The following is a 56,977-nucleotide window of genomic DNA, read 5'->3' as shown; positions in this document are numbered from 1 at the left end:
GAAGACCGCATTGCTCTTGGCGGTGTGCTGACGCTTTACGGTGGATTGAAGAATGAAGCGTCCGAAGACCCCTATGCCTGGGGTCCGTACGGAACGGCTTATGCATTAAATGCCGAGGGTGAACTCGTCATCCGCAATGCATTCTGGCATGTGACCAATGCCGACGGGACGCCGTCGGACGACGTCGCGACGATGTATGTCCTCAATTGGAAGGATCAGGCGACGGCGGGCCCAGGCGGCGAGGGCGAAGTTGGGCCAGGCGGGATCTTCCTGGCCGAATACCACATGTACTTTGTCCGCTTCCGTGACATTACGCTCGATATGAAGGGGCAGTATTCCGTGCTCGGCGAGGGCGCGTTCGACATCCTCGGCCTGATGATCAAGACGATGACTGGCCATTATCCTTGGGGCGGGCAGGATCCTCTCGTCCTCGACCTTGATGGCGATGGCATCGAACTCACCGCGCTTGATCGCTCCAAGTCGAAACTCGATCTCGACAACGATCTTTACGCCGAGTCATCCGGTTTCGTCGGCAAGGACGACGGCGTTCTTGTCCGTGATCTTAATGGCGATGGCAAGATCACTGGTTCCGACGAGATGTTCGGCAACGCCACGACTTCGGGACTTGCCGCACTCGCCCTTCTCGACGGCAATCACGATGGCAAAGTCGACGCCGCCGATAGCGGGCTCGCAGACTTCAATGGTGATGGTGCGGTCACGTCGGCCGACACCTTTTCCTCACTTCTCGTCTGGCAGGATGCCAACGAGAACCACCGCACCGACACCGGTGAGCTCAACAGTGTCGTGGAGCGTGGCATTACCTCGATCAACGTGACGCCGAACACCGGAACCACGACCCAGACGGTCAATGGAAATACAATCACCAGCACCGCAGGCTATACGCTCGCTGACGGTACGGTTCGCACGATCGCAGATGTGCTGCTTAAGCTCGACAACCAGAACACCACACACGTTGGTGCCCCCATTCAGGTCTCACAGTCCGTCCTCGACCTTGCGGACCTTAGGGGGCGCGGCACGCTTGTCTCCCTGCATGAGGCCATGAGTGTTCTTCCCGCCGCCGAGACGGCTGTGCGCGCTGCAGTCCAATCGCTGACGTCGCCGATCTTATCGGACTTGCGCGAGGCAATCCGGCCGATCCTGACGGCCTGGGCTGAAGGCTCTCCGGTCAAAATTGGCGCTAATATCATCACGGGCGCCGCGAGCCTGACCGCGTACGACGACCTTGCGATCGTTCGCAAAGACGGCAATGTCGTCGATTACGCTTGGGGCATTTCCGCCTCCGGTGACAGCACGTCCGACATTCCAGGCATCCGGATGGCCTCCGGGGTCATCGTCTCGAGCAGTGAGGGTACGTCCGGACGGGGCGAGCTCTCAGGCCTCTTGTCGCAATGGACCGGTGGCGGCTCATCGATTGTCGCCACGACCGGAACGGAGTTGCACAACGGTGTTTCGGTATCCTATCTCGATTACCGCGATGGTGACGGCTACCTGCGCATCTACAACTACCAGAAGGCCGACTGGAGCAGCAATCTTGCGTCGTCGGCCAATCACGCGCTCGGCAGCGGCGTCGTCATCGACACGATCGCAGGCTCGGACTTCTCCTTCTATGAACGGTTGATCGGGGAATCGCTGCAGGCGTTCTTCGATGTTCCGGACTCCGCCGCCGCCGGCTACCAGGCGGTCGCGGCCTTCCTCGACAAGATGGATGATGCTCTCAACCTCTTTGCGGTTCGCCTGGCGGTGCAAAGCGGTCCCCTTGCGCATTATTTCGATAGCATCGACTACAATGCCCAAAGCGACGGCTTCACGTCGAAGAGCGGCTCGCAGATCGCCGCCGTCTTTACCGCGCTCCTTGCGGACGCCGAGCAGAGCAGCGACGCCGTGTCGTGGCTTACCGACTGGAAGCCCTTCTTCGACGTCTTCCTGTCGGACTATTCCCGTGGATCGGCATCGCAGAAGAATACCTATGCATTCCTGGTGCAGAACATGCTCAACGCGGTTGAGCAGCATGCTGGCGGCATCTCTGTCGTCGACTTCGCACATGCTTTCGGCATGGCACAGGACCTGCTCTTCACCGGGACCGGCGAGGTCAATGGCAGTGGACAGGACGATATCCTGATCGTCGACGGCGGCGAAACGGTCGTTCGCGGTGGGACAGGCTCGGACAACTATATCATCGGCAAGAGCTTCGGATCGACGGAGATCTTCGACGACGACGGTCTCGGCGGCAGCGTCGACACTGTCCGCTTCTCCGCCCACAATGCCGATGACATCATCGCCTCGCGTGACGGCATCGACCTGCTTCTGACCGATAAGGTCACCGGCGCTGTATTGCGCATCACCAACGAGTTCGAAGGGCGCTGGCCCGGCTTGATGATAAGCGACGCCTCCCATGACTTCGGAATCAACCAGATCGTCTTCAAGGACGGCAGCGTTTGGACCAAGGTCGACATTGCCGAAGCCGTTTCGAAGATCGATGATGCATCGACCCACGTCACAGGTACGGAGGACATCGACGTCCTGCAGGGTGGCAAGGGAGATGACCTGCTCGAGGGCGGCGGTGATACTGATATTTACCGCTACGGTCGTGGCGACGGGCAGGATACGATCCACGACCTCGAGGGCAACGCCTTCCGTAATGACCAGGACATGCTGCAATTCCTGGATGGCATTCGTAGTGGCGATTTGATTTTCCTCCGGGATGGCGCATCGAACGATCTCATTATCCGCTTCAAAGACAACTCGCTCGACCAGATTACCATCCAAGGACAATTCGCTGCGACCTACACCGGTCCCTATGGCACCTGGTACATGAACCGCATCGACCTGTTCACATTCGATGACGGAAGCAGCCTGACAAGCGATCAGGTCGCCAGCATCGTATTGCAAGCCCATTCGACTGACGGAAACGACGAGCTCTATGGCATGGAGCGCGAAGACATCCTGCGGGCTGGCAAGGGTGACGATTTCATTTCCGGTGGAAACCAGAGCGACCTCTATCTCTATGCACTTGGCGACGGTCACGACGTCATTCAGGATCGAATGACCAACATTCTGTCCGGAACCGATGACTTTCTGCGATTTGGAGCAGGTATCGACCGAGAGGATATTAGCTTCGGCCGGGTGGACGGCGACCGCCATTCAATTGTTATCTACATCAATGGTGGTGAGGGAAGCGTCACCCTTCAGAACGAGTTCGCCTACGCCGCATCTGGTGTCTTTGGAGATATCTTCTTCGACCGTATCGAGCGCATCGACTTCACGTCCGGTGATCAGAGCATCGCCTGGTACCAGATCGCGACTACGGTCATTGCTGGGCAGAAGACCGATGGGGCCGACGTCATCGAAGGCTTCGATATCGATGACGTGCTAGACGGTGGAGCCGGCAACGACACGCTTTACGGCTACAACGGCAACGACACCTACGTGTGGGGTCGCGGCTACGGCAATGACCAGATCCAGGAACGAGGCGCCGGCGCGCTGAATGGCGGCGATTACGACAAGATCATCTTCCATGATTATGTCACCGCCGATGACATCGTCCTTTCACGGACGCCTGGAGCCAGCGATATCATCATAACGCTGAAGGATACGGGCGAGACCCTGACTCTCATCGAACAAGTATCTTATAACGCCATCAACTACCGCCCCGACCAGGTCGACGAAATCCACTTCTCGGACGGCGAAATCTGGCACGCCTCCGACATTCGCGCCCACTACCTGCTCGACGCCAAGACTGATGGTGACGATCACATCTATGGGTTCTGGACAAGCAACACGCTCGACGGGGGCGCCGGCAACGACATCCTGGAGGGCGGCGACGGCTCCGACACTTACGTCTTCGGGTACGGCTATGGTCATGACGAAATCCGGGAAAACTATGGGATCGTCACCTATGCAGACGATGATGCGGTTCAGTTTGCCGCCGGCGTAGATTTCGAGGATGTCACTTTCCAGCGGTCGGGCGAGTACGATTTGCTGATCTCGCTTGCCGGCTCGAGCGACACGCTTCTGATCACCAACGAATTCTATGTTGGTGTCTGGGATATGAACGACGTCGAACGTTTCCTGTTTGTCGACGGCACACAGATCACCAGAGAACAGATCAGCCAGCGCATGATCGAAGCACAGAGCACGTCCGGCGACGACACGATCAACGCTTTCGAGCTTAACGATTTGATCAATGGCGGCGGCGGCAACGACATCATCAACGCGGGCAAAGGCGCAGATTCGATCACCGGCGGCCGAGGAAGCGATGTGATCGATGGCGGCGGATGGAGTGACTCCTATTATTACAGCCGTGGCGACGGCAACGATACCATCGTCGACGGTGACTGGAGCGGTGGTAACGACCGTCTCTTCTTTAAAGATGTAAATTCGAGTGAAGTCTCGCTCGTGCGCAACGGCAACAGCCTTCTGATCGTCATTGCGGAGTCCGCTCCAGGCGTGGGGGACGGCGGATCGGTGCTGCTGAAGGACACGATCGACGGTTTCTACGAGCGCGGTATCGAGACGATTTCGTTCGCGGACGGCATCTCCTGGTCGCGGGATGTCTTCGTGCCGATGGTTATCAACCAGCAGGGCACGCCCGGTAACGACACGATCACCGGTTCAAATATTGCCGACACGCTTGCAGGCGGCAAGGGTGACGACACCATTAACGGCGGCGGCGGCTATGATACCTATGTCTATGCCCGCGGTGACGGTAATGACACGATGTTCGACGGCGACTGGAGTGGCAACGGCGACCGCCTGCTGTTTGTCGATATCAATCCGGGGAACATATCGCTCCTTCGCCAGGGTAACAGCCTCAAGATCTTGATTGCTGAAACTGCACCTGGAGCAGGCGATGGCGGTTCGATCCTGTTCCAGGACACGGTCGACGGCTTTTACGAAAAGGGCTTCGAGACCATTCAGTTTGCTAATGGCACGATCTGGACCAACGACCAGGTTCGCCAGATGCTAGTGGATCAAGCGACCACCGCAGGCAATGACACAATCACTGGCACGGGCCGGGGTGATATCCTGCGCGGCGGTGCCGGCGACGATACGTTGAACGGCGGGGGCGGCGCCGACGCCTATGTCTATGCCCGCGGTGACGGTAATGACACGATGTTCGACGGAGACTGGAGTGGCAACGGCGACCAGATCCGCTTCGTCGACATCAATCCGAATGAGGTAACGCTCATTCGACAGGGCAACGATCTGAAGATCCTGATCCAAGAAAGCGTTGCGGGGGCGGGCGATGGCGGTTCGATCCTGTTCCAGGACACCGTCAACGGCTTTTACGAAAAAGGCTTCGAGACCATTCGCTTTGCCGATGGCACGATCTGGACCAATGACCAGGTTCGCCAGATGCTGATGGATCAGGCGGCGACCACCGGCAACGATACGATCAGCGGTTCGGACAGGGCCGATATCCTCCACGGCGACGCTGGAGACGATACGCTCACCGGCCGCGGCGGCAGCGACCTCTACGTCTGGGCGCGCGGCGATGGCAGCGACACAATCGTCGAAGGAGATTGGTCTGGCACCGGCGACCGCCTCCAGCTCTCTGACGTCAACCCACAAGACGTCACCTATCTTCGCAATGGCAACGATATCGTCATCGTCATCCGCGAAAGCGCGCCTGGCGCGGGTGATGGCGGCTCAATTTCGCTCCCCTATTTCCTGGACGGCTATTACGAGCGCGGCGTCGAGAGTGTTCTCTTCGCAGACGGCACGATCTACACACGCACGGAAATCTTGCCGCTGCTGCCGATCATTCCGGCAACCGCCGGCAACGACAGCATTGATGGCTCGAACGGCGCCGACACCTTCGAGGGAGGCCGTGGCAACGATGTACTGAACGGTCTTGGTGGTAACGACACCTACCGCTACTCGCGTGGCGACGGTGCCGATACGGTGGTCGAGGGCAGCGCTGGCGGCGCCGATGACCGGCTGGTGTTCACCAACATCAATTCTACCGAGGTCTCCCTGTCGCGCAACGGCACCGATCTAACCATCACGATCCCGAAAAGCACCCCGACCGCGAATGACGCGGGAAGCGTGCTTCTGCGTGCTGCATTGGATGGCGACCAGGGGGGCGTCGAAAGGGTCGTCTTCGCCGATGGCGTCGAATGGAGTAAAAACGATATCAGGGTGAAGCTGCTTAGCGCCGTCAGCACCACCGGCAATGATACCATCACCGGCTTCAGCAGCGGTGACGATATTGCCGGCGGTCTCGGTAACGATACGATCAACGGTGCCGGCGGCAATGACGTCTACCATTATGCGCGCGGCGACGGCAACGACGTCATCACCGAAGCGGCTGCGAATGGCATGGCCGATACGCTTGCCTTCAACGGGATCTTCGCGAGCGACGTTAGCTGGGGCCGCAGTGGGACTGATCTCGTCCTGACGATCGCTCCGAGTGTCGCCGGCGGAACGGACGGTTCGACGATCACTCTGAAGGGCGCGCTGGATGCGAATGCCGAGCAGGGGATCGAGCGGTTTGCATTTGCTGACGGAACGGTCTGGACGTTCATCGATTTCGCTTCGAAGATCGTCAACGTGGCAGGCTCGACTGCTGCGGAAACGTTAAGCGGCACCAGCGGCTCCGATATCATTCGCGCCAACGCCGGCAGTGACGTCATCAACGGTGGCGGGGGCAGCGATGTCTACCTCTACCAACGCGGAGACGGTAACGACACAATCAACGATGACGCCAATGGCGGTTCAAATGACCGCTTGGTCCTTGCCGATATCAACCCCACGGCGGTTTCACTTGTTCGCAACGGTATCGATGTGTCGCTTGTCATCGCACCGACCGTGGCAGGTGGCGCCGATGGTGGAACCATCCTCATCAAGAACGAACTCGACGAATATTACGCGCGCGGCCTTGAGCAGATTGTCTTTGCCGATGGCACAGTGTGGTCAAGAGCAGACTTGCGGACAATTATTCTACAGCAAGCCGGCACCGCCGGCAACGACGTCATCGACGGCTTCAATATCGCGGATACGATTAGGGGCGGCAAAGGCGACGACAGCCTGAACGGCCAGGGCAGCAACGACACCTACCTTTACGCCCGTGGCGATGGGAACGACACGATCACTGAATGGGATAATGCGGGCGACGATGATCGTCTGGTCTTCACCAACATCAATGCGAACGACGTGACGCTGGTGCGCACTGGTATCGACCTGAAGCTGATGGTCGCTGAGAGTGCCGTCGCCGCTGGCGACGCCGGGTCGATCGTCCTCAAGAACATGCTGGACGACTACTATGCGCGCGGCGTCGACAAAGTGGTGTTTGCGGATGGAACGGCCTGGACACGGGCGGACTTCCGAACCAAGGTCCTGCAGCAAGCTGCAACCGATGGGAATGATACGATCGACGGCTTCAATGTTGCCGACACAATTCATGGCGACAAGGGCAACGACAGCCTGAACGGCCAGGGCAACAATGACACCTATCTCTATGCCCGCGGCGACGGCAACGACGCGGTCACCGAATGGGATAATGCGGGCGACGACGATCGGCTGGTCTTCACCAACGTCAACGCGAGCGACGTCACGCTGGTGCGCGCCGGCATCGACCTGAAGCTGGTGATCGCCGAGAGTGCAGCCGGCGTCGGCGACGCCGGGTCGATCGTCCTCAAGAGCATGTTGGACGACTACTATGCGCGTGGCGTCGACAAGGTGGTATTTGCCGATGGCACGACCTGGATGCGGGCGGACTTCCGGACGAAGGTGCTGGAACAGGCCGTGACCGCCGGCAACGATACGATTGATGGCTTCAATGTCGCAGACACGATCCGCGGCGGCAAGGGCGACGACAGCTTGAACGGCCAGGCCAACAACGACACCTACGTCTATACGCGCGGTGACGGCAATGACGTGATCACCGAATGGGATAATGCGGGCGACGACGACCGCTTGGTGTTGAGTGACATCAACGCGAGCGACGTGACGTTAGTGCGTGCCGGCATCGACCTGAAGCTGGTGATCGCCGAGAGTGCAACCGGCGTCGGCGACGGTGGGTCGATCGTCCTCAAGAACATGCTGGACGACTACTATGCGCGCGGCGTCGACAAAGTGGTGTTCGCCGACGGCACGATCTGGACGCGGGCGACGATCCGCACCAAGCTACTGACGCAGGCCGCCACCGACAGCAACGATACGATCGACGGCTTCAACGTCGCCGACACGATCCACGGCGGCAAGGGCGACGACAGCTTGAACGGCCAGGCCAACAACGACATCTACGTCTATACGCGCGGTGACGGCAATGACGTGATCACCGAATATGAGAATGCCGGCGGTAGTGACCGCCTGGTGTTTGCCGACGTTAATGCCGCTGACGTGACATTGGTGCGCAACGGCAACGACGTGACGGTTCTAGTGGCCGAAAGCGCTGCCGGCGCTGGCAACGCCGGGTCTGTCACGCTCAAAGCGTCTTTGCAGGACTATTATGGACGCGGCGTCGACACGATTGTCTTTGCTGACGGCACCAACTGGTCGCGGACCGATATGATCGCACACGTCGCTTATGTCGGAGGAACAGCCGGCAACGATACGATCAGCGGAACGGCCGGCGCCGACGAGATTAGAGCAGGCACCGGCAACGATACGCTTGTCGGTGGCGCAGGAAATGACACCTACGTTTATTCGGTCGCAGACGGCAACGATATCATCGACGAGCAGACGTCGGGGACGGATGTTGACATCCTTCGCCTTCGTGATCTGCTGAAGAGCGATGTGCGGTTCGAGAGGTCCGCATCGGCGCCGAACGACGTGATGATCCGCGTCCTTGCCACTGGCGAGGCGATCACACTGAAAAACCAGTTCAACCTGGCAGGTGGTATCGAATCGATCGTCTTCGTCGATGGCGAGACGCTCGGCGGTGCTGCCGGGACTCTCGATGCTGTGCTCAAGAATCTGGTCGCCATTTACGGGACTACCGGTAACGACAATTTGCCGGGCACGGCCGACAGCGATACCTATGTCTATCTCGGCGGCAACGACATCATTGACGAGCAGACATCTGGCACCAGCAGCGACATCCTACGTCTCGATGGTCTCCTGCGAAGCGAGATCCGGTTCGAGCGGAATGGGTCTGCGGCAAATGATGCTATCCTCCGGGTCCTGTCGACGGGTGAGACAATTACCCTCAAGAACCAGTTCAATGCCGCAGGCGGGGTCGAATCCATCATATTCAAGGATGGCGAAGTCCTTGGCGGTGCCGCGGGCGTCCTGGATACGGCTCTCAAAGGATTGGTGAGCATCGTCGGGACTACCGGAAACGACACGCTGGCTGGCACGTCCGATCCCGATACGTTTATCGGCGGGACGGGCGACGACCGGTTCAACAGCGGTGCGGGCAGCGACATTTATGTCTATGCCAAGGGGGACGGTAACGACTATATCGACGATGAGTCCAGTTCGACCGTCGATGTCGACGTTCTTCGGCTGACCGACCTGAACGCCACGGACGTGATCCTGACGCGGGCGGGGGTTCATTCGATCCTCACGGTGATCGAAACCGGTCACACCATCACGCTCGATGAGCAGTTCTATTCCTCGACAGCAAATTGGGGACTAGACCGTATCCAATTCGCCGATGGCACCACTTGGGACAGAGCGCAAATCCAGGCGGCGTCGTGGATTCGCGGTACTGCCGGTAACGACACCCTGTCAGGTACCACAGGCAACGACACGTTCATCGGCGGAACCGGTGATGATCGTTTCAACAGCGGCGCTGGTAGCGATGTCTATGTTTATGCGAAAGGCGAGGGCAACGAGTACATCGATGACGAATCCGACTCTACCACCGATGTCGACGTTCTTCGTCTAACCGATCTGAACACGGCCGATGTCATGTTGTCACGTGTCGGCGTTCATTCGGTTTTGACGGTGATCGAGACGGGTCAGACCATCACCTTCGACGAGCAGTTCTACTCCGCGACAGCCAATTGGGGGCTGGATCGTATCCAGTTCGCCGACGGCACTGTTTGGGACAGAACACAGATCCAGGCGGCGTCGTGGATTCGCGGTGCGGCCGGTAACGACACGCTGACTGGTACCTCGAGCAATGAGACACTGACCGGAGGCGCGGGTAACGACGTCCTGAATGGTGGGGCTGGCAACGATACCATCTACGGGGATGCTGGAAACGATAACCTAACGGGTGGTGCGGGCGACGACCTCTTCGTATTTAAAGCCGGTTTTGGCAACGATACGGTGACCGACTTCACGATTGGTGCAGGTTCCGTGGACGTGCTCGATATCGGGACGGACCTCTTTAGCGACTTCGCGTCTGTGCTGGCAGCCGCCAGCCAGGTCGGGGCAGACACAGTGATCACCCATGACGCCAACACGTCGATCACGCTGAAGAACGTTGCGCTGACAAGCCTGCACCAGGACGATTTCCGCTTCACGGCCGCAGCGTGACGAAGAGGGAGTTGTCTTGAACAAGGCTGCAGAACAGCCGTCACAAGTCTTTCTTGTGGCGGTCCTTTCGTCACTTCGCAAGGCCTTCCTCGGAGTCGGCCTGACGAGCTGTGTCATCAATATCCTTGCCCTGACCGGCTCATTCTTCATGCTTCAGGTCTACGACCGGGTCATCCCCGGACGGAGCCTGCCGACATTGGTGGGGCTCGGGGTCATCGCCGCAACGCTGTTCGTCTTCCAGGGCATTCTGGAACTGATCAGATCGCTGCTCCTCGTCCGGGTGGGAACCGCGGTCGACGAACGTTTCGGCGATCGCGTCTACGGTTCTCTGGTGCTATTGCCGTCGCGCATGCAGATGCCGGGCGACGGGCTACAATGCGTGCGCGATCTCGATACAGTCCGCGGCTTTCTATCGGGGCCGGGGCCAACGGCCCTGTTCGACATGCCGTGGATGCCTTTCTACCTCTTCCTTTGTTTCCTATTCCACTTTTGGATCGGGGTGACTGCACTCGCAGGCGCGCTCATGCTTATCGGCTTGACGGTGCTGACCGAGTACCGATCACGGCAGCCGGCGAAGGAAGCAGCCAAGCTTGCCGCCGAGCGCATCAATCTTGCCGAAGCGACCAAGCGAAACTCGGAAGCTGTCCTCGCCATGGGCTTCGGCCATTTCATTGGACAACGTTGGAGCGAGCTCAACCGAAAATATCTGGCAAACCACGTGGCCGCCAGCACCGTCACCGGTGGGCTGGCGACCGCTTCGAAAATCCTGCGCATGATGCTGCAGTCGGGCGTTCTCGCTGTCGGCGCCTTTCTGGTAATCCGGCAGGAGGCAAGCGGCGGCATCATGATCGCCAGCTCCATTCTGGTGAGCCGTGCACTCGCACCCGTCGAGCTCGCCATTGGGCAATGGAAAGGCTTCGTGGCCGCTCGACAAAGCTGGGCGCGCCTGACGAAGCTGATGACGCTCATGTCCTCGGAACAGCGCGAGGTCGCGCTACCAGCGCCGCGGGAAAGCCTGACCGTCGAAAACCTGCAGATCGCCGCCCCCGGTGGCCGCAGCCCTATTCTCCGCGGCGTCTCCTTCAAGGTTTCGGCAGGCGAGGCAGTTGGCGTCATCGGTCCAAGCGCATCGGGAAAGTCGACGCTCGCCCGCGCCGTCACGGGCCTTTGGCTGCCACTGGCGGGCTCAGTGAGGCTCGATCAGGCGTTGCTCGCGCAATGGGATCCACGCGAACTCGGCCGTCATGTCGGCTACCTGCCGCAAGACGTCTCGCTCTTTGATGGCTCGATTGCTCAAAACATAGGGCGCTTCGATCCGGATGCCGGTTCCGAGGCGATCATTGCCGCAGCGCGGGCAGCGGGCGTCTATGACATGATCGTGCAGTTTCCCGATGGGTTCGACACGAAAATCGGAGAGCACGGATCGGCGCTCTCGGCTGGCCAGCGTCAACGCATCGCGCTGGCACGCGCACTGTATGGCGATCCTTTCCTGGTTGTTCTCGACGAACCGAACTCCAATCTCGACGCCGACGGTGAGGCGGCGCTGACGAAAGCAATCTCCGGCATTCGCTCGAGAGGAGGGATCGCGATCGTGATCGCGCACCGGCCGAGCGCCTTGGTCGCCGTCGACAAAGTCTTGGTCATGGGCAATGGCCAGATGCAGGCGTTCGGTCCCAAGGACGAAGTGCTGAGCAAGACAACGGCAAGGCCGACGAAGGCCGCGCCTCAACCCGTCCGTCTGCTGATTGGCGGCGAGGAGACGGGATCGTGAAAGAGAAGGGAGCGCCATCGGCGGAGCGCGCCATCCGCAATCTGACAGCGGTTGCCCTCGGTATCGTCCTGCTTCTCGGCGGCGTCATGGGAGGTCTTGCAGCCACCACGCACCTCTCGGGTGCCGTGATTGCAGCCGGAACGGTTGTCGTCGACAGCTATGTGAAGCCGGTCCAGCACCAGAAAGGTGGAACGGTCGGCCAAATCTTCGTCAAGAATGGTGATGTTGTCGAAGCCGGCCAAGTCCTTATTCACCTCGACGACACACAAACGCGCGCCAATCTCGCCATCGTCAGAAAACGTCTCGACGAGCTTTCCGCCAGAACTGCACGGCTTGAAGCGGAACGCGACGGGGCGGATGCGGTCGGGTTTTCGAAAGAGTTTCTTGCAAAAGCGAACGATCCTGAGGTCAGCCGCTCGATCGAAGGCGAGAAGCGGCTCTTCGCCGACAGAAGGTCTTCGCGCATGAGCCGTAAAGCGCAGTTGCGCGAGCGAATTGAGCAGCTCAAACAAGAGACGGAAGGCTTGGTCGCGCAGGAAACTGGAAAGCGACAGGAAATCGGGTTGATCGAAAAAGAGCTGGAAAGCCTGCAGCGTCTGTTTGATCAGGGGCTTGTTCCGGCCAACAGAGTTTATGCCCTGCAGCGAGAAGCCGCGAACCTGACGGGAGAGCTTGGCAGTCTGCTCGCAAACGAGGCACAGGCGAAGGGCAGGGTCACCGAGACGGAGCTTCAGATTATCCAGATCGACGACGACCTGCGTAGCGAAGTGTCCGATCAGCTTCGTCAGGCCGAGAGCGATATCGGCGAGTTTTCAGAACGCCTCGTCGCCGCCGAGGATGACTTGCAACGCATCGATATTCGTGCGCCGCAGGGTGGCGTCGTGCATCAGCTTGCCGTTCACGCTTCTGGCGCCGTCATTGCTCCCGGTGAAGCGATCATGCAGATCGTTCCTGATGGTGATGCCCTCGTTGCAGAAGTCAAACTTTCGCCAACTGACATCGACCAGGTCACGACTGGACAGATGGTGCATCTGAGATTTTCCGCCTTCAGTCAGCGAAACACTCCGGAGCTGAATGGCGTCGTGACCGGCGTGGCGGCGGATCTGACGGCGGATCAACGCTCGGGCCTTAGCTATTACGTCGTTCGAGCGGAGGTTTCCGATGGCGAGTGGCAGAGACTTGGCAAGGTGACGCCTGTTCCCGGCATGCCGGTCGAGGCGTTCATACAGACCGGCGAGCGAACTGCTCTGGCCTATCTGACGAAGCCCCTCATGGATCAGGTCGCACGCGCCTTCAAGGAAGAATGAGTGGAGCGGATCTCTTCGCTACCTTGGTTGATCAATTAGCCTAGAAGAGCGATGCAGGTGGTTCGCCAGTGCCGACGCGAAGCCTTTCGCAGCGTCCGCTCCGCTGATTACATGGCTTCATAAAACAACATTACGCCGCAACGGCGCTTTTTCAGTGCCTTACCGGCTCGCGGGCTAGAGACAGTAGGTGTCGTCGGGGTTCGGCTCCCATCAAGAGCCTGCACCATGTATCCTTTCGCCTTGAAGCGGACTGACGGATGCTTCTCGGACGCTTATCTCAGGCACGTCTAACGATCGCGCCACTTTCGAACATGCCTTCCCACCGAGGCTCTGCTGAATTTTCGCGTCTTCTTGGGCAGCGCCCTTCAATCAAAGGAAAGATATTGCACTGTCGTCGTCGCTCACTCTACCTGAACACCCAGAGAAGGTTGATCAGGAAATTGAAGACAAAGGCCGTGCCGATGCCCAAGAGCTTTGCCCACAAGGGCGCGAACCCGACCTGTTGAACGGACATTAGCGTAATACAGACGTTGATCGATAGGCCGAACAGCGCGCCGATCAGGAAGCGTGAAGCGCGCTTGTGGCTCATTGGCTGATTGAAGACATAGCAACTGGTGATGCGGTAATTGACGGCAGCCGCGATCATCCAACTCGATGTCGCCGAAACACCGAGGGACACACCAAGCGCCAAGAGGACGCGAAATACCGCCAGATCGACTAGCGCAGCCAGGCCTCCGGTAAATACATAGCGGATCGCCCTGGACAGGATCATCCGGACGCTCTCCCCGTTCGCAACGCTTCGAATACCTGGTCCGAATATCTCGAAAATGTCAGCCAGCCCTCCCGTGGCCTGTGGGAGCGAATGAGTGGCAGGACACCGGCGCGGCGCGCCGCAAGGCCATCCCGCTCTGGCCTGTCCCCAATCAAAACTGTTTGCGCCGGGCTCACGCCGGCGCGTTGCATCAGTATCTGCAGGCCGCGTGGATCCGGCTTCAGGATGCCGATGTCGGGATCAGTTGAGGCCACTACGAAATCGGCCGACAGTGTCATCTGCTGCAACTTTTGGCCGGCGGGATAGTCAGAATAGATTCCGATCGCCTTGTTCTGCCGCCTGAGCGCCGCAAACAGCTCCACCACTCCTCGATACCGGCAGGATGCGATATGGGCGAGCGGACGACGTTCGATCCACTCGCTGACGATTGCCTCTATCCTTTCGGTTGGCTGGCCGGTTCGCGCGACGGTTCGCGCCATTAGGCTCGCCTGAAAATTGTCGATCTCCTCCTCGCCGACGGTTTCACGCAGGGAGCGGTATGCGCGCAGCACACGCAAATTGGTCAAGCAGCCGCTCGCCAGTGCATCAGCAATCATTTCGCCGGCCATCCGAAGGCGAAGCCTTCGCTGGTTGTAGAGCGTCCCGTCGACGTCGAAGACGACGAAGCGGACACTGCCCCAGTCGACATTCCCCACGATCATCGGATGATAATGTAGTGCTGCTCGGTCAGCGTCACCAGAAGCGGGAGATCGACAAGTGTCGTGACGATGAAGGCCACTACCAGGGCCGCGACGATCGCGATCAGGCCAGGCTCGCGGAACAGCTTTTCCGGTTTCTGCGCCGTAGAGCCCGGTTTCGTCGCCATCACGAAATAAGCAGTGAACAGGGCAACGACGAAGGGCAGGACGAGTATGTACTCGATGCGATACTTAACCAGGAAGACTGACAGAAAGCCAATCGAAAACAGCGAATAGGCAATGCAGGAGGCGGTCAGCGAGACCTGCGTATACTGGGTGAAACTAGCCCGGTATCGCGATAGCAGCTCCTTTCCATGCGAAGCGACGATCTCGTCATATTCCGACAAGCGCTTGGCCGCCATAAGGAACGCGCCGCCGAACCAGTAGGCCAGAATGATCGATCCCGGCGGGAGGCTCGTGGCATCGATCATCGACCAACCGATCACGAGGCGGATAGGATTGTTGATCGATTCCGAGATCACGTCGAGATAGGCCTTGTCCTTGCTTCTGATCGGGTCGAGATTGTAAAGAATTCCCTGAATCGCGAACAAGCAGGCGGCGAAGAAGAGTAGTTTGCTCGCGAGAATGGCGCAGCCGAGGCCGACGATGAGCAGCAGGGTCCATTCGAGCTGCACCAACCTGCCGTTCATTGCGCTTTGTACGGCTGACCGCTGCGATTTCGTCGGATGATGTCGGTCAAACTCGCGGTCGAACCACTCGTTAATGCAGTAGTTCGCGGATGCGATGCAGATCGCAGTCACAAGTCCGAGCAGGATCGAGGACGCCAGGTCGTCGTTTCTGACCCCGCGCAGAAGATAGGCGAGGATGATGCCGGGAAGGATAAAGATATGCTTCGTGCTGTGATCGAGCCGCGCAATGGCGATATAGTCGCGCAAACCCGCTCGAGCTGATGCGGTCACCCTGCGTTCAACCACGCTTGTATCCATGCAGGACGCCTCCTTCATCATCAGACGGTCTAATTCCGATCACCGTCCAACAGATACACATCATAGGTTTCGAAATAATTCGCAGGGCCGAATTCGGCCAGCAGCGTCGTTGCGGACAGAAAATCGTCGATCTGCTGGCGCGAGGCATGGAAGGTCCAGTTGTAACCCTCCCGGTAGACCTCGTCCGGAACTATTTTCTTCAGCTTGTGCTGCATCAGGATCACCACTGGAAACCCGGTCTGGGCGTGCAGGTCCTGGCTGGTTTTCAGCGTCTCTCCAAGATCCGTGTCGAGCTTACCTTTCTTTGTGAAGCGGACGTACGTTCCGAATTTGTGCTCGCGGGTCAGGTATGTTGGATTGTCGATGTAGTATGGCAGGGCCTCGGCGAGATATTCCGGCTCGGCAACTATGGTTGCCTTGGCAAGTTCCGGCCGGGATCGGATGAGAAGGGCAAGATCCGCACTGCGGCTCTCGACCCTGCCGACGCCAACTGCATAAGCCGACTTGTTGAGCCCTAGCAATACCTGCAGTCCCACCATTATCACCAACAGCCCACAGCCGAAGCGAACCACGGCACTAGAGCGCACCGTTATTTTTCCTGAAAAGCAGTCAGCGATCCGATCCCAACTGATCCAGTAAAGCGATAGGCAGAAGCAGAACCAAACCAGCGCATGCCTTTCATCGCCAGGCGATGCCAGTTTGGAAAAGAGCGAGAAGACGAGAAGCGAAACGACTGCCCCAATGAAAGCGGCGGGTCTCGCCAGAAGACCGAGCGTGGAGCCGAAGAGTATTAATGATCCGATCGGGATGGGTACGGTCGGAAATAGGGCGCCGGGCGTCGTACTTGCCGGGTTTAGGAGCGCACTCAGGGCCAGTTCCACCGGTGACGTTAGCGAGAGATCGGCGACCGCGGCATCGTTGAACGTCGGAAGGATAGTGATGCCGCAGACCACCAGTCCGGCCGTCGCGATCACCGCATTGGCGAAGAAGTTGGTCAATGACGGCAACGAGCGCATGGCGCGGTCTTCGAAAAGGTCTAGGAACCAGAAGAGCAGGAAGCCGCCGGTCATGATGGCGGCAATGACATTGGTGTTGGCGAGAAGAAAGAGCAGCCCGCCGATCAGATATCCTCGCGTCCGACCGGCCTTGTAATTTGCAGCGATGACGAAGAGCACCAGCGCAGATATGCCGTAGTTCCTGGCCATGACGGAATATTCATAGACGAAAGCGTCGCTCCCTATGATCAATATGACCAGAATAAGGGGGAATGGTGAGCGGAAGAGAAGCAAGACCACTGCGGCAGTGGCGACCAGCAGGGCAAGGCCGGGGAGAACTACTACGTTTCCGAACATCAGATGTGCAACACGCAAAAGCAGATACCAGACGGCCGGATGACCCTCACCATGGATCGTCCGCAGCATGGCCCCTATGCTGTCGCCGGAGAGCGCCAGTGTCAGGGCACGGACCTCATCGCGAAACATCACATGATGGAATACTCGAAAGCCGACCACGACAAGCCAGACCGCCAGAACGAAACATGCGACGATCCGGCGGGATCGGGTTCGCGGCTGCACAAGACGTCCTATCAGACCGACCGAGTTTGTTATTTCAGTAGACATAATCCTCGAACTGCAATTCAGACGACTAGGCGGCCTGCCTCAAAACCCATGATGCCGGCGCTTTCTCGGGCGCTCGTCGGAACGTCGCTGCGAGACTTTCCAGAGAACTAACACCTTCCATAATGGCTTAATGCTAAGATAAGCTTTAGTGACGCTTATCTAAAGTTGGTGGCAACTGGTTCGAATCCGGTCAAGGCGAAGGGCCTTTATACTGTCGCTGCCGGCCGATGCCCGGCTGGTGTTCAGCACCAGGCCGACATGTGTCGGGGATCTGGCCTAGCGCTCGGTGTCAGTTCATAGCACCGGCCTCTAGTTGCACGGGATCCGGCCAGGCGACTCGGCCTTTTCTAAAGCTTGCGCGGCCGCAGCAATGAGTCGGTGGTGAGGTTTGTTCCACGCTTCGACCAAGCTTCTGCGAGAGACCTCCAGCCAGCCCGATTTTCTGGATGTTGACGGGCAGGAGGTACCCACATCAATATCCTCACCGTTATCCAGCTTCATCCGCTCGCTGTAGCGTAAATAGATCTCTCGCCTTATTCCCGAAGGTCTTGAGACCTGAGCCGGCCTATCGACTGTGGTGGTTCGAGAAAGAGCGCCGATGATTGCTTTCTGCTTCGCTACAGAAACCGACCCGCGTTGCGGGATGCCGTCCGGAAGCGGGATCGTAACACCATGCAAGAACACCAAATTGAGATAGTCGTTGGAGGACGCGCCAGCGGAGTTTCCGGTTTCGATTATATTTCCTGCGATAGGGAAGGAGAATTGATTGGATTCCCACATATAGGCAGCCAGACGGGCAATGCACCGGCGCGCTTTCGGTGATTTTAAGCACGCATCCACGATCCAGCCTGACATCATCTCGGCCGGGATAGTGGCCAGTTGGACCCAGCCATCGAGCCCGCCTTCCTTGTAAGTGCATTCCTTGTACGGAATCCCCGGGTAAAGAGGATTATCCATTATGGGCGTCGCATCGCAATTCTGCTCGAAATATCGTGGTTGCTTCGTTCTGGCGGCGATGACTTTGGTGAGCGAACTCCCCAGATTATTATCCTGGAGCTTCTCGAAAATAGCGTCGAAGGTCGATTTTGCGGCGACCGGGTTGGCAAGCGCCGATAGAGAGAGTGTGGCTAACGCAAGTATAAGCGACAGAGTTCTCATTCGGTCATCTCCCACATCGAAATGGAACTGTTGGGAATAGGTCTTTTGACGATCGCCGATATCTGGCTAACGTATCGCGTGCCGTCGTAATTGTAGGTTGAGGCAATTGATTTCAGCCACGCCATTGCAGCGGTGCGCTTATCGATGCCGCTTTTGAGGGCCTCCTGGTATGCATCGCGGGCTGGCTTGTAGTGTCGGCTATTGGCAAGGCGCCATGCCACAAAATTGACGGCGTCCGCTCGGGTTTTGAATGCAGGATACTCGTTTCCGTCGTCCCAATCAGGCTGGCACCACAGGACAAATTTTTCATAGCCCTTACCGATCTCGGCGCCCGGCCACTTGAAGGCAAAAATATTGTTCGATTTGATCGCTATGCGGGTCAAACCGTAACCCGATTCCACGACTGCCATGCTAGCGATCATTGCACCCGGGACGCCATATTTCTCTGCCGATATTTTAGCGGCTTTTGCCACTTCTTCGACGAAGCTCTTTTGTTCAACCAGGGTTGGAGCGTGCACTGCCAAGTAACACCAGTCGCCTTTTCCCGGTCGATCTATATCGTCGGCAGCATGAGAGACATTAGCGGCCGCAAGAATCACAGCCGCCGCGCCAATTGCAATTCGGTTCATATGTGCCCCAGTTAAATCTTGATGCAATTATGAAGAGAGGAAATATTGATACATAAGCGAACTATTGCACCATTTGCAACCTGTTTGTGTGGGCGAAAAATACTTTGCGGAGAAGGAAAACGAAGAATGTCGCTTGTTCGCCAGCGCCTTGGTTCAGTCAAGGATGTTATGTTCATCAGCATTTAGGACTATACCGGCATTGCCAATCTCGTCGCAGGGATGAACGTCTTCGAGAAACACTGCGGTATCTCGGCGCCCGGAAACAGATTTTCGGGAACTGCCTGGAAATCGGAGATCATCCCGGGTGCGCCCCGAGTCCATTAAGACACGGCCATCGTTTCTCCAGCCGCAAAGGCTCGACCAGACGTTCGTGATGAGATAGCTTTAGCTGACGCTCGGCTTGTCCACCAGCTTTTCGACCAAGCGCCTGAGTTCCGACGGCGTCGTTTGCCCAGCCACCACCTCGTAATAGCCGATCCCGGCGCGTCGTAGCGCCTCCTTCTTCACTGCGTCACGCGCGGCCGCGGTGCCTTGATGGTGTGCGCCGCCCTGGTATTCGATGACGTGCCGCGGTTGGCAATTGCCGTCCACCAGGAGCAAGTCCACGCGTTTGGAGTTGATGCAACTGTAGGCGTCTGGGTCGGCACTTCGCAGGATCTCGCCCACTGAAACCTGAGCCATCACCTGCCAGGACGAATTGCAGCCGATCACCACACTGTCGAGTTCCCGAAACACCCGGGCTTCGCTTTTGTTCAGCAATGGCTGGGTGGTGAACTTCGAGCACATCACGATACGTAGTTGATCCGTGGCATCGATTGGCCGCGATGGCTGAGCAGCTGGGGTCTGAAGCCAGGGGCCCTGTATGACGCGTTCGTTCCAGCGTCTTTCCTCCGAGCGCGACCTGTTTCTCTCTCGCCACGCCTGTCTGCTCGTCGCGGTTAGGAACTGCTCAACGGCCATGCCGATGATAATGCCCACAAACAGCGCGGCGATTAGCAGTTCTGGCTTTTCGAAGTCTGCAATGTTTATGCCGCCCGAAGCGCCGACTGCAGCAGCTCCGATGATCAGCCAAGGTGCTGCGAACAGAACCGACCTTTGGCGATATTGCATGCCCATCTCCGAGTTTCCCGCGAAGATAGTATGACGCTTCTACGACGCGCGGAAAGTTATCCAAAAGAATGAGGTCTCACACGCCGCAAACTTCAACCCGATCGGTTTCCTGGTTCCGAGGAATGGTTCTAGCGACTAGCCGACATCCGCTTCTGCCAGAATTCCTTCATCGCTGGCATAGCAAAAGCTTAAGAGTCAGTGCCAAACTTGTTGCCATGGTGTTCATGCTCCGGACTAAAAAGATCGCATAATGGATCGTCGGGAACCCTGTGAAAATGTCTCGCGGCTAACGACTGGTGCCATTTTCTTTCAAGAGCTTTGAGCGTATAGGCCGCCCTCAATCCCATTCGATGGGCCACAAATTCTGCTACCGGAATGGTGCGGTCGATCTGATATGAGCATCCCTATAGACGGGTGTTCCCGTAGGCGCTATTCGTGACGTAACCGCATAACAGCAAACCATCCTATGAATTCCCAAGGCCTCTTATATTGAAAAAAGCGCAGCGCAGTTTTGCCGTCGAGTACAAGAACGGCAGGCGAAAACTCGATCCCAAGTCGAACTCGATTTGGGGTAACATGGATCTGAAGTCAGTCGCTCGCGATCTAGAGGAAGAGACATCGCGGCATCCATCAGATAGCTCTCAGCGTGGCAAATCTGACGGCGAAACGTCTTTCGCGGAATCTGACGGCAAGTCGTTGTTGACACCGTCTCTTGGGGCATCAACAACTCTATCAGATACACAGGAGATGAGCATGGCCGACGACACTGATACGGCAACCAAGGCCGATGGACCGACCGTTGTTGAAACACCCACTGCGCCGAAGAAACAGCGCAAACCCCGCGCCAAGAAAGCGGCGGCGCTCGAGACCTCGTCAGTTGACGCTACGGCAGAGCCGCCGGCGGCGCTGACCGGTGCCGGTGGCGGGAAGAGGAGAGGGCGCAAGGCAAAGGTGATCGAAGCTGCGTCGAGTGCTAAACGTACGCGTGTTAGCCGTGCTCCAAAGCCCGCACAGACCACCTCGGCCGCGCCGATAACAGCGATCGATGAGATGGCGGATCTCTTGCAGTTGGAAGAGGAAAATCAGCGACTCCGCAAGCTTCTGGCTGAAAAGCTTCGTGCAGAAAATGCCGATCTGCGCAAACGGCTCAAGCTCGACTGATATGAGTAGCCGGTCAATCCCGGCTGCATTGCTATGCTTATCGAGACATAGTTTGGCAGCGATGGATGCCGTTGCCGGAACCAAAACTCACTGCCTGCTTGCGGGTTAAAACGCGAGGTCAGATAGATGGCGTCTCCCTGGAAATTTCTTGCTCGTCTGATCTCACCGGGACGCGAACAAAAGAGAGAAGGCGGCTCGACCAAGAAGGTTGTTGCCGCGGACCCGTTGGCTATTGCCGGTCCGATTGAAGCGCCTGCCGAGGAGAAGCTGAATAGCGAGGGCCGACCGACAAGCGATGCGACACACCACGATCAATCCACTTCAATTTTCACAGAGCGTGTGCGTTCCGAAGAAGCCAAAAACGATCGCCAAGATAAATTCGAAATCGAAGATGCCGGAGTCGTGCAGGCTGTTCATCCAGCTTCCGGCGAGACAGGTACGGACATCATCGCTGCGCTTCGTGCTGTGGACATTCAGGCTGTCGAGGTCGCGCCGCGCAAGCAAAGAAATCGCGGCAAGAAAGCGGTAGCCGTTCCAAACACTCCCCAGGCCACCCAGGTCGGCGACACCACAAACGAGATGAACCTGGATGAAGAAATCAGGCTGCTCAGGGGGCAGCTCGCCAGAAGGCTAAAGCTCCAAAACGAACAACTGAGAAAAATGCTGGAGCGGTTTGAACGGTGAAATGTCGGCCGGACTTGCGCTCTGCAAGACGGGATTCGATTGCATGCTCAACATTCTCAGATATGAACAGGGTGTCGCAGGTTCGAACTCGTTCAAGGCGAGCATCATCCACCTAGCTTCGAGGACTGTCTACCTTGCTTGGAAGCCGTCCGGGCAGAAGATCAAGGTGAATCCCGACGTGAAAGCATGGCCTGAAAAGGCGAAGGCTGAACTCCGCCAGTGGGCAGCGAAATGGAAATGACGGGACAGTTCGGTCAAGCGAAATTCGATTACCGCTGGACGATTACTCGGGTTCCCGGCTGCACCATCTCATAAAGCTCCTCGACATCTTCGCGGTACATCCGAAAGCAACCGCTCGACGCGTTGGTTCCAATCGAGGAGGGATCGTTGGTGCCGTGGATGCGTAGCAGTCCGTCGGCAAGGTAGATCGCGCGGGTTCCAAGCGGATTTGCGGGACCGGGTTTCACAACGGCCGGAAGCCGTGGGTTCTTCTGCCGCATGCTGGCCGTGGGTCGCCATTCGGGATGCAATCGCTTCGACACGACCCGCGTTGTTCCGTACCACTGCTTGCCCTCACGGCCGACGGCAATGGGGTAAGCGAACTGCTCGCCCTGTGCGGTCGTGTAAATCAGAGTGTGCTCACGCGTGGCGATGACAACGGTTCCCCGTCCAATTCGCGTCGATGGCTCCCGACGTTCTTGCAAAGGTTCTCGATAGCCAGGTTCTGGCTCGTAGTAGGGAGGAGGGGGATACGGGCTGTAAGGGTCATCATAGTCGTAGCCGTCGTATTCATCGTATCCATCATATGGCGCGTAAACTTGGGCTTGGGCATGCACCGCTGTCAGAAAGAGGGCCGCAGCAAGGAGAACCAGCAATCTCATTCTTCGCCATCCGCTTGTTATACAGGCATGATTGGGCGGAATTCTGTGGCGGCACTATGGCAGGGAAGCATGAGCGGTCATTGTGCCAGTCCCAGTTTCACTTAGACTAACTCCACCACGGCATTAATGCTCAGGATCGCCGAGCATCAATGGCAATCGCAATCTATGACCCCATGCAGCTTGGAAAAGGACGCAGTCACGTCGGAGACCTTGTCCCTCAGATGCTTCAGGGCATCCTCATCAAGCTCGACACGGTCGCGGCGCGCCTTGCGCAGGCGGGAGAGAAGATGGGCGGCTTTTTCTGCGGGATCCCGGCCCGGATGCCAGACAAGCGAGAGGTAAAGATCATTGCGAAACAGATCCTCTTCGATCATGCGGTCGCGATATCGAGCGTTCAGACCTTGCGAGAAGGGGTTGGCGAAGGCTCCGTCCGGGTAGGCGTTGTCGCGGCGGCGGATGACATGACTCCAGAGCGCCAGATGGTCGTCGGCGATGTTGCGGTAAAGCGTATTGAGATCGCGGTGCAGGCTGTTGAGGTCCATGACATCGGCAGTTTCGAAGGATATGCCTTCAAGCGCGACCATCACCATCAAGGCCCTGGATTCGAGCGCGATCGTCGTCTCGTCGACATGACGGACGTATGGAATGAAAGTTTCGGGCCCGAGTTCGCGCGAGCGAAGCGTTGCGGTGCTAGGCAAAGCTCAAATCCTTTTCGTCATAGCGCCGGATGAGCCTCAGGGGCGACAAGCTGGCGCCGCCCCAATAGGCGGCGTTGCGCGACCGGCCGCGGGTCTCGATCCAGGAGATCAGGATGCGGAACATGTTGTGGTCACGCTTGACGAGCGTGCGGAATATGAAATGGAAGACGACGCCGACAAGTGCGTAGGCGATCGATCCCGCGGTGATATAGAGGATGGTCGTCAGCATGGAAGCGAGGCGATCCGCCTGCTTTTGCACCACGCCTTCACGGAGCTGAATTTCCACCGCATTGGCATAAGGGTTCTTGCTTTCAATGAGCGAGCAATCAGGGCCTACCAGAAGGGTGGCTTCCTGATTGAGGGACGGGAGCGAGAAACCGCCTTCGTAGACGGTGTATGGCATGACGACCTGATGATGGGCATACTTTCCAAAGAATTTCAGGCATAGTCGTCGCCGAAGGTGTCGGCGTCGTGCCGAACCCTGTCTTCGAGCACCTCTGAATTATGCCGAGCTTTCGATCCTGGAACTGGAAATATCAGGCTTTAGCGAACGGGCTCGGCATAGTATCGGGGATCGGGATGAATCCCCGACCTTCGTATCGATCAGCTCCAGGTGAGGACCCAACCTCTATTGGAAAGAATGCGAACACAAGGGCCAGACTGCAGCCGCCGACTGCGGATCAATTTCCGCCATCGAGAAAAGTGCGCTGAATTGCTGCCCATTCATCTGGATAGGGCTCGTGATCTTGCAGATATTCCGCCACGTATTCGCCCCAGCCTTGAATCTTCCGATATTTGGTCATGGCGTCGAAATGGCTATGTCCCGTCAGTTCGGCGGCCTTTACCGCTCCTGGCTTAAGGAGTGCCCTGAACCCATCGCCCATGGGGCCAGCAAGACAAAGGCCAGGAAGCATCTGACCATCACGTTCGGGATCGAGCCAGATTTCGTGGATAAGCTCGTTTTTCATTGGAACGTGCTACTTCGAGCGCTGTCTGGTGACAAGATTGCTGTGCTCCGAATGCCTGAAGATTTACCGCTCTTCCGAGCGGGAGGGGAGTGAATTCGCTGATGGCACCCCGGTAGGCCGGATTCCCGGGAACCTTCCGGCCAAGGAATGCAGTCGCGGGACATATTAATACCCTTATGCCGAATTCGGCATAACGGAATTTATCCAGAGCCCGATACTATGCCGAGCCCATTCCCTAAAAGCCCGAGATTTCCGGTAACCCAGGATCGAAAACTCGGAATAGTTTGAAAGCGTTGGAAGACCGGGTTCGGTCGACTTTGCCTCGCTAATGATAATAGGGCCGAAGGAAAATGAGGTAGATTAAAATTGGGATCGCAACGAAAGCGCTGTGCTTCCACATTTGCCTGCGGAGATGGAAATACTCGTCTCTGATCGCTTGCGGGCACTCTGGCGATCCCCAGGCGATCCCTGTGTGGATTGTGAACGGTGTCGTGTAGGTAATCTCACCGAACTTCGATGCCTTTGAAGCAAGACGCTCGTTCAAGATGAAATAATACGTGCCAACGGCGATGAAGATTGCAACGTCTATGCCAAGCACAATCCTAATGAAAAGATTGATGCTGTCATGTGAGAAGCTCGGCAATGATCCCAACATGACAGGAACTTATACAGACTATTCGGCCCGCCAGAAATGAAGCGCGTAGCTTCCTCATTATAGCGTAAAGAAACACTAAAGCGATGTGGCTGTTGGCGGAAATCGTTGAAAAGCCCGTCACTCGTCGCGCCGGACACCTTTGTCGATCTTATTCCGCTGGGCGATGATCCGATCAACGCGCGTTTGCGACTTCACATCTTGCCATATCGCCCACAGCGCTAGGCCAATAAATAGTAGGCAGAGCAGGCGGAACATCCAAAGTGCTCCAACCTGCCCCAGTATGGCTACCAGCATTGCAGACCGCCATGACGAGCTTACATCGTCGATTAGCAAGAGGGCCGCCACCAAGGTAGCAACGACTATAATGCCGATGAATCTCGGGTTGCATAAGTCTCTCATCACACCATAATTCACATGAACTACTGTCCATCAAGTAAACATGTCGATGCTGCTGTTAAAATAATTGTCTTCGGCGTGGTTTTTCCGGTCCGCCTTCCTAGCGCTCGGAACCGTTCTTTCCGGGTCTGGCTGGGCCAGCGCAGCATATTTATGGAACGGAGGATCGACCTGCGAGCCTGCAAGCGGTACCCAGCAGTAGGTTAACTGCCTTTTGTTGCGGACGGCAGGCTGGCAATCGCCCTGTTCGGCGCCACCCACTACCAACCAGGGGAAAAGACGGAGGCTGTCGTCCGCGGCGATTTGGCGTTGGTCAATCATTTGCGACTTACATCCGGCCGAGTGGGCTTGGACTGCAATCCTGGCTGTTTGCTTCCCGGCTCGACATCAGGCTATCGGGACCAGCGATCACCAGATGGGATTTGCTGAACAATGTTGACCTGACACTATCCAAGATCAACCAGCCAGAGCTTGAGGTGAACATCAAGGCAGCGGGAATTCCTCTGCGACGGGAATTGCAGACGCATCAAGCTCAACATTCCCGGCTCTGGCGAAGCCCAATTCGAAGGCCTGATTGCAAAATCGGCAACGGTGACAATCCGAGGGAGCGGCAATGCAAAGATGACCGCCCAGGTAGACGCGGATGGTTCGATTTCGGGCAACGGAAATGTTGAATTGTCGGGGCATCCAGCGATGCGACAGAGATCGAGGGTAACGGCCGCATTGTGCAAGTCCCTTGAACCACGAGGGCGAGGGGGCGGCAAGGGAGCGCGGCTTTTGAAGCGGAACTTTGCATCAATTGCGGTCGCTCCTATTTTTTCGTAGACCGCGCCCATTGGTGCAGAAGTTACAGGACATCCTATGGGTACTTGGGGCAAAGACGTTTTCGAAAATGATGCTGCGAGTGATTGGATGGCACTGTTCGACCGGCTGGGATTTCTTGCTGTGACTACCCCGCTTGCAGAAATTGCTGAGTATTCGGATTTAGGGAAACCTATTCCGGCGGAGACAGAACAAACCTTCTGGGCGAGGTGTGAGGTTGTGGCAATCGCGGGAGGATTTCCAACTCCTCCATCCATCGACGATCACAAACTAGCGATTAGGCGCGATGCCGGGAAAATATTAAAAATCCCAAATCTCAGACAGCGGATCATGGTGGCGTTGGAACGATTGGACGCTTCGGAAACGGAGCTGAAAACACTTTGGACGAGCGCTGGTGAAGGCGGTGATTTTGAAGCTGACTGTAAGCGTTTGCGAGATTCCGTGCTCCAGGTGCTCGCTCAACAATGAATCAACCAGCGTCTTATACATTCGATTGCTGGTCGCGCCAGGTTTCGGAGGGTCGTTATCTCTTTGCCAACACTGAAGACCTGCGCCTCCTAGCCTCCTCATGCATGTTGACGGGTGTAGTCGCGAGAACGCGCGTAACCAAAGATGTCAGAAAGCGGGCGGGCGAGAGTTCATCGGGGGTTCGCTCTTCGAGGATCGATACCTTGGGCAGGGCCTTGACGATGCTCTCGACCGTGCTTTCCGCAAGGTGCGCGATCTCAGCCTCTGCCGGATCCGTTATCGGCTGCGGGCCTGGTTCTAATATGCCGTCGGTTGGTTCTTCCTCGTCGGCCGCCAGTAGTACTGGATCAGATGAGTATTCCATCAACACCAGGCAGGTGGAGTGGTACGCATCGTCCTCACGGCCAAGTTTAGCCAAGAGATCGAACAACCACTCGGCCGTCTTGGGCTCCTTTTCCAGGATGTCAGACCGTAGGCCAAACAAGAACCCTAGAGCCGCCAGCGGGTGGCGTAAGCGAAGGTTCTTGGCATCGCCGTAGGACTCCTCGATGCGGTTCGGCGCATTCTTCCCATAGGAGGAATCCATGCGCTTCGTTGAAATCAGCAATTCGGGGCCGGTGACCCAGTCGGTGATGATGACATCCACCTGTTTCAGGTAGTTTTTCCCCAGAATGGATGCCGAGGAGGAGGTGACCCCGGGGATGGACGTCCTCGATAGCAAATAGGATTCCGCGTTGGCTCGAACGGCCACGGGAAGTGACTTGACGAATGCCGCTACGGGCGCGGGGAGGACGCGTGGGTTCGCTGGCCTTGGCCAGACTTGGTCCGTGCCGAAACCGGCCCTGCGAAGTTCGTAGCTGAGCCAGACATCGAGAGCGAGGGCAGGAACTCCTGTTTGGGTTCCCGCTTTCAGGTGCAGCGGAACACCGAGCAATAGCGCAAGGGTGTCGTAATCGGGCTTGATGAACGGCTGGCCGTCAGTTCCAAGAACCCATGGATTGTTGTGTTCCCCGCTGGGTGCGGCAGCTTCGACGATATGATCGAATATTTCCCAGGCTTCTGCTTTCGAACTTGGTTTAGCGGCCACTTGCTGACCTCAAATTGCGACGGTTCGCCAGTTCCGCGCGTGCATTCCGGACGGCCGCCATTTGTGTCGCGGAAACCTCGCCGTCCAGCAGCAGTACCTCGTCAACCAGATTAACGGCATCGAGCAGCCGCCCTTTGTCCAGCAGCTTTGCAACGCTTCGCTTGACCTTGCGAAGCTCATCGGCGCGAGAGGCGACCAGGGTCGGGGACGGCATGGCCCAAACGTCTGCCTCCTTTGGCTCGATCTTCAGTATCCCGCCTCCATAGGCGCGGCCGACCATTTCGGCATGCAACAAGGTGATTGAGTTCAAGCTGGCGACAGGAAGGAGCTCGCGGCCCAAGGCAGTATATGCCTCGTTCAGGTAAACCCCATGCACCGAATTAAGATGACGGGCCTTGGCGGCATTTTCGGTGATCCGGGGGGTGTCCGCATTCATGCATGTCAGCAAGAGGTCCGCGGGTGAAACGAGCGGCACCCGATACCAGGTCTTGCGGACCCGGCATTTATAGGCGGTGTCGACGCCTGTCCTGTGGCCGTCGGCGATATATGCCGCGGCAGCCTTGGAAGGCGGTTCATTTGGATAGAACAGGTGAACCGCGCTGCCCTCTTCACCAAGTTTCTTAAGCTGGGCACTCGAGAGCGAGAGGCCTCGCAAATGCGAGCTTCCTGGTGGCGAAAGGCTGAGCAACTCGTCTGGGCGCAGTCCGAGCTCTGCTGCGCGCTGGGGGGAAAGCGTGAAGTATTTGTTGTTTCCGGTTACCATTCCGAGCGTCGTGTCGCCCCAGGTCTCCAGGTTCGTGTATAGGCCGGTTCCAGTGAGGGCCTGCAAAAGATGCACCGCGTCGGCAGCAACGAGACTGCTGGTCCATTTGGCCGCAGGGTCGACCGGTGTCCAGCTCAGTCCCGGGCCTAAAGTGTCGAGCGTTGCAGCGTTCTTGGTTTGCCGGATCGTTGCAAAATCCGCCGGCCCCTCCAGGTAGCCGTCAGCGAGGAGAAGCACTACGTCCGCTTCCGCCTCCGGGAACACTTGCTCATCGAACAATACGAGCTGCACGTCGCGGAATCGACTGAACAGGAACTTGCGGACGGGCGCGGCATAGTTCACCGAGAGCAGTTCGGCGGGCAAGACGAAGGCCAGGCGGCCACCATTCTTCAGGAACAACGCCGAGTGCACGGTGAACGCAGCCCAACTGGACGCGAGCCCTGTCAAGGAAATGCCGCCCCTGATGGCTGCTTCTCGCGCACGAGTGCGGGCTTCGCCGGTGAAATCCTGATATCGAATATAAGGAGGATTTCCGATAACGGCGTCGAACGCTGGATTAGGCGTGACGGCAAAGAAGTCGGACAATTGGATATCGGCCTCGCCCCCCACGTCAGCGACCCGCTTGCGGGCAACGGCTGCGCTGTGCGCATGGATCTCCGCGCCATGAACAATCGGGCACGAGCGCCTGCGTGGACCGAGTTCACGAAGCCGCTCGACCGCCGAAACCAAGAATGCGGCATCGCCAGCCGCGGGCTCGAGCACGCGATCTTCAGACGCGCGGATGGCCCATTTGGAAATAAAACTGGTAATCGCCGGAGGCGTGAAGAACGCGCCTCTCTCCTTGCGGAGGACGGGAGTGTCGGTAGGGTCGCGATGGGTAACGAAAGTCACTGCTAGCTCCCGAATCGTGCACGCATGGGTTCGCTGTCTTTGCCGCCTACCTATCCTATACAGATGAATTTCTGTCTACTCTTTGTTCTTTTTTCAATCTGCCGATCCCGCGGAAAAATTTCGGCAAGCCGTTGCGTAACAATGGCCTGCTTCCAGCCCAGCAGTGGAACGGCAACGGGTGCGTCGCCGCGCTGCCCAGGCGTTATTCGCAGCGCAATTGGACGGCCGCAACCATCGACAACAGCATGGATTTTTGTCGATCTGCCGCCTCGTGAGCGGCCGATTGCCTCGGCATCCGCCCCCTTTTTCCGCCGGCGGCCGACCGGTGGGCTTTGGCGGTGGTGCTGTCGATCATATGAAGATCCCGATCGGTTGTTTGCACCAGGGCTTCAAACAGCCGCCGCCATATTCCTTTGGCAGACCAGCGATGGAAGCGATTGTAGACGGTTGTTGAAGGCCCGTAGCAGGCTGGACAATCCTGCCATCGGCAACCTGATCGGAGGACATAGATGATCCCGCTGATCACCCGGCGGTCATCAGTTCGATGAGCGCCGGGTTGGTTTGCCGGAAGCAGAGGGGCGATCACTGCCCACTGCTGATCATCAAGCCAGAATTCGCTTGCCATCATCAAACTCCCATCGTCGACGCAGTGAATTACATGGATTCAATTCGATCAATGGTTTGATTGGGTTTGGAGCCTAAGGCGCTATGGCATTTGAGATAGCTATGGCTGCAAATGCACTGGTACAAACTCGTATTGATGCCGAGGTTCGGGATCGCGCCTCCGCAGTGCTTGGAAATATGGGGCTTACGGTATCGGACGCGGTTCGGATCTTACTCACCCGGACGGCCAATGAGGGAGCGCTGCCGCTGGAGCTTCTTCAGGCAGCGAGGCCCATGACGCTTGGTTTCGCACCAAGGTACTTGAAGCCCTGAACGATACTCGACCGGACGTTTCGGATGATGAAGTCGAGGCACATTTTGCTGAACGTCGAGCGGCAGCCCGCCTTAACGCGGGTGCTCGCAAATCGTGAAGCTTACCTGGTCGGCGTTCGCGCTATCGGATCGCGACGCGATCTTCACACAGGCATCGTAACGTTAACCGAGCAGCGATCAAAATGTGGGATCTGGCGTCATGACCAGATTAGCTTGTGATCCTCTTTATCGTCGTCACCGATTTCCAGCTGGCGTGATTGCCCATGCGGTTTGGCTCTATTTCCGGTTTCCGTTGAGCCTGCGTATGGTCGAAGATCTGTTGGCCGAACGCGGCATCATGGTGTCTCACCAGACTGTGAGACTTTGGGCGGAGAAATTCGGTAAATGATCAGGCTGGTCAGGTAAGGGCGGATATTCTCCAGGACCCGCTTCGAGGATATCGGTGCAATACGCACCTCGCAAAATTCCGAAATTTTTCGCTGAAAATGACGTGATGAAAGATCGTGTTTGGGCATGCTCATTCCGTTTCTCTCTGGCACCAGTACCGAGGGCGTGCGGGGATAGAAGCGTGCCTTTAACAAAGTATGGAAGTTGGATGCCGCTCGCAGGCTCTGGCATTACCAAACAACGTGAATGATATATAAACAGATCAATTATTAGACAATGATCCGTATTCGAGTCTTTTGTGTTGACTGTGCTCAAATGTTTGAGATATCTTGCCTACTCACGGAGAATGGTTGGGTAGGTAGGATGGCACGGTCTGAGTCAGATGCGCTGTTGCAAATCGGGCAGTTGCTGAAGGCTACGCGAAAAGGCCGGCAACTGACGCAGGAGCAGGTTGCCGACGTAGCCGGTATATCGCGTCCCCGCTATCGTGAGATAGAAAGCGGAAGCAGTGCTGCGCGAACGACGACGCTGATCAATATCGCCCGCGCTCTCGGGCTTGAATTGATGCTTATACCGCAGGCGATGGTCCCGGCCGTCGATGCGCTGCTGAGGCCTCATGACGATGTCGACGATCTCCCGGCTTTCACGGCGCGTCCAGACGGGGATGAGAATGTCTGAAGTTTCATCCGATCCGAGATCCATTTCGTCGCTCGACGTGCTGCTGAACGATGTGAAGGTCGGCACGATCGTCAGGACGCCCGGCGATTTTAACGCTTTCAGCTTCGAGGACAGTTATCGCGCAACCGGCGGCTTTCCAGTGCTTAGTCTGTCTTTTCGAGCAGCCACTGGCGGCCTGCGTAAGGACCCTAAACCCGTCTCCAGAGCGTTGCCGGCGTTCTTTGCCAATCTGCTTCCCGAAGACAAGCTGCGCGTGGCGATGGAAAAACACCATGCAGGGAGTGTTCGCGCGGGAAACGATTTCGACCTGCTTGTCGCTCTCGGTTCGGATCTGCCTGGCGCAGTCCGCGTCGTGCCGAGTGACAGAACGGTTGTGCGTTTCGACAACCTGCCTGCTCCCAAGCCGAAGGCCCGGTTCTCGCTTGCCGGCGTCCAGATGAAGCTTTCGGTCATCAAGAATACGGGGAAGGGCGGTGGACTGACACTGCCGCTCGGCGACGACCAGGGATCCTACATCGCCAAGTTTCCATCGACCTCGTTTCCCGGGGTGTCGGAAAACGAATATGCCAATCTCGCATTGGCTGAAGCGATCGGGATGGAGGTGCCGGAACGCGAACTTGTCGAGCAATCGGAGTTCGAGGGTATCCCAAAAGAGTTCGAGACGCTGTCGGATGGAAAAGTTCTGCTCGTCAGACGCTTCGATCGCGGCGCAAACGGCGAGCGTATCCATATCGAGGATTTCGCGCAGGTGTTCGGCGTTTATCCCTCGCGAAAATACGAAGGGGGTGCCTATCACGATATAGCTGCAGCGCTAAATGTTGCAGTATCGTCCATCGCTGCTCTTGAGTTCGTCCGCCGGCTGGCCATGGCCGCCATCATCGGCAATGGCGACATGCACCTGAAGAACTGGTCGTTGATCTATAGCGGGGCAGGCGACAAACCGCAGCTCGCACCCGTCTATGACGTGCTCTCGACGATCCCTTATATCCCCGCGGATGCCATGGCTCTGTCGCTCGCCGGCGAGCGGCCCTTCAAGGCGCTGAACGTGCAGCGATGGAAGGCCTTCGCCAATCGTGCGCGGCTGCCGGAAGCGGCCGTGCTCAAAGCGGTGGTCGATACGGTCGAGCGCGTCAACGAAGTTTGGTGGTCGCTGCCGGAACGTAGTGTCGCTCCGGCGAAGGTTCTCGAGCGTATCGATACGCATGTAAGGCTGATGACGCCGATCCTTGGCACGTGCGCGGAGTGAAGCCATCCGGCCGAACGGTAGCCGAGCCTTGTCTTAGCTCGTGCGCCAGTTCTCCTGGCGGGCCCTCACCCGTTGCCAGAGGGCATCGTCGACAATTCTAAGCGATGGCACCTCCTGCACGACATGGTGCTCGGCCGCATTCTCCCGTGAGACCCGACGTTATGTCGCGGGATTTTTTCGGTAGGCGATGCGATTGAAGACGATCAGCCCGATATAGGCCTGATTGTTCAGAATGCCGCTGCCGCGATTTCGATGCCCGCGAATTGCGGTCCCCTGCCAAGGTCGGCCGCGAGGACCAGATACGCCGCGTGCATTGAGTTCCTCAGCGATCCTGACAGGGCTCATGCCGTCGGCGTACTGCTCAAAGATCCAGACGATGGTTGCCGCCTCATCTGTATCGATCGAACGCAGGCCGCGCACCGGCCCCCCGCTATCGTCGAACTCACGTCGCACTCTGTAGCCGTAACAGATACCCCCTGGCACCCGGCCATGCTTGGCGACAGTCTTCATGCCTTCGCGCGTCCGGTAGCGAACCTGTTCGAGCACCTCTTGATTTAGAACCGCCCTCAGTCCCAGTTCCATTGACGACACCGACGCGGCGCCGTGAACCGTCCACAACTCGACGTCATGAAACTGCAGTATGTTGAGAATGCGAGCGCTGTGCTCAAGGTCGCGGGAAAAGGCGATCGAGGGTAAGGCAGAGAAACACGTCATAGGCGCCAATGTTCGCCCCCGCCAAAGCAGCCTGGAGTCCTGGCCGCGCCTCGAATGACGAGCCGCTGACACCGGCATCGACGAAAGTGTCGGCCAGATGCCAACCTTGTCGCAGGACGTATTCCTTTCGGAGATCGAGCTGGGTTTCGATCGAGGCGGGGTTTTGTTGATCTGTTGAATATCGTGCGTAGAGCACGACTGCATATGACCGATCTCCCTGGTTTGAATCGCGGTCACCATGGTAGAGATCGAGTATGGGATTCGGGGTTTTCATTCACCGCACAGATTCGATCTACGACGACAGCCCGGCTGAGCAATATCAGTTTCCGAGCCAGTACCTCGGCCGCGTCCAAGCCTGCGTTGGAGACTGGATCATCTATTACGAGCCACGAAAGGTGGCGGCGACGCGCGGATATTTTGCGGTGGCCAAAGTCTCACAGGTCATCCCGGATTCCAAGGCGCCTGGAATGTATCTGGCTCTGATCGAGCCCGGCAGCTATCTCGATTTCGTCAACGCTGTTCCCTTCAGCGGGCCAGATGGCGTGATCGAGCGCGGCGTGCTCAACGAAGAGGGCCGGATTTCTGGACGTGCGCAGGCCGCAGTGCGGCCGGTCTCAGCAGCAGATTTCAATCGCATCCTGTCGGTTGGCCTGGCGCAGGATCGACCGGAACTGCCGCGATCGGGTGAGGCGATAGACACACCAACGGGCGCCGGATTCTCGGACGGCTTTCAAGCTCCTTTTATGTTCGAAGAGCAAAGGGTGCGGGTCGCACAGCTTTCGTCGCGTATAGTTCGCGATCGGCTGTTTCGCAGGTTGATCTTGCAGGCCTACGACAAACGATGCGCGATAACAGGCTTGAAGCTGATCAATGGCGGCGGCCGCGCCGAGGTCGATGCGGCCCATATTCGCCCCGTTGAAGCGAACGGCCCGGACATTCTGTCGAATGGCATCGCGCTCTCTGGCACGGCACACTGGATGTTCGATCGCGGCCTTATCGGCTTGTCGGACGATCTCGAAGTTCTGATTTCCCGTCACGCAAACGACCGCGACAGCATCCAAGGTCTTATCAACAAGACCGGAAGAGCGATCGTGCCGGCAGGTGTTCACGAACGCCCGCATCCACAGTTTCTGAGATGGCATCGCGAGAATACCTTTAAACAATAGCGCGTCGACGGTTCAGCTCCTTTCAAGAGCAGAGACCTCCGTTTCTGTCTAACCCTAAAACGATGAAAATCTCGCAGCCGCTATATCTGCGCGCTGCAAAAGTTGGGGGAAGCCCCGCCCACGTCAATGATAAGCTGCGGGTCGGCATTGTCCATGATTGTGAGCTTTAGAACGCTGCAGTCGTCGTGCTCTCCATTCGCCTCGACTTCACGGCCATGGATTACGGCAAGTTGCTCGTGTGCTGACAGCTCGGCCCAAAAGCCATCCGTGGTGAGTAAATGGACGCCAGGCAAACTGTCCGTTTCCAGGATTTCTGGTGTCATATACTCACGTGAACGAAAGCTCCTGGGGAGAAGATGTCTGGCCGGTGTCTTCGATAGCTCGTCGACTGCGACATATCCAAGCGCATTGGCAAGCGTGTGAGGCTGAGTTTGCCATTGAATTCTGTCGCCTCGATCAATTTGGCCTAGGAGACAGTCGCCGGCATGGATAACTGTCATTCGTGTTCTTGGGCTAACGTGCATAATAGCAAAACTGGCTGAGCCCCGAGGATAACGCGCGCGCAAATCGATATGGATTGCGCGCAGCTGTTTCGAAAAGTAATCGACATCAAGCGCACCTTGTAGACCGCTGAACCACTCGATCACTCCCCGCAGAATCGCTTCGGCATATTCTCCACTGTTCTCGCCTGCGGTAGAGCTATCGGCAATGATGGCCATCACCGGTGGTATTTGTTCCAATCCCTGCATGGTCGCGATTGTCTGTGGTCATGGTGCCTTTGCGGGCTATACCAGCTTGCTTCAATGCGCATGGGCGCCACCGTCTGCGCAATGACCTATGGCAACGTAGCGCCCGCGCACGATAGCCACGCGGCCGGGCTGCCCACGCAAATTTCCCTCAAGGAACTCGTCAAAGTCGCGATGCTTGAGGAGCGCCTGGAATTGTTCAGCGACGTATGTCTTGACGTCGAGATCAGCATTCGCCAGTTCTTGAACAAGTTCCTCTCTCCCATCAAGGACGAGAAGTATGTCCTCGGCGTCCCTGCTGGAGAAAAGGTCACCACCGCCTCTGCCGGCGAATGCTTCCAGCTTCGTCGCTGTAAAGAGGGCGGGCGTGAGGAGCCGGATGGTGAGAGTTTCAGTGAGCTGGTGAATCTCAGCGGTTTCGATACCTTTTGCGTACCAGCGGTTGCTAAAGCCAAGGATCGCTTCATCATCCGGCATGAAATCGACTTTGAGCGGGCCGAGCCGCATTCGGCAGATGATGTCGTCATCCGAGGACTCTTTGAACCCCCTTTCTCTCAGCTGTCCAATAGTTGGCCCCATTCGGCAAGCCCCGCGAGATCGACAATAAGGTCGATATCGTCGGTGGCCCTGACATCTTCGAGGGTCACCGGGTCTGTGATGAAAAGTGCGGTCGTACATCCTCCGACGAACACAAGGCGATCGCGCAAATCCTGCTCCAGCGCCGTTGCTACGACTTTCAACATTTCGAGCAGCTGGCCGCGGACAGTCGTCATTTACCGAGTATCCTTTTCGAGAGCCGATCGCTTGCCAAACCCACTTCTCGTTGGTTTCCAAGGCGGATCGCGTCGCAGAGTGCCAGATATTCGTAGAGGCGCACGTCCTTTTGGACTGCTTCCGGTACACTCTTGAATAGCGGTTCGACAGACTGGCCCATTTCGCGGGCGCTTGGGTGGGGCCAGACGTAAATATAGTTGCCAGCGCTGACCAGAAGGCCCTCGAGCATAGGTGCCGCAAAAGCGGTTGGAATGCCTCGCTGCATTGATCCGGGTTTTGCCGGAAAGGTGAATTTCAGGCCGTGCACGATGAAATTGAATAGGTTCCTCCGGCTCGGCTTGGGTCGGCCAAGGTCGCGATCTTTGCTGGCAATGCCAGACGCTAGGCTCCTCTTGATCGACTCATTGACCTCGGTCTTGCTTATACCGAGGGATGCCTCCAAATTTCGGACGGAATATGGGTCATCGCCTTGCGCCTCTAGGCGCTCGCGTTCGCCCCCTTGCTCTTGTTCCTGCTCCTGGAGGCTGATGAGTTTGAGCAGTATGACGATGTCCTGGCTTTTCATAAATCGTCCTGACTGGCGTCCTCTGTCCTAGGACTAAGGACAGGAAAGCGCGCCAAATCACTGTTGTCAAAGCCTGCGCTGCCTTTCCAACCTTTGTGGGCATCGTCTCTGACCTGATGTCCGGAGCGAGAACAAAGGGCCAGGTCACCGGGGTTGCGATAGATCCGCGGTCCTTCTGAGTCTGAGTGTCTGCCACGAACGCGAAGGCCCCGGTGGAGAAGATCACGATATTCTGCGGGGCACGAGCCCGGGTAAATCGTCTTTCAGGGGAGCCGATGTCACTCGCGCCTTAATCCTCAATGTTGCACGCTTCGGCTGCAGCGGCAAGCCGCCAGGTGGAGACCCTGTTTTGCCGTCTGGTGGCGATCATGTGATTGAGATTGAGCCGGGTGGGGATCGGTTCGTCGACGATGGGATCGCAGGCGCGATGCAGAATTGTGCGTTGGGAGTTGTAGGCGGAAAATCGGATGGCGACCTCCGGGTGCTTTTCGATAAGCGGACACTTCGTCCCTGCGTGCAGCTTCGAGGCGGCCGTCAATAAGGCGTGCAGATCGTCTTCGGTGATTGGCCTGTCTGTCATTTCACTCTCCGCAGATGCGAGCCAGCTCTAGCGCCCCTGGCGGGACTTTCCAAGATCTGCCGCAGGCGCTCACGTGCTCGCGACAGTCGCGACATCACGGTTCCGATCGGGATCGCCAGGACTTCGGCGACCTGGGCGTAACCAAGGTCTTCGACCGATACCAGCAGCAGCACGTTACGCTGCTCTTCCGGAAGGGAATATTATCGATTACTGCAAGAGGTCCGTGAATATGGAAACTGGGAAGCTTGGCTAGACTTCTTCCTGACAGGTGTAGCCGACACCGCCAACCAAGCATTTGAAGCTGCCACTCGGATTGTCGATCTTTTCAAGGAGGACAGGGAGAAAATCACAACCGAGAGCGACAGAGCCGGATCGGCCCTTCGTATTCACGAACTCTTTCAGCAAAAGCCCTTCCATACGGCAAATCAGATCGTTCAAATGAAGGCCTTTCCGCGCCGACTGTTCAATGCAGCGCTCGCTGACTCGGAGCGGTTGGGGATTGCCGACGAGGTGACAGGTCGCAAGCGTGGCCGTGTTTTCAGCTACCGTAGGTATCTCGCAATCCTAAGCGAAGGCACTGATCCCCTGCCTGCTACGTGACTAAATCACGGGTCGCAAGCCTGATCCAGAAGCCAGGCTATGGCGATCTGGGCGGCGGTGGCGCCGTGCTTTTCACCGATCCTGGCGAGCACGGGATCTTTTGCGGCACGGCCTTGCGCAAGTGGCGCGTAGGCGGTCACGGTGATCGCGTCCAACATGGTGCTCATGTTCATGTTCGTCGACGGCCAATGGACGAGGAAGAGATCGATATGGTCGAGGCGAAGCTTGCTGAGGCTCGTGTCGAAGGACCGGCGCAGGGCATCGGGGGAGAGCTTGTCGTGCCAGACCTTAGTGGTGACAAAGAGGTCCGCGCGGTGTATGCCGGAGGCCGCGAGCGCCGCGCCGATGGCGGCTTCATTGTCGTACATGGCGGCGGTATCGATGTGGCGGAAGCCGAGGGCAAGCCCGCTTTCGACCACCGGTCGGGCGGTATCGCCCGGCATCCGGAAAGTCCCCATTCCTAACCGGGGGATAGCGACGCCGTGAGTTTCAATCGTTGCCATGATCGTCATTTAAGGGACGCGGCGACAGAGGTAGAAGCCGTCCGCCGCCCGTTCTCCCGGCGGGCTCAGGTGGTCTCGCTCGCGGCCGCCTGCCGGACCAGCACTTCGATCACCTGCTCAAGTGATGTCGTGCCCCTGGCACGGTTTCCGCCGTGGGCCTTGAAGGCAATCCAGTCTTCGTTGAAGCCGTCGAGCATACGCATGCGCGGTTGTGGGTTTCGCGTACCCTGGGCACGGAACAGGCCCTCCCAGCTGTCCCGCGGGACGATCTCCACCCGCACCGGATGCCCGAGCACCGACGCGAAGGCATTGGCGAGATCGTTGGGCGAGACCCGTGCAGGGCCTTCAAGTTCCACCACCCGCTTGCCGATCCATTGCTGGCGGATAAGATCTGCGGCAAACCGGCCGATGTCCTGCGTCGCCACCATAGCGAAGGTCTTGTCGGCAGGCTGGAGGAAGGTGTGCAGCACGCCATCGTCGCGGGCCGAGGCGACGTCCCAGGCCGCATTTTCCATGAACCAGCCGGGCCGCAGGAAGGTGACGGGAAGATCGAGCTCGCCGAGGGCTTCTTCCAGCATCGTCCGCTGGCTCAACAAATTGTCCACTTCCGCGTCGGCACCGATGGTGGAGAGGCAGACGACCCTTTCCGGGCTGGCAGCAAGGAGAGCGGTCGTCAGCACCTCATTCTGCTTCGCCGCTTCCGGATAGCCGGGCGCCGGATCGAATTCCGACGGCGGCAGGATGAAGACACCCTTGGCGCCCTTGAACGCGGCGGCAAGCTCCGCGGCGGCGTCCATCTCGGCAAAGGCGATTTCGCAACCGCGCTGGCGCCAGATTTCCGCCTTGGCGGGGTCGCGTAGCACCGCGCGGACCGGTTCTCCGGCTTCGATCAGGGTTTTCGCCAGCGCGCCGCCGACCTTGCCGGTAATTCCTGTAATCGCATACATGAGATGTCTCCTGGTGTTGAGGTCGGGAATGGATCAGGCGAGGCCGTCGTATAGGCCGCGCTCGAATGTGCCGTAGAGCTTCACGACCTTTTCGTCGTAGAACGGCAGAACCTGGGTGAAGACGGCGCCGGTCACCTTCCGGACCGGATCAAGCCAGAAGTAGCAGTTGAGCAGGCCGGCCCAGGAAATGCTGCCTGCCGACCGACCGTTCGAACCGGGCAGGGTGTTGATGTCGAACGAATATCCCCACTTGTGGGGCTCACCGGGAAACTGGTCGAAGCTGCGGGAGTAACCGGGCTGGGCCGTCGTCACGGCGTGCACGTCGAGGTCGCCGATCTGGTTGCGCATCATCGCGGCGACCGTTTCAGGCTTCAGCACCCGCGCACGCCTATGGGTGCCTCCGTTGAAGGCCATGTAGTTGCGCGGCGTGCTGAAGGCGCCTCCGCCGCCCATGAAGAATTCCGGCCGCTGGGGCATTTCGAAGGGCGCGGGTGTCAGTCCGCCGTCGGCGTTCCGGTTGTGGAAGGTGGCGACCCTGGCCTTCTGCTTGCTGCCGATCAGGAAGCCTGAATCTGTCATGTCGAGCGGGGCAAAGATGTTCTCGCGGAAATAGACCTCCAGCGACTGGTCGCTGACCGCTTCCACCAGCTTTCCGACCCAGTCCATGCTGATGCCGTATTGCCAGCGTTCGCCGGGATCGAATTCGAGCGGTGCCAGGAAAGCACCGTTCTGGCTGGTCGCGATGTCCGGTATTCCTGTAACCTGCTCGTAGCGGATCAGCGCATCGCTCCAGATTGAATGGGTGAGCAAGTGCCGCACCTTGATGGCCCGCTTGGCCGGACGCAGGCGTGGCTGGCCGTCACCGTCGAAACCCTCCAGCACCATCGGATTGGCGAGTTCCGGCAGATATTTCGCCGCATCGTCCTCGGGATCGATCCTGCCTTGCTCGATGAGTTGCATGCAGGCCGTGGCGGTGAAGGCCTTCGTCATGGACAACAGCCAGAACACCGTATCGGCCCGCATCGTCGCTCCGGTCACTGTACTGGCCTTTCCGAATGTCCCTTCGTAGATCATGCCGTCCGGTCCCGCGGCTGTGGCAACGACTCCTGCCATGGTCCCGTCGCGAACGGCCTGCTCCATCGCCATGTCGATCTTTTTGAACTTTCCGGACCGCGCTTGCGGTTTGGCTGCCAGCGCATGAACCGGCGTATTCGCAGCGACTGTACCGGCTGCGAGCAAGAGGCCGCCGCGCGCCAACAGGCTTCTGCGTGAGATCGCACTCATGGATGAAGTCCTTCTCTGCATGGCCGGAGATTTCCGCGGTTCCGGCATGCCGCTGGCGCCGTCCGGGCGCTGAGGAAGTATTTATGGGACGAACAAAGATGATTCACACGCATTAAAATCAAAGGTAAGATGATTTCAAATCATCATAATAAGACGGTCGGCGAAGACCGACCTTGCGACGGAGAGAGGGCATGAGTTTCGACACGCGGCTGCTGACCGGGGTCGGCGTTTTCGGGGCGGTGACGGATGCGGGCAATTTTGTGCGGGCCGCGGATGTTCTCGGTCTCACGCCATCGGGGGTCAGTCGTGCGGTAGCGCGGCTCGAACAACGCGTCGGCGTCAGATTGTTTGACCGCAATCCGCGTGAGGTTACGCTGACGGAAGAGGGCGCCCGCTTCCATGCAAGGATAATGCCGTTGCTGGCCGGGCTGGAGGAGGCGGCCTCCGAAGCCGCCGGTTCGGCGGTATTCGTCGGCGGGCGGCTCAGGGTTTCGATCGATCCCTGGTTCGCGCGCATGGTGCTGGCGCCGAGGATCGGTGAATTTCTGGCGCGCTATCCCGCTCTGACGCTCGATCTAACCACCAGCAACTATCGCGAAGAGATGATGAGCGGCGCGGATGTCGCCGTGCGGTTTGGTCCTCCGGACGAATCGTCGCTGATCGCGCGCAAACTGCTAGACGTACCGGTGCTGACGTGTGCCGCCCCAGGCTATCTTGACCGGCACGGAGTTCCAGCCACGCCCCATGACCTGATGCACCACGATTGCATCCTCTTTCGCGACCCGCAGACCGGGCGACCGTTCACCTGGGAATTCCAGGGGGATAACGGCGCCTTCGAGATCAGGGCGGCGGGGCGGTTGGTCATGGACGATCCCTCCGCTGCCGTCGCGGCCTGTCTGGCGGGGCAAGGCATATTCCAGAGCTTTGCCATCGGTCTCGACGAGTGGCTTGAGAACGGGGCGCTCACGACGATCCTGACGGAATGGTCCTACGAGCAGTTTCCGCTGTACGCCTATCATCCGTCACGCCACATGCCGCCGGCCAAGGTGCGGGCTTTTCTGGATTTTGTTCAACGAATCGTGGCGACGTAGCGCGGGAGCATTCTTGCCACCTCGCATGTTTGGTGTTGCATATCGGTCGCATGAGCCGGCGGGGAGCGGGTCAATCACCGAGCTCACGCGTTTTCCTAGCTGCCAATAGTGGCCAAAGGAGAACTGAAATGGGTATTGCCTAATACGATCCTCGCGCATTGGGCCGTCCGGGATGGAACGCCGGCCGAAAGGTCGGCGTCAACTGGCGATATCAAGTGGTCCTTGAATAAATGAATGGTGCACGGAAACGTCGTGTACCCCCGCCTTTTAGAGAAGGTCAGGGGCACGATATTCACATGACGACGTTGCCAGAAGAGCCGGCGGCGAGGCACGCGATTACTTGGCTCCTGCTGCAGCCTCGATGACTGCGGCGACTTCTGCGGCATGCGACGAAGGGACTGGCTTATTTTATGATGATGGAAGCTCAGACCGTGCATCCTGGCTCCTCCGCACTGCCGGCCGTGATCCACATTGAAAAGTCGGACGGCCAGACCGGCGGATGGCTTCGTGATGATCTCCCGGCTCATCGACGTGTTGATCATCCGGTTCATTCGAACCTGGGCACAGAGCAAAAACGCGGGTGATACCGGATGGCTGGGGGCGTTGGCGGACCCCCCGTATTAGCCGTGCCCTCAAGGCCATTCACGACGACCCGTATCGCAAATGGAGCGTCGCCGATCTTGCGCGCGCGGTGGGAATGTCTCGGTCCAGCTTTGCAGAACGGTTCACTTCGTTGGTGAAGGAAGCGCCCTTGTCGTACCAGAACCGGTGGCGGCTCACTCTTGCACATGGGCTCATGCGGCATGCCAATGCGCGTGTCAGCGACGTTGCCAGAAGGATCGGTTACGAATCTGAAGCAGCCTTCAGACCAGCGTTCAAAGCTCAGTTCGGGATTCCTCCGGCGAGTGTCCGATCAGCAGATCCGCAGCCCTAGTTGTCTCTGTAGCGTTCACGAGCGTGCGTTACCTCGGCCCGGTGTTGCAGGGTCCAGGCGTGCAGCGCACGGAGTGGTGCTTCCAGTGTGCGACCCAATGTCGAAATTTCATAGGCAACGGCGATAGGCTGACAATCCGCCGAGGGCTCAACCCGATGATGCGGTTTCACGAGAGGCTTCGCGCATCATCTGAGCTCGTGCACGTAATGGGCCTACCGCAGCAGGAACAGCACGGCGCTCGTTACCAACATGCTGACCAGGAAATAGGGCGCGTTCACCATCGTGTAGTAGAACAGATCGGCCGAATATGTAGCACGAAGGTTACAATCTCGATAGCCCTGCGTGAAAGCCACCTTACAAGGAGGTTGTCGAGTCCCAACTCGTGAAGGTCTTGCACATCCGTTCTCAAAAGTCGCAAATTTTGATGGCGAACTGTATCTATTTGAGAAATCCGCCCTGGTTACCAGCTAGTTGAGGCCACATGGCTCAGCGCTCCGTCTGGCTCCTTTCCGCCGGGCATTGGGAACTTCGAATGTCGTCGTAACCTCGTCAACGGGGTGCCAGTTGGCACCGTCGGTCACGCCAGCGGAATTCAAGCCACACCAAGATGGAGGATCCGACGGCCTGTCGCTTCGGATAGGTTCTGGGCTTCGAGCCCGGAAACCGATAGGGTCCCATGATCAAGACGGACGCTTCAAACTCGTTTGGAAAAGCAAAATGGTTCGACCGGCCCGTGCGATCGTCATTGCAGTGCTCGTGTTGCTTGTTGCCTTTGCATCGGCCTGGTCGTCGCTCGCGCTTTGGTACCGTTTGCCGTTGCCCGATGTCGGCAGGCAAGCCAGCGCCATCTTGTTCGGGCTTTTTGGCGCCTCCGTCGTCGTGGCGCTCTTTGGCAGACGGCGCATTCGTGCGGTCCTCGCGTTTGCGGCCGCGTTCGTCCTGGTTCTCGTCTGGTGGAGCACGATCGAACCGCCGGCAAATGGAGCGTGGGCTCCGGACGTCGCACGTCAGGTCACCGGCGAATTCGACGGTGATATGTTGACACTGACAAATGTCCGCGATTTCGAGTGGCGCAGCACCACCGACTTTAAGGAACGATGGACGACGCGCAGTTACGTCCTGAACAAACTGAAGAGCGTCGACATGTTCATGTCTTACTGGTCAGGTCCGGCCATCGCGCATGTCATCATGAGCTTCGGCTTCGACGACGGCCGCTATCTGGCGTGGTCCATCGAAGTGCGTCGCATTTCAGGAGGTTCGTTCTCACCGCTGGCAGACCTCTTCAAAAACAGTCCTCTGGTCATCCTCGCCGCGGACGAAAGAGATGTGATCGGCCTCCGCTCCAATTTTCGCGGTGAGGACGTGCAGATCTACCGCCTGAAGGCGTCGCCGGCAGCTGCGAGGCTTCTTCTGCGCGAGTACGTCTCCGACGCAAACGCGCTCGCGGTCAAGCCCGCCTTCTACAATTCGCTGACGACGAACTGCACGACGACCATCATCAAGATGATGCGTGTCGCAGGCGACGCCGTGCCGATGGACTGGCGCCTCGTGGTCAACGGATACCTGCCGGAATACGCCTATGACCGTGGCGCGCTGGACACCTCGGTTCCCTTGTTGCAACTTCGGTCGGCCGCACACATCGCTGCAAAGGCGCACAACGACGGTCTTTCGCCGATGTTTTCGCAGGCCATTCGTGTCGGCGTCCCGTCGCCAGAGGGCGCGTTGTTGAAGCGTTGAGCAAGCAAAACGGCTAGGCAGCAACATAATGCCTCCAGAGATTTTGACTACGATAGGCGCTGCTTTTCGGGCTTTTCGTATTCGGCTCAGCACTATGGGTTCTTATCGCACGACACAGATAGCCCCTTGGTGATTTGCCTCGGGGACGTACGGCGGGTTACTTATGCTATTGTGGCCCTGATCTCATGCGGCTCGAGAATTTCGAACCGACCCTACCGGGCAAGGGCGAAGTGGCCGTCAAGGTTAAGATCGCTGCCACCAATCCGATTGATTGGAAGTTGCGCCGGTCAGATGAAAATCGTGACGGGCAAGACATTTCCCCGTGCGATGGGCATGGAATCCGGTACGATCATCAAGCCTTATCGTCTGGTTTGATATAGTATTATGCATAACTAAGTCTGATGATGCGCTTCTATATATCATCAACTGCGCCGCTCAGCGAGTACAATTAAACGGACCCGGTGCAACGGCCTTGAGTCCAAGTTGTAAGCACCTTTGTTTTCGTAACTTCCGTAAAATTCTAAGGTACTTACAGCAAGGTCCATGCCACCAAGCAGATTTCTTCTGCATCCGCCATTTCAAATCCATAGCTTAAGCATGATTGCCGGAAGGTCTTCAGTTCATATCTTTTCAAGGCGAGCATTTCCCTGCCGATCAGTTACAACCCGGAGGGTCCTTCTCAGCAGTTCCGCGGATCCGACTCCAACCCGCCGATCGTCTTCATAGTGCTTCAACAACCCGGCGCGTTGGGTTGTCTCTATCCTAGAACGACGCGCTCGCCACTTGCCGCGGATTGTTTGACGGCCAAAATGACCTTTAGTGTGTTCAGCCCTTCGCGCCCGCTGACCAACGGCACTTCTTCATCGCGGATCACCTTGCAGAACTGCCGAATCTGTAGCTCCAGCGGGTCTTCGTACTGGACGGCGACGCGGCGCTTTTCGAACGGCTCCCACCAGCTACGTTTTATGCCGTTCTTCCACACGTCGAGCGCAGGGATAGTCAGGGACCCGCGGGTCCCTCCGATCAAGTAACATGACTCTTCCGTTTTCGGGTAGACTGGGTTTTCACCCGTCGTCATCTCCCAGCTCCAGGGTGCGACGACGGAGTCCGAAACGGACGCTGTGGCAAGAAGACCGCTTGCGAATTCCATCAGGATCACCGAGGTCTCTTCGACGGCGTTGCCGCGGACGGCACTGGATTCGCGCGCCTGGACGGCAACGATGTCGCCAAAGAAGTAGCGCAGGTTGTCGACGTCGTGGATCAGGTTGAGGAAGACCGGGCCGGCCCCGGCCTGGCGCCGCCATTCGATGTCGAAATAGTCATCCGGCTTGAACAGCCAGAACATCGCGTTGGCGACGAGGATGTGGCCAAGCTCGCCGCTGTCGATGATCTCTTTCGCCTTCTGGATCATCGGATTGTGGCGGCGATGGTGGCCGACCAGAAGCGGAACGCCGGCGGCTTCCGCCGCACCGATCAGCTTTTCACCGGCCGCGACATCGTCGGCAATCGGCTTTTCGATCAGCGCCGGCACCCCGGCGGCAACGGCTTCGAGACCGTTGGTGACATGGATTTGGTTGGGCGTCGCGACGATGATGCCGTCGGGACGATCCGTCTCGATCATTGCCGCGAAGCTCGGAAACCATTTAGCGCCGGATTCCCGCGCGATCTGCTGCCCTAACGGCATCGGATCGACGACGGCCAGGAGTTCCGCCTGCGGCTCGGCAAGTATGTGCTCGATATGTCGCTTGCCGATCAGGCCTGCGCCGAGCACCGCAAGCCTTACTTTCCGTTCCATGCCGGCCCCTTTCGCGTCACTTCTTCTCGGCCGACATGATTAGGCTTGCCACCCGGCGGATCGCTAGCTGATAGCCTTCGGTGCCAAGACCGGCGATCACGCCATCGGCGCGGTGCGAGACGAAGGAGTGATGGCGGAAGGCTTCGCGCTTGTGGACATTAGAGATATGCACCTCGATGACCGGCTGTTCGAAGGTATTGAGTGCATCGAGAATCGCAACGGAGGTGTGGGTGAAGGCGGCCGGGTTGATGACGATGCCGGCGCCGTCCTCACGCGCTTCGTGGATCCAGTCGATGATCTCGTATTCGCGGTTACTCTGGTGAAAGCGGATGTCGTGACCGAGTTCAGAGGCGAGCCGGCGGCAATCGGCCTCGACATCGGTGAGCGTCTCGTGGCCATAGATATGTGGCTGGCGCTTGCCGAGCAGATTGAGGTTTGGGCCATTTAGGACGTAGATGAGGCTCATACTTGTTCCTTTCAAATTGCCGGAATGGTCACGGCAGCGTTGTCTCGTGGATTGCAAAATCGGGATCGGACTGGATGAGATCGGCACGCAGGGCGCAGCGCCCCTCGTCAAGTGCCGGACGTACGACGCCATCGGCTGCGTCATAGACCGTCTGCAATATTGCCCGTTTTTCGTCAGGCGTACGGCCGGGCGCGATCCGCAAGATGATCTGCAGGAACTGATTGTCGGGATGCTCGTCGGCAACCAGCGAATGGGTGGCCTCGCGGGCAAAAGTGCGCACGGCATTTGGCTTGACCGCGCCGCTTTCACGCACGCTGCGATGAACGGCCTTCACCAGCGCCGGCACGTCCATACGTCTGCCGGCTCCCTCGCTATATTCGATTACGATATGGGGCATCGTTTTCTTCCTTCGCCAGCCTGGATCAGGAGGCTCGGCACAGTTCGTTGAAATGGGTGCTCATGCGTTCGGCGTCCGGTTCGATACCGCTGAAGAGCTTGAACGCCGCTGCCGCCTGAAACACCGTCATTCCGCCACCGGGCAGGGTGCGGCAGCCAAGGCGGGTTGCAAGCGCCAGAAGCTCGGTCATGAGCGGCATGTAGACGATGTCGGCGACCCAATGATGGGGCTCCAGCCAACTTTCCTCGATCGGCAGGCCCGGATGGTTCTTCATACCCGTTGGTGTCGCATGGATGAGCCCATCGGCGGTCCGCAGCGCTTCGCCGACATCGGTGATCGCGAAGGCGCGTTCTGCGGAAAAGCGACTGTTCAGATCCCCCGCCAGCTTGCTGGCGCGTGCACTATCCTGATCGAAAATCGCGAGACGCTTGATGCCGAGTTTCATCGCGGCATGTGCCACCGCGACGCCAGCGCCGCCGGCGCCCAGAAGGACAGCCCGATGCCGCGGAACATCAGGAAGACCGCGCCGAAAGTTTTCATAGAAACCGTACCAGTCCGTGTTGTGACCGGTCCGTCTTCCATCCTTGAATACGACCGTGTTGACGGCGCCCAGCATGAGCGCGTCCTCGGACATATCCGTCAGATGTGGAATCACCGTCTGCTTGCAGGGGTGGGTGATGTTGCTGCCGGCAAAGCCGCGCGCTTCCTCTTCCGCAAGGAGATCAGGCAGGGCGGTGGCCGGAATGCCGCGCTCCGCAAGGTCGAGGAGTTCATAGCGATAGTCGAGGCCCTGAAGCAGGCCTTCGCGCTCGTGCAGAGCAGGGGATTTCGACATCTGGATATCCGCGCCGATCAGTCCCACCAACACAGCGCGCTTCATCGTTTCGTTTGAAACAGTCATGTGCGGATCGCCTTAATGATGGGCCAGGATTTCGCCGAGGAAGGCTTGGGTGCGCGGATGCGACGGATTGCGAAAGAAGGTTTCCGGCGGCGCTTCTTCGACGATTTCGCCAGAGGCCATGAAGATCACGCGGTCGGCCACCTGCCGGGCAAAGCCCATTTCATGGGTGACGCAGATCATCGTCATGCCGTCCCTGGCCAGACCGATCATCGTGTCGAGCACTTCCTTGACCATCTCAGGATCGAGCGCACTGGTCGGCTCGTCGAACAGCATGGCCTTCGGCTCGATGCAGAGCGCCCGTGCAATCGCAACGCGCTGCTGCTGTCCGCCGGAAAGTTGGGCGGGGTACTTGTCGGCCTGATCGAGAATGCGGACACGTTCGAGATATTCGCGGGCGATTTTCTCGGCATCCACCTTGCTGGTGCCCCGAACCCGCATGGGGGCGAGTGTACAGTTTTCTAGAATGGTCATGTGCGGAAACAGGTTGAAGCTCTGAAACACCATGCCGACTTCGCGCCGGACGGCGTCGATCGACTTGCTGCTGTCATTCAGCTTTGTCCCCTCGACCGTGATCGTGCCTTTCTCGATTTTCTCGAGCGCATTGATCGAACGGATCAGCGTGGATTTGCCGGATCCGGACGGTCCGCAAAGGACGATTTTCTCGCCTTTGCGGACCGTAAGACTGATGTTCTTCAACGCATGGAATGCGCCGTACCATTTATCCACGCTTTCCATCGAGAGAAACGGGCCTTGAGTGTCAGCGGCGTTTGGCACGGCGATCTCCTGCGTAGAACATGCATCAGTTGATGGTGAAGGGGATGTTCGGAATGGATTCGGGGAACTTCGGAACGTCCACTTTCATCCACTTCGCATAGACTTTGGCGTGCTCGCCGTTCGCCATGATCTTGTCGAGGAAGGCGTTGACGGCTTCATTCCAGTCCTTCTCGCCGAGTCGTGTTCCGACGCCATTGAATGTCGTGAGGAAATCGATCTTGCGTTCATATGTACCGGCGCTGGCTGCTTCCAGACGGTCGAGGTAGAACTGATTGCCACCGACCGCCTGCACCTGGCCGGAAAGCAGCGCCTGGATGGAGGCGGCATCATCGTCGAAGCGCCGGACGGTCGCCGTATCGCCGACAGCGGTGGTCACCGCCTTATCCTGCGAGCTTGACTTTGGAACGCCGATCTCCAAGCCTGCGAGATCGCCGATTTCGGCCATCTTCTTGTCCTTCGGACCATAGAGCGAAATCGTGTTGCCCGCATACGGCTTGCTGTACTGGATGGACTTGGCTCGTTCCTCGGTCATCGCCATTGTGGCAAACAGGATATCGACCTTGCCGGTGACAAGTGCCGGGATGCGATTGGCGACCGCGAGTGGTGAGAACTCGACCTCAACGCCCAGTTCCTTGGCGAAAAGCTTGGCGATATCGGCGTCGAAACCGTCCTGAACGCCGCTCGAATTGACGAAGCCCCAGGGTGCGTTGTCGCCCTGAATGCCGACGACGATCTTGCCCTTGGCTTTGACCTCCTCCACTGTCGCGGCCTGGGCAGACATCGGCGATAGCCATGGGGCGACTACCAGAACTGCCGCTGCGAACAGAATTCTACGGCGCTTCAGGCCGGTATTAATGCTGATCATTACCTTCTCCTCCTTGGTTGATAGAGCTTTTGTGTTTTTTGGATTGCCAACTTACCGGGCGGCCTTTGCCATCCGATTTTCGAGCCGGGTCCCATAGAGAGACAGGGGCCAGCAAATGATGAAGTAGATCGCGCCGACGATGCCGAAGATCAGCAGCGGCCTGTAGGTCTGATTGGAGACGATCTGTCCGGCGCGGGCGAGTTCGATGAAGCCGACGATGGCGGCAAGCGATGTCCCCTTGATGAGCTGGACGAGGAATCCGACGGTTGCCGGCAGGGAAACCTTGAAGGCCTGCGGAAGGATCACGTCCTTCATCCGCGAGATATAATGGAGGCCCAGCGCATTTGCGGCTTCAGTCTGGCCCTTCGGGATTGCCTGGATGCCGCCGCGCCAGACCTCGCCGAGAAAAGCGCTGGCATGCAGCGTGAAGGCGATGGCGACGGCCGCCCATGCCTCGACGCTGATGCCGACAAGTGCGATCCCGTAATAGACCACGAACAGCTGCATCAGCAGGGGTGTACCCTGAAAGACGGAGATATAGCCCGCCGCCGTCTTGCGGAGCGCGGAATGTGCAGACGTCCTGGCAAGCGCGATGATCAGTCCGAATATGCCGCCACCGATGAAACCGATCGCAGATAGAAGTAGCGTCCACTTCAGGCCCTGCAGGAGGAAAAGCATTTCGTTTTGGCCGATAACACTCATTGTCCTGCTCCTCACCGCACCGGATAGCTGAAGAAATGCCGCGAAATCAGCGCAAACAGCCCCATCATCATCCAGGAGATGACGAGGTACATGAGCGTGATCGTGAAATAGACCTCGAAGCTGCGGAACGTATCGGACTCGATGATCTGTGCGACGGAAGTCAGCTCGTAAGCCGCAATGGATGTGCAGACCGATGTGGTCAGCGTCAGCATGATGAACTGGCTGGTCAGCGAGGGATAGATAGCCCTGAGCGCCGGCTTCAGGACGATGAGGCGAAACACCTGCGCCTTGTGCAGGCCGAGCGCGAGCCCGGCTTCAACCTGACCCTTGTGGATGCTGTCGACACCGCCACGAATAATTTCGATGGCATAGGCGCCGCCATTGACGGCGAGCGCGATGATCGCCGTGGCGGTGGGATTGAGGCGAATACCCATCATCGGCAAGGCGAAGAAGATAAAGAAGATCTGCACCAGGAAAGGAGTATTGCGGACCACTTCGACGAAGGCGATGACGGCCGAGCGCAAGGGACGGATATTCGATGTCCGGGCGGCAACGCCGATCACGCCTACCACCAGCGCCAGCGACATGCCGGCCAGCGCAAGGCCGATTGTGGCCAGAGCCCCCATCAGCAGGTCGGGCATCTTTTCGAAGACAACGCTGAAATCCAGCACGTAGTTCATGACAATATCTCTCTCCCGTCGACGGGCTCCTCTGCCTGTCTCCGTGTCGTATTAGCTGTTGCGCTGTTGCTCGTGTTTAGCCGGTCAACGCACGGGTGGCATCGTAAAGGTGACGCAAATGCTCCTCGGGTGTCTGGCTGGAATGGATAGGAACCTCCACCGAGACGGCAGCGACTGCCGGCAACACTTTTATCAGGCTGGCAATGGGAAGCTCGCCCAACCCTGGGGCGAAACGTCCCGTTCTGGCCTCGCTGACCATTTGATCCGCCGTCGTCGGCGCGGGTCCACGGGCGTCGCAGAGCTGAATGCTCCTGATCATGCCTTGAGGGGCAGAAGAGACATCCTCGGCTTGGCCGCCATTGCGGAAGAAGTGCAGCGCATCGACCAGCACACCGGCATTGTCCCTGCACGATCCCTGCACGATCGACAGGGTGTCGTCAAAGCTGGCAACAGGGCGCCAGCCCATGTTCTCCAGATCGACGCCCATACCGAAGGTGGCCGCAAGGTCGCAAAGCGCCGCGAAACTGGCGACAAGGCGCTCCCGATCCGGGTCGTCGCCGCAGACACTGAGACGTCGCGCACCAAGCGCGCTTGCTGCTTCCAGCACTGACGTCAGAGCAGCGGCATGGAAGTCCGGTCCGATGACTACGAATTCGATGTCGTAGAGCGAGATCCCTTCACCATCCAGACGGGCTTTAACGTCACGAGTTGCGTCGCTTCCGGTCGGCAGCTCATAATAGGGAGCGCCGGGAAATGCCGGATGAAGGCGCAGGCCAACCGACGAAAAGCCGGCTGCGGCGGCAAGCGACACAAATTTCGCCGGCTCGACATCAATCGCTGAAAAATGCGCGATCCCCAGCGACGGCGCTGAAATCCTGGCTGGTATTGTTTCCCGCGGCGTCTCCATTCAGGCAATTCCCTTTTCAGCGAGATGCCGTCGCAGATTTGTGCCGGTACGATGGATGTGCTCGCGCAGCCGGTCGCAGGCATAGTCCATATCCCGCGCCACTGTTCCTTGCGCGATTTCGCTATGTTCAACGCTGACATTGCGGTCGCCGGATGTGCGGGTGAGAAATGTGCGCCGATAGCGGTCGTTCAAGTTCAGCATGGTCTTGCAGAAACTGAGAAGCAGCGGCTTCCGGCAGCCCGATATCAGGGTGAGATGAAACTCCCGGTGGACGGCTTCCCACTGTTCAAGCGTTTCGGGTCTTGCCGCATCCCGTTCCGTGCGGTTCAGGCGGTGCAGCGCACGCATGACATTGCCTTCCCAATCGACATCGCCGACGCGCATAGATTCCCGCAACGCATATGTTTCGAATTCCTCGCGCAAACTGGTGATCTCTTCGAGGTTCGACAGCGAAACGGGCGACACGCGGTAGCCGCGATTGTCTTCGAACTCGACAAGTCCATCCGAAATGAGACGCGCCAATGCCTCTCGCAAAGGGCTGAGGCTGACGTTAAAGCTCTGTTTTGCCCGGTCGAGATTGATCTTGCTGCCAGCCTCGAGCTGGCCGGAAATAATCGCCTCGCGCAATCGCGACACCAACTGGCTGGCGATGGTATTTTTGCCGTCATCTAGAAAGGACGACGTTGCCGCCTCCGCGCCGCTTTCCACAATGGGGCTGCCAGGTCCTGATTGCAATCGACATCCTCCCAGGTGGTTCCGCCGCCTTTTCAGATCGCGGAACTCATTATCGATGATCCGTATAATAAACGATGATTCCTGTCAACAGCTTGATGAGGGTTGGCGTCGATCTTCGGATCGCACACGATCACATCCGGATTTTATTGAATAATATCAAATACATGTTATTGAATTTTAAGCGGCCTACGCTCATCCCCTTAAAATATCCTGCATTTCGTGGAGGTTTGGCTTGACAAATAATCGATGATTTTTCAAAACAAGCACGCCCAAGGGAGGTGTGAGATGGTGATACGGACACACGAGGATGTGACGGCGGCTGCTCTGAAGGTGATGGCGCAGACTGCCGATAGCCGGCTTCGCGAGATCCTGACGGCGCTGGTGAAGCATCTGCACGCCTTTGTTCGCGAAGTTCGCCTGACGGAGCCGGAGTTTCGCGATGCCACTGCGGTCCTCAACGAAATCGGCCAATTGCAGACGGACAGTCATAACGAGTTCGTCTTGATGTCGGGCTCGCTGGGCGTTTCGACACTGGTCTGCTTGCTCAACAATGGCGACCAGGGACAAACGGAAACGTCCCAGTCGCTGCTTGGACCCTTCTGGCGCCTCAACTCACCGCGCGTTGAAAATGGCGGTACCATCGTCCGGTCGGATACGCCGGGTTCTCCACTTTTCGTTCACGCGCGGGTGGTGGATGCACACGGTAAACCCATTGCGGGCGCCGAAGTGGATGTCTGGCACGCGTCGCCCGTCGGTCTCTACGAGAACCAGGATCCTGATCAGGCCGAGATGAACTTGCGGGGCAAATTCACGACGAACGCGGAGGGCCGCTTCTGGTTCAGCACGGTGAAGATGATCGGATATCCGATCCCGGTGGACGGTGTCGTCGGTCGGCTTTTGAAGGCCCAGGGGCGTCACCCCTATCGTCCGGCGCATCTACATGCGCTGATCTTCAAGCAAGGTTTCAAGACACTTATTTCGCAGGTTTTCGACCCGAGCGATCCGAATATCGATTCCGACGTGCAATTCGGGGTGACGTCCGCGCTGACCGGCGATTTCGTGCAGCATGACGAACCGCATTCGGAAGATCCGAGTGTGAACGTTCCCTGGTTTTCCCTGGAGTACACATACGTGATGGAGCCCGGCGAAGCGGTTCTGCCGCGTGCGCCAATCAAATAAACAAACGGAAGAACCATACCCATGTTGACGGAAGAAGAACACCGCCGCGCGGCGCAGGCATTGCTGGGCGCCGAGGAAAGCCGGGTGCCCATCCCGCAGCTCAGCAAGACCTATCCACACATCGAAATCGAGGATGCGTATCGCATCCAGGATCTTTGGGCGGAAGGCAGGATTGCCAAGGGCGCGCGCGTCGCGGGCCACAAGATCGGCCTGACGTCGCGCGCCATGCAGATGGCATCGAAGATGACCGAGCCGGATTATGGGCGCATCCTTGATGATGCTCTGTTCAACGATGGCGCTCAGATCAGGGCCGACCTCTTCATCAAGCCGCGCCTCGAAGTGGAACTTGCCTTCCTCATGGGCGAGGATCTCGAAGGCCCGAGTACCCGCATCTACGACGTTATGCGCGCCACGGAATTCATCGTGCCGGCGCTCGAAATCATCGACTACAGGACCGAGGTTCCGCGCGCGATCACAGATACCATAGCGGATAACGCGGCCTTCGGCGCCATCGTCGTCGGCGGTCGCGTGATCCGTCCGATGGATGTCGACATCCGGTGGATCGGGGCGACGCTCTCCAAGAATGGGATCATCGAGGAGTCCGGCGTATCGGCGGCCGTCATGGGACATCCCGCGGCGGGGATCGCCTGGCTCGTCAACAAGCTCTATGCGGTTGGCGGCAAACTGGAAAAGGGGCAGATCGTGCTGGCGGGCTCCTTTACCCGCCCGGTTGACATCGCTGCTGGCGACGTCATCCACGTGGATTATGGCCCGATCGGCGCAATCGGCGTCGCTTTTGTATAGGTTAAAACATGAACCTTCCGGAAAATCGCTTCAAGCGGGCGCTGTTCGAAAAGAGGCAGCAGATTGGTCTCTGGTGCAGTCTGCCGGGCAGCTATGCGGCGGAGGTCGTCGCGCCCTCCGGGTTCGATTGGCTGCTGTTCGACACCGAACACTCGCCAGGCGACGTACTGACTGTCTTGCCACAGTTGCAGGCGGTCGCGGCGTACGATGTCTCGGCGATCGTGCGGCCCGCAAGCAATGATGTGGTTCTGATCAAGCGTTACCTCGATATCGGCGCGCAGACACTCCTCATTCCTTATGTGCAGAACCGTGCGGAAGCGGAAACTGCGGTCTCCGCCATGCGCTATCCTCCTGCCGGTATCCGCGGTGTATCGGGACTGACGCGGGCGACGCGTTTTGGGCGTGTCTCGGGCTATGCCAGGCGGGCGGAAGAGGAGTTGTGTCTGCTGGTGCAGCTGGAAACTCGCGCCGCACTCGAGGCATTGGAAGCCATTGCACAGGTTGATGGTGTCGATGGCGTCTTCATCGGCCCGGCGGATCTTGCCGCCAGCCTTGGATATCCGGGGGAGCCCGGTCATCCCGAGGTCGTGGCTGCCGTCGAGCATGCGATCAGCCGCCTTGCAGCTCTCGGCAAACCGGCCGGCATCCTGACGCCGGACACCGCTTTTGCCGCCCGCTGCATTGAACTCGGAACGACTTTTACCGCAGTCGGCATCGATGTCGGCCTTCTCGCACGCGGAACCGAGGCGTTGGCAACGAAATTCAGGCAATCGTGACCGCAACATTGCGTTGTCGGGCAGGAGATCGAACATGACCGGCGATGTCACAGCTTCTATCAGCGCACTGATCCCAAAAGGCTATCTTCGGGCGGCGGTAAACCTTGCAAATATCGCTTTGGTGCAGCACGACCCAGAGACAGGATCCGTTGAAGGGGTCAGCCCACAACTCGCCAAAGAGCTTGCGGAGCGCCTCGGTTGTCGCGTCGAATTCGTCGCATACCCATCAGCAGCCAAGATTCTGGAGCGGGTCGATCACGACGAGTGGGACATCGCCTTCCTGGCCGCCGATCCGGCACGTGAAGACAGGCTGCTGTTTTCGCCTGCCTATGCGATGATCGAGGGTACGCTGGTGGTTCGAGAGGCAACACCGTATCGCACCTTTCAGGACGTCGACGCGGAGGGCCTGGAAATTTGCGTCACCCGCAACGCTGCCTATGACCTCTATTTGTCCCGGCATCTCGCGCGTGCCAGAATCGTTCATTCGTCTACCCCGGGGGAGGCGCTTGAAATGTTTGTCGAAGGTAAACATCACGCCGCTGCGGGTGTGCGGCAAGCGCTTGAGCGTTTTGCGGGCACCCATAAAGGCTTCCGCGTTTTGGTGGAACCTTTCCTCATTATAAGGCAAACGATCGCTGTCAGTTGTTCCCATCCGGCTGCGGGTCTGTTGGTGCGCGAATTCGTCGAAGAGGCTCGTCAACAAGGATTTTCGGAAAATGTCGTTCGCCATGCACAAGGCAATGGCGTTGCTTTGGCAGAGCAGTAGCGGTACCACAAATAGGTGGCCGACAATGAAGGCAGAGTGTTCAGCGTTTGAGGAGACAGGCTGGGGGCCCGATCGCAGCTTCGATCCCTGGTGGTGACTCAATCAATGGCGGCGTTGGCAACCCTCTCCACGCCGTCTTCGGCGCCTTAGTCTTCACCTTGATTCCGATTGGATGCCTTGTCATCGGCTTTGATTCAAGGTTTCTGCAGATTGCCTTTGGCGTCGCATTGATTGCCTCTGTCGCCCTCACGCTTGATCGCAAGACGCTGTCGATCATCAAATCATTGCTTATTTGGCGCGCCAGAGTAAGTTTCCTCGCGAGATCCTCCCATCCGCCACCTTGTGCCCGGCATCAGCGGGGCATTC

52 protein-coding genes and 6 pseudogenes (1 of these 58 cut by a window edge) are annotated in these 56,977 nt (G+C 58.1%); 22 read left to right on the top strand and 36 right to left on the bottom strand.

Features of this window, described 5'->3' with window-relative positions:
* The 3 genes in view from FHT75_RS32310 to FHT75_RS32300 are tightly spaced (at most 16 nt apart) and all read left to right on the top strand, a layout consistent with a single transcriptional unit that may run on beyond the window.
* A protein-coding gene (locus tag FHT75_RS32310) for a calcium-binding protein (RefSeq protein WP_183845515.1) crosses the window boundary here: on the top strand, positions 1-10,452 show its 3' portion. Its footprint begins 2,151 nt before the window's first position; the window shows 10,452 of its 12,603 coding nt (coding positions 2,152-12,603); its start codon lies beyond the left edge, outside the window; the stop codon is at positions 10,450-10,452.
* Between the two features lie 16 nt (positions 10,453-10,468).
* The gene (locus FHT75_RS32305) at positions 10,469-12,223 is read left to right on the top strand and encodes a type I secretion system permease/ATPase (protein WP_183845514.1); all 1,755 of its coding nucleotides are present in this window, start codon (positions 10,469-10,471) and stop codon (positions 12,221-12,223) included.
* Positions 12,220-13,530 (top strand): HlyD family type I secretion periplasmic adaptor subunit, encoded by a 1,311-nt coding sequence (locus FHT75_RS32300; protein WP_183845513.1) that lies wholly within the window; start codon positions 12,220-12,222, stop codon positions 13,528-13,530. The genes FHT75_RS32305 and FHT75_RS32300 overlap by 4 nt, the downstream gene beginning before the upstream one ends.
* A 406-nt stretch (positions 13,531-13,936) precedes the next feature.
* Here FHT75_RS32300 and FHT75_RS32295 read toward each other — a convergent pair whose 3' ends face one another.
* The 7 genes from FHT75_RS32295 to FHT75_RS32265 all read right to left on the bottom strand — a co-directional run bounded on the left by FHT75_RS32295 (position 13,937) and on the right by FHT75_RS32265 (position 20,502).
* Positions 13,937-14,302, bottom strand: coding sequence for a GtrA family protein (locus FHT75_RS32295; RefSeq protein ID WP_183845512.1), 366 nt, complete (start codon positions 14,300-14,302; stop codon positions 13,937-13,939).
* Positions 14,299-15,003, bottom strand: coding sequence for an HAD family hydrolase (locus FHT75_RS32290; RefSeq protein WP_183845511.1), 705 nt, complete (start codon positions 15,001-15,003; stop codon positions 14,299-14,301). Before FHT75_RS32290 ends, FHT75_RS32295 begins: the two co-directional genes overlap by 4 nt.
* Positions 15,000-15,986, bottom strand: a complete 987-nt coding sequence (locus tag FHT75_RS32285) for a UbiA prenyltransferase family protein (RefSeq protein ID WP_183845510.1) — start codon at positions 15,984-15,986, stop codon at positions 15,000-15,002. The genes FHT75_RS32290 and FHT75_RS32285 overlap by 4 nt, the downstream gene beginning before the upstream one ends.
* A 29-nt stretch (positions 15,987-16,015) precedes the next feature.
* Positions 16,016-17,605 carry a hypothetical protein gene (locus FHT75_RS32280; RefSeq protein ID WP_183845509.1) on the bottom strand — a complete coding sequence of 530 codons (1,590 nt, stop codon included), beginning with the start codon at positions 17,603-17,605 and terminating at the stop codon, positions 16,016-16,018.
* Positions 17,606-17,914: 309 nt separating this feature from the next.
* Complete coding sequence (locus FHT75_RS32275; protein ID WP_183845508.1) at positions 17,915-18,763, bottom strand: hypothetical protein; 849 nt, start codon at positions 18,761-18,763, stop codon at positions 17,915-17,917.
* Entirely contained in the window at positions 18,760-19,392 is a 633-nt protein-coding gene (locus FHT75_RS32270; protein WP_047617673.1) for a glucosaminidase domain-containing protein, read from the bottom strand. The genes FHT75_RS32275 and FHT75_RS32270 overlap by 4 nt, the downstream gene beginning before the upstream one ends.
* 384 nt (positions 19,393-19,776) lie before the next feature.
* Positions 19,777-20,502: a DUF2726 domain-containing protein gene (locus FHT75_RS32265; protein WP_047617914.1), complete on the bottom strand. Its 726-nt coding sequence runs from the start codon at positions 20,500-20,502 to the stop codon at positions 19,777-19,779.
* A gap of 489 nt (positions 20,503-20,991) precedes the next feature.
* Here FHT75_RS32265 and FHT75_RS32260 point away from each other — a divergent pair, with 489 nt between their 5' ends.
* The 3 genes from FHT75_RS32260 (at position 20,992) to FHT75_RS32250 (ending at position 22,588) form a co-directional block, all read left to right on the top strand.
* The gene (locus FHT75_RS32260) at positions 20,992-21,663 is read left to right on the top strand and encodes a transcriptional regulator (protein WP_183845507.1); all 672 of its coding nucleotides are present in this window, start codon (positions 20,992-20,994) and stop codon (positions 21,661-21,663) included.
* Positions 21,664-21,789: 126 nt separating this feature from the next.
* Positions 21,790-22,347, top strand: a complete 558-nt coding sequence (locus FHT75_RS32255; protein WP_183845506.1) for a hypothetical protein — start codon at positions 21,790-21,792, stop codon at positions 22,345-22,347.
* Positions 22,348-22,390: 43 nt separating this feature from the next.
* Positions 22,391-22,588: a hypothetical protein gene (locus FHT75_RS32250; RefSeq protein ID WP_183845505.1), complete on the top strand. Its 198-nt coding sequence runs from the start codon at positions 22,391-22,393 to the stop codon at positions 22,586-22,588.
* A 28-nt stretch (positions 22,589-22,616) separates the two neighbouring features.
* Here the strand turns inward: FHT75_RS32250 and FHT75_RS32245 are convergent, their stop codons facing one another.
* The 3 genes and pseudogenes from FHT75_RS32245 to FHT75_RS36110 all read right to left on the bottom strand — a co-directional run bounded on the left by FHT75_RS32245 (position 22,617) and on the right by FHT75_RS36110 (position 24,206).
* Positions 22,617-23,228 carry a L,D-transpeptidase gene (locus FHT75_RS32245; RefSeq protein WP_183845504.1) on the bottom strand — a complete coding sequence of 204 codons (612 nt, stop codon included), beginning with the start codon at positions 23,226-23,228 and terminating at the stop codon, positions 22,617-22,619.
* 179 nt (positions 23,229-23,407) lie between these two features.
* Positions 23,408-23,926: pseudogene (locus FHT75_RS32240) on the bottom strand (transporter); the annotation flags it as partial.
* A complete protein-coding gene (locus FHT75_RS36110; RefSeq protein WP_409527378.1) occupies positions 23,919-24,206 on the bottom strand; it encodes a type IV secretion system protein VirB3 in 288 nt (95 codons plus the stop codon). The gene FHT75_RS36110 and the pseudogene FHT75_RS32240, both read right to left, overlap by 8 nt.
* Here FHT75_RS36110 and FHT75_RS36555 point away from each other — a divergent pair.
* On the top strand, positions 24,087-24,374 hold the full coding sequence (locus tag FHT75_RS36555) for a GNAT family N-acetyltransferase (RefSeq protein WP_409527376.1): 288 nt from the start codon (positions 24,087-24,089) through the stop codon (positions 24,372-24,374). The two genes, FHT75_RS36110 and FHT75_RS36555, sit on opposite strands and share 120 nt — an antisense overlap.
* Before the next feature lie 232 nt (positions 24,375-24,606).
* Here FHT75_RS36555 and FHT75_RS32230 read toward each other — a convergent pair whose 3' ends face one another.
* Together FHT75_RS32230 and FHT75_RS36105 are read right to left on the bottom strand one after the other, a co-directional pair.
* A complete protein-coding gene (locus FHT75_RS32230) occupies positions 24,607-24,894 on the bottom strand; it encodes a hypothetical protein (protein WP_183845503.1) in 288 nt (95 codons plus the stop codon).
* A gap of 1,084 nt (positions 24,895-25,978) precedes the next feature.
* Positions 25,979-26,266: a hypothetical protein gene (locus FHT75_RS36105; RefSeq protein ID WP_246713003.1), complete on the bottom strand. Its 288-nt coding sequence runs from the start codon at positions 26,264-26,266 to the stop codon at positions 25,979-25,981.
* 204 nt (positions 26,267-26,470) lie between these two features.
* Here FHT75_RS36105 and FHT75_RS36100 point away from each other — a divergent pair, with 204 nt between their 5' ends.
* Together FHT75_RS36100 and FHT75_RS32220 are read left to right on the top strand one after the other, a co-directional pair.
* Positions 26,471-26,770 carry a GIN domain-containing protein gene (locus FHT75_RS36100; RefSeq protein ID WP_312865394.1) on the top strand — a complete coding sequence of 100 codons (300 nt, stop codon included), beginning with the start codon at positions 26,471-26,473 and terminating at the stop codon, positions 26,768-26,770.
* Between the two features lie 36 nt (positions 26,771-26,806).
* A complete protein-coding gene (locus FHT75_RS32220; RefSeq protein WP_183845502.1) occupies positions 26,807-27,235 on the top strand; it encodes a DUF4259 domain-containing protein in 429 nt (142 codons plus the stop codon).
* 55 nt (positions 27,236-27,290) lie between these two features.
* Here FHT75_RS32220 and FHT75_RS32215 read toward each other — a convergent pair whose 3' ends face one another.
* The 3 genes from FHT75_RS32215 to FHT75_RS32205 all read right to left on the bottom strand — a co-directional run bounded on the left by FHT75_RS32215 (position 27,291) and on the right by FHT75_RS32205 (position 30,601).
* Positions 27,291-28,322, bottom strand: coding sequence for a hypothetical protein (locus FHT75_RS32215; RefSeq protein ID WP_183845501.1), 1,032 nt, complete (start codon positions 28,320-28,322; stop codon positions 27,291-27,293).
* A complete protein-coding gene (locus tag FHT75_RS32210) occupies positions 28,312-29,976 on the bottom strand; it encodes an N-6 DNA methylase (protein ID WP_183845500.1) in 1,665 nt (554 codons plus the stop codon). The genes FHT75_RS32215 and FHT75_RS32210 overlap by 11 nt, the downstream gene beginning before the upstream one ends.
* Before the next feature lie 202 nt (positions 29,977-30,178).
* A complete protein-coding gene (locus FHT75_RS32205) occupies positions 30,179-30,601 on the bottom strand; it encodes an IS5 family transposase (RefSeq protein WP_183845499.1) in 423 nt (140 codons plus the stop codon).
* A 101-nt stretch (positions 30,602-30,702) separates the two neighbouring features.
* Between FHT75_RS32205 and FHT75_RS32200 the strand changes: the two are divergent.
* The 4 genes and pseudogenes from FHT75_RS32200 to FHT75_RS32185 all read left to right on the top strand — a co-directional run bounded on the left by FHT75_RS32200 (position 30,703) and on the right by FHT75_RS32185 (position 33,223).
* Positions 30,703-31,010, top strand: a pseudogene (locus tag FHT75_RS32200) (type II toxin-antitoxin system RelB/DinJ family antitoxin).
* Between the two features lie 101 nt (positions 31,011-31,111).
* A pseudogene (locus tag FHT75_RS32195) lies at positions 31,112-31,294 on the top strand (IS6 family transposase); the annotation flags it as partial.
* Between the two features lie 368 nt (positions 31,295-31,662).
* Positions 31,663-31,977 carry a helix-turn-helix domain-containing protein gene (locus FHT75_RS32190; protein WP_183845498.1) on the top strand — a complete coding sequence of 105 codons (315 nt, stop codon included), beginning with the start codon at positions 31,663-31,665 and terminating at the stop codon, positions 31,975-31,977.
* Positions 31,970-33,223 (top strand): type II toxin-antitoxin system HipA family toxin, encoded by a 1,254-nt coding sequence (locus FHT75_RS32185; protein ID WP_183845497.1) that lies wholly within the window; start codon positions 31,970-31,972, stop codon positions 33,221-33,223. The genes FHT75_RS32190 and FHT75_RS32185 overlap by 8 nt, the downstream gene beginning before the upstream one ends.
* 159 nt (positions 33,224-33,382) lie before the next feature.
* Here FHT75_RS32185 and FHT75_RS32180 read toward each other — a convergent pair whose 3' ends face one another.
* Together FHT75_RS32180 and FHT75_RS32175 are read right to left on the bottom strand one after the other, a co-directional pair.
* Entirely contained in the window at positions 33,383-33,805 is a 423-nt protein-coding gene (locus FHT75_RS32180) for a recombinase family protein (protein ID WP_183845496.1), read from the bottom strand.
* Positions 33,806-33,887: 82 nt separating this feature from the next.
* Entirely contained in the window at positions 33,888-34,211 is a 324-nt protein-coding gene (locus FHT75_RS32175; RefSeq protein ID WP_183845495.1) for a recombinase family protein, read from the bottom strand.
* On the opposite strand from FHT75_RS32175, the gene FHT75_RS32170 reads away from it, so the two are divergent.
* Positions 34,192-35,103: an HNH endonuclease gene (locus FHT75_RS32170; protein WP_183845494.1), complete on the top strand. Its 912-nt coding sequence runs from the start codon at positions 34,192-34,194 to the stop codon at positions 35,101-35,103. The genes FHT75_RS32175 and FHT75_RS32170 overlap by 20 nt on opposite strands.
* A gap of 80 nt (positions 35,104-35,183) precedes the next feature.
* On the opposite strand, the gene FHT75_RS32165 is transcribed toward FHT75_RS32170, so the two are convergent.
* The 6 genes and pseudogenes from FHT75_RS32165 to FHT75_RS32145 form a co-directional block, all read right to left on the bottom strand.
* Positions 35,184-35,852, bottom strand: a complete 669-nt coding sequence (locus tag FHT75_RS32165; protein ID WP_183845493.1) for a hypothetical protein — start codon at positions 35,850-35,852, stop codon at positions 35,184-35,186.
* Positions 35,853-35,903: 51 nt separating this feature from the next.
* A complete protein-coding gene (locus FHT75_RS32160) occupies positions 35,904-36,428 on the bottom strand; it encodes a hypothetical protein (protein ID WP_312865393.1) in 525 nt (174 codons plus the stop codon).
* A complete protein-coding gene (locus FHT75_RS36450; protein ID WP_312865392.1) occupies positions 36,404-36,622 on the bottom strand; it encodes a hypothetical protein in 219 nt (72 codons plus the stop codon). Before FHT75_RS36450 ends, FHT75_RS32160 begins: the two co-directional genes overlap by 25 nt.
* Complete coding sequence (locus FHT75_RS32155; protein WP_097596152.1) at positions 36,619-37,188, bottom strand: hypothetical protein; 570 nt, start codon at positions 37,186-37,188, stop codon at positions 36,619-36,621. Before FHT75_RS32155 ends, FHT75_RS36450 begins: the two co-directional genes overlap by 4 nt.
* A 289-nt stretch (positions 37,189-37,477) precedes the next feature.
* Positions 37,478-37,768: a hypothetical protein gene (locus FHT75_RS32150; RefSeq protein ID WP_183845492.1), complete on the bottom strand. Its 291-nt coding sequence runs from the start codon at positions 37,766-37,768 to the stop codon at positions 37,478-37,480.
* Positions 37,765-37,962, bottom strand: a pseudogene (locus tag FHT75_RS32145) (sigma factor-like helix-turn-helix DNA-binding protein); the annotation flags it as partial. The pseudogene FHT75_RS32145 and the gene FHT75_RS32150, both read right to left, overlap by 4 nt.
* Before the next feature lies 1 nt (position 37,963).
* Between FHT75_RS32145 and FHT75_RS36445 the strand changes: the two are divergent.
* Positions 37,964-38,368: pseudogene (locus FHT75_RS36445) on the top strand (Fic family protein); the annotation flags it as partial.
* Positions 38,369-38,388: 20 nt separating this feature from the next.
* Here the strand turns inward: FHT75_RS36445 and FHT75_RS32135 are convergent.
* From FHT75_RS32135 to FHT75_RS32125, 3 genes and pseudogenes are all read right to left on the bottom strand, one after another.
* Positions 38,389-38,871: pseudogene (locus tag FHT75_RS32135) on the bottom strand (aldo/keto reductase); the annotation flags it as partial.
* A gap of 65 nt (positions 38,872-38,936) precedes the next feature.
* On the bottom strand, positions 38,937-39,818 hold the full coding sequence (locus FHT75_RS32130; protein WP_183845489.1) for an NmrA family NAD(P)-binding protein: 882 nt from the start codon (positions 39,816-39,818) through the stop codon (positions 38,937-38,939).
* A 33-nt stretch (positions 39,819-39,851) separates the two neighbouring features.
* Entirely contained in the window at positions 39,852-41,102 is a 1,251-nt protein-coding gene (locus FHT75_RS32125; RefSeq protein ID WP_183845488.1) for a serine hydrolase domain-containing protein, read from the bottom strand.
* Between the two features lie 191 nt (positions 41,103-41,293).
* Here FHT75_RS32125 and FHT75_RS32120 point away from each other — a divergent pair, with 191 nt between their 5' ends.
* The 3 genes from FHT75_RS32120 (at position 41,294) to FHT75_RS32110 (ending at position 44,864) form a co-directional block, all read left to right on the top strand.
* On the top strand, positions 41,294-42,193 hold the full coding sequence (locus FHT75_RS32120; protein WP_097596148.1) for a LysR family transcriptional regulator: 900 nt from the start codon (positions 41,294-41,296) through the stop codon (positions 42,191-42,193).
* 697 nt (positions 42,194-42,890) lie between these two features.
* A complete protein-coding gene (locus tag FHT75_RS36550) occupies positions 42,891-43,127 on the top strand; it encodes a helix-turn-helix domain-containing protein (protein ID WP_409527377.1) in 237 nt (78 codons plus the stop codon).
* A 717-nt stretch (positions 43,128-43,844) separates the two neighbouring features.
* Positions 43,845-44,864, top strand: a complete 1,020-nt coding sequence (locus FHT75_RS32110) for a DUF4105 domain-containing protein (RefSeq protein ID WP_183845487.1) — start codon at positions 43,845-43,847, stop codon at positions 44,862-44,864.
* Positions 44,865-45,621: 757 nt separating this feature from the next.
* Here the strand turns inward: FHT75_RS32110 and FHT75_RS32105 are convergent.
* From FHT75_RS32105 to FHT75_RS32060, 10 genes are all read right to left on the bottom strand, one after another.
* A complete protein-coding gene (locus FHT75_RS32105; RefSeq protein WP_183845486.1) occupies positions 45,622-46,659 on the bottom strand; it encodes a Gfo/Idh/MocA family protein in 1,038 nt (345 codons plus the stop codon).
* A gap of 16 nt (positions 46,660-46,675) precedes the next feature.
* Entirely contained in the window at positions 46,676-47,125 is a 450-nt protein-coding gene (gene aroQ / locus FHT75_RS32100) for a type II 3-dehydroquinate dehydratase (RefSeq protein ID WP_097596145.1), read from the bottom strand.
* A 28-nt stretch (positions 47,126-47,153) separates the two neighbouring features.
* The gene (locus FHT75_RS32095; protein ID WP_183845485.1) at positions 47,154-47,522 is read right to left on the bottom strand and encodes a 5-carboxymethyl-2-hydroxymuconate Delta-isomerase; all 369 of its coding nucleotides are present in this window, start codon (positions 47,520-47,522) and stop codon (positions 47,154-47,156) included.
* A gap of 25 nt (positions 47,523-47,547) precedes the next feature.
* Positions 47,548-48,423 (bottom strand): shikimate dehydrogenase, encoded by an 876-nt coding sequence (locus FHT75_RS32090; protein WP_183845484.1) that lies wholly within the window; start codon positions 48,421-48,423, stop codon positions 47,548-47,550.
* A 12-nt stretch (positions 48,424-48,435) separates the two neighbouring features.
* A complete protein-coding gene (locus FHT75_RS32085; protein WP_183845522.1) occupies positions 48,436-49,158 on the bottom strand; it encodes an amino acid ABC transporter ATP-binding protein in 723 nt (240 codons plus the stop codon).
* 64 nt (positions 49,159-49,222) lie between these two features.
* Complete coding sequence (locus tag FHT75_RS32080) at positions 49,223-50,062, bottom strand: transporter substrate-binding domain-containing protein (protein WP_183845483.1); 840 nt, start codon at positions 50,060-50,062, stop codon at positions 49,223-49,225.
* A 51-nt stretch (positions 50,063-50,113) separates the two neighbouring features.
* Positions 50,114-50,764, bottom strand: a complete 651-nt coding sequence (locus FHT75_RS32075; RefSeq protein ID WP_097596141.1) for an amino acid ABC transporter permease — start codon at positions 50,762-50,764, stop codon at positions 50,114-50,116.
* Positions 50,765-50,775: 11 nt separating this feature from the next.
* Positions 50,776-51,444 (bottom strand): amino acid ABC transporter permease, encoded by a 669-nt coding sequence (locus FHT75_RS32070; RefSeq protein ID WP_097596140.1) that lies wholly within the window; start codon positions 51,442-51,444, stop codon positions 50,776-50,778.
* A 76-nt stretch (positions 51,445-51,520) separates the two neighbouring features.
* A complete protein-coding gene (locus FHT75_RS32065) occupies positions 51,521-52,351 on the bottom strand; it encodes a sugar phosphate isomerase/epimerase family protein (RefSeq protein WP_183845482.1) in 831 nt (276 codons plus the stop codon).
* The gene (locus tag FHT75_RS32060; RefSeq protein WP_183845481.1) at positions 52,352-53,086 is read right to left on the bottom strand and encodes a GntR family transcriptional regulator; all 735 of its coding nucleotides are present in this window, start codon (positions 53,084-53,086) and stop codon (positions 52,352-52,354) included.
* A gap of 285 nt (positions 53,087-53,371) precedes the next feature.
* Here FHT75_RS32060 and FHT75_RS32055 point away from each other — a divergent pair, with 285 nt between their 5' ends.
* From FHT75_RS32055 to FHT75_RS32040, 4 genes are read left to right on the top strand one after another with little or no spacing between them, the layout of a single operon-like run.
* Positions 53,372-54,265: a dioxygenase gene (locus FHT75_RS32055; RefSeq protein ID WP_183845480.1), complete on the top strand. Its 894-nt coding sequence runs from the start codon at positions 53,372-53,374 to the stop codon at positions 54,263-54,265.
* 21 nt (positions 54,266-54,286) lie between these two features.
* Positions 54,287-55,069, top strand: coding sequence for a 2-oxo-hept-4-ene-1,7-dioate hydratase (hpaH, locus tag FHT75_RS32050; protein ID WP_183845479.1), 783 nt, complete (start codon positions 54,287-54,289; stop codon positions 55,067-55,069).
* An 8-nt stretch (positions 55,070-55,077) separates the two neighbouring features.
* Positions 55,078-55,845, top strand: a complete 768-nt coding sequence (gene hpaI / locus FHT75_RS32045; protein ID WP_183845478.1) for a 4-hydroxy-2-oxoheptanedioate aldolase — start codon at positions 55,078-55,080, stop codon at positions 55,843-55,845.
* A 34-nt stretch (positions 55,846-55,879) separates the two neighbouring features.
* Positions 55,880-56,611, top strand: coding sequence for a transporter substrate-binding domain-containing protein (locus FHT75_RS32040; protein ID WP_183845477.1), 732 nt, complete (start codon positions 55,880-55,882; stop codon positions 56,609-56,611).
* Positions 56,612-56,977 lie beyond the last annotated feature (366 nt).

It is taken from the genome of Rhizobium sp. BK112 (assembly GCF_014193215.1).
In the GTDB taxonomy this organism is placed as follows: Bacteria; Pseudomonadota; Alphaproteobacteria; order Rhizobiales; family Rhizobiaceae; genus Rhizobium; species Rhizobium anhuiense.
The sequence above is the reverse complement of the archived record's forward strand: the minus strand, read 5'-3'. Positions and strand labels throughout refer to the sequence as shown.

What these genes read in the sequence shown, in the direction of transcription:
- FHT75_RS36105 (WP_246713003.1), bottom strand. Translation starts at nt 26,266, where the DNA reads ATGATTGACCAACGCCAAATCGCCGCGGACGACAGCCTCCGTCTTTTC.
- FHT75_RS32275 (WP_183845508.1), bottom strand. Translation starts at nt 18,763, where the DNA reads ATGAGAACTCTGTCGCTTATACTTGCGTTAGCCACACTCTCTCTATCG.
- FHT75_RS32070 (WP_097596140.1), bottom strand. Translation starts at nt 51,444, where the DNA reads ATGAACTACGTGCTGGATTTCAGCGTTGTCTTCGAAAAGATGCCCGAC.
- FHT75_RS32080 (WP_183845483.1), bottom strand. Translation starts at nt 50,062, where the DNA reads ATGATCAGCATTAATACCGGCCTGAAGCGCCGTAGAATTCTGTTCGCA.
- FHT75_RS32285 (WP_183845510.1), bottom strand. Translation starts at nt 15,986, where the DNA reads ATGGATACAAGCGTGGTTGAACGCAGGGTGACCGCATCAGCTCGAGCG.
- FHT75_RS36550 (WP_409527377.1), top strand. Translation starts at nt 42,891, where the DNA reads ATGTCTCGGTCCAGCTTTGCAGAACGGTTCACTTCGTTGGTGAAGGAA.
- FHT75_RS32150 (WP_183845492.1), bottom strand. Translation starts at nt 37,768, where the DNA reads ATGACAGACAGGCCAATCACCGAAGACGATCTGCACGCCTTATTGACG.
- FHT75_RS32290 (WP_183845511.1), bottom strand. Translation starts at nt 15,003, where the DNA reads ATGATCGTGGGGAATGTCGACTGGGGCAGTGTCCGCTTCGTCGTCTTC.
- FHT75_RS36555 (WP_409527376.1), top strand. Translation starts at nt 24,087, where the DNA reads ATGGAAGACGACGCCGACAAGTGCGTAGGCGATCGATCCCGCGGTGAT.
- hpaH (WP_183845479.1), top strand. Translation starts at nt 54,287, where the DNA reads ATGTTGACGGAAGAAGAACACCGCCGCGCGGCGCAGGCATTGCTGGGC.
- FHT75_RS32230 (WP_183845503.1), bottom strand. Translation starts at nt 24,894, where the DNA reads ATGAAAAACGAGCTTATCCACGAAATCTGGCTCGATCCCGAACGTGAT.
- FHT75_RS32175 (WP_183845495.1), bottom strand. Translation starts at nt 34,211, where the DNA reads ATGAAAACCCCGAATCCCATACTCGATCTCTACCATGGTGACCGCGAT.
- FHT75_RS32280 (WP_183845509.1), bottom strand. Translation starts at nt 17,605, where the DNA reads ATGTCTACTGAAATAACAAACTCGGTCGGTCTGATAGGACGTCTTGTG.
- FHT75_RS32180 (WP_183845496.1), bottom strand. Translation starts at nt 33,805, where the DNA reads ATGGAACTGGGACTGAGGGCGGTTCTAAATCAAGAGGTGCTCGAACAG.
- FHT75_RS32220 (WP_183845502.1), top strand. Translation starts at nt 26,807, where the DNA reads ATGGGTACTTGGGGCAAAGACGTTTTCGAAAATGATGCTGCGAGTGAT.
- FHT75_RS32190 (WP_183845498.1), top strand. Translation starts at nt 31,663, where the DNA reads ATGGCACGGTCTGAGTCAGATGCGCTGTTGCAAATCGGGCAGTTGCTG.
- FHT75_RS32245 (WP_183845504.1), bottom strand. Translation starts at nt 23,228, where the DNA reads ATGAGATTGCTGGTTCTCCTTGCTGCGGCCCTCTTTCTGACAGCGGTG.
- FHT75_RS32130 (WP_183845489.1), bottom strand. Translation starts at nt 39,818, where the DNA reads ATGTATGCGATTACAGGAATTACCGGCAAGGTCGGCGGCGCGCTGGCG.
- FHT75_RS32295 (WP_183845512.1), bottom strand. Translation starts at nt 14,302, where the DNA reads ATGATCCTGTCCAGGGCGATCCGCTATGTATTTACCGGAGGCCTGGCT.
- FHT75_RS36450 (WP_312865392.1), bottom strand. Translation starts at nt 36,622, where the DNA reads ATGACGACTGTCCGCGGCCAGCTGCTCGAAATGTTGAAAGTCGTAGCA.
- FHT75_RS32125 (WP_183845488.1), bottom strand. Translation starts at nt 41,102, where the DNA reads ATGAGTGCGATCTCACGCAGAAGCCTGTTGGCGCGCGGCGGCCTCTTG.
- FHT75_RS32165 (WP_183845493.1), bottom strand. Translation starts at nt 35,852, where the DNA reads ATGCAGGGATTGGAACAAATACCACCGGTGATGGCCATCATTGCCGAT.
- FHT75_RS32205 (WP_183845499.1), bottom strand. Translation starts at nt 30,601, where the DNA reads ATGGCAAGCGAATTCTGGCTTGATGATCAGCAGTGGGCAGTGATCGCC.
- FHT75_RS32270 (WP_047617673.1), bottom strand. Translation starts at nt 19,392, where the DNA reads ATGAACCGAATTGCAATTGGCGCGGCGGCTGTGATTCTTGCGGCCGCT.
- FHT75_RS32170 (WP_183845494.1), top strand. Translation starts at nt 34,192, where the DNA reads ATGGGATTCGGGGTTTTCATTCACCGCACAGATTCGATCTACGACGAC.
- hpaI (WP_183845478.1), top strand. Translation starts at nt 55,078, where the DNA reads ATGAACCTTCCGGAAAATCGCTTCAAGCGGGCGCTGTTCGAAAAGAGG.
- aroQ (WP_097596145.1), bottom strand. Translation starts at nt 47,125, where the DNA reads ATGAGCCTCATCTACGTCCTAAATGGCCCAAACCTCAATCTGCTCGGC.
- FHT75_RS32040 (WP_183845477.1), top strand. Translation starts at nt 55,880, where the DNA reads ATGACCGGCGATGTCACAGCTTCTATCAGCGCACTGATCCCAAAAGGC.
- FHT75_RS32250 (WP_183845505.1), top strand. Translation starts at nt 22,391, where the DNA reads ATGCTCAACATTCTCAGATATGAACAGGGTGTCGCAGGTTCGAACTCG.
- FHT75_RS32185 (WP_183845497.1), top strand. Translation starts at nt 31,970, where the DNA reads ATGTCTGAAGTTTCATCCGATCCGAGATCCATTTCGTCGCTCGACGTG.
- FHT75_RS32255 (WP_183845506.1), top strand. Translation starts at nt 21,790, where the DNA reads ATGGCGTCTCCCTGGAAATTTCTTGCTCGTCTGATCTCACCGGGACGC.
- FHT75_RS32160 (WP_312865393.1), bottom strand. Translation starts at nt 36,428, where the DNA reads ATGGGGCCAACTATTGGACAGCTGAGAGAAAGGGGGTTCAAAGAGTCC.
- FHT75_RS32120 (WP_097596148.1), top strand. Translation starts at nt 41,294, where the DNA reads ATGAGTTTCGACACGCGGCTGCTGACCGGGGTCGGCGTTTTCGGGGCG.
- FHT75_RS32065 (WP_183845482.1), bottom strand. Translation starts at nt 52,351, where the DNA reads ATGGAGACGCCGCGGGAAACAATACCAGCCAGGATTTCAGCGCCGTCG.
- FHT75_RS32110 (WP_183845487.1), top strand. Translation starts at nt 43,845, where the DNA reads ATGGTTCGACCGGCCCGTGCGATCGTCATTGCAGTGCTCGTGTTGCTT.
- FHT75_RS32155 (WP_097596152.1), bottom strand. Translation starts at nt 37,188, where the DNA reads ATGAAAAGCCAGGACATCGTCATACTGCTCAAACTCATCAGCCTCCAG.
- FHT75_RS32085 (WP_183845522.1), bottom strand. Translation starts at nt 49,158, where the DNA reads ATGGAAAGCGTGGATAAATGGTACGGCGCATTCCATGCGTTGAAGAAC.
- FHT75_RS32265 (WP_047617914.1), bottom strand. Translation starts at nt 20,502, where the DNA reads ATGCAATATCGCCAAAGGTCGGTTCTGTTCGCAGCACCTTGGCTGATC.
- FHT75_RS32105 (WP_183845486.1), bottom strand. Translation starts at nt 46,659, where the DNA reads ATGGAACGGAAAGTAAGGCTTGCGGTGCTCGGCGCAGGCCTGATCGGC.
- FHT75_RS32095 (WP_183845485.1), bottom strand. Translation starts at nt 47,522, where the DNA reads ATGCCCCATATCGTAATCGAATATAGCGAGGGAGCCGGCAGACGTATG.
- FHT75_RS32075 (WP_097596141.1), bottom strand. Translation starts at nt 50,764, where the DNA reads ATGAGTGTTATCGGCCAAAACGAAATGCTTTTCCTCCTGCAGGGCCTG.
- FHT75_RS32055 (WP_183845480.1), top strand. Translation starts at nt 53,372, where the DNA reads ATGGTGATACGGACACACGAGGATGTGACGGCGGCTGCTCTGAAGGTG.
- FHT75_RS32090 (WP_183845484.1), bottom strand. Translation starts at nt 48,423, where the DNA reads ATGACTGTTTCAAACGAAACGATGAAGCGCGCTGTGTTGGTGGGACTG.